Source organism: Streptomyces sp. NPDC003379, assembly GCF_053589195.1.
In genome coordinates this window covers 1-41,211 of sequence record NZ_JBSFRK010000059.1, presented here as the reverse complement: position 1 = coordinate 41,211, position 41,211 = coordinate 1, and the positions used below count along the sequence as shown (strand labels likewise).

General features: G+C 68.8%; 34 protein-coding genes and 2 pseudogenes. 11 read left to right on the top strand and 25 right to left on the bottom strand.

The genetic code is table 11. The annotated features are described in order from the left end of the window. Positions 1–17: 17 nt before the first annotated feature. From ACWDVB_RS36045 to ACWDVB_RS36010, 8 genes are all read right to left on the bottom strand, one after another. Complete coding sequence (locus ACWDVB_RS36045; protein WP_451612025.1) at positions 18–605, bottom strand: alanyl-tRNA editing protein; 588 nt, start codon at positions 603–605, stop codon at positions 18–20. Positions 606–816: 211 nt separating this feature from the next. Beyond that, positions 817–1,116, bottom strand: a complete 300-nt coding sequence (locus ACWDVB_RS36040; protein WP_451516976.1) for an AzlD domain-containing protein — start codon at positions 1,114–1,116, stop codon at positions 817–819. Next, positions 1,116–1,877: an AzlC family ABC transporter permease gene (locus ACWDVB_RS36035; protein ID WP_451516977.1), complete on the bottom strand. Its 762-nt coding sequence runs from the start codon at positions 1,875–1,877 to the stop codon at positions 1,116–1,118. The genes ACWDVB_RS36040 and ACWDVB_RS36035 overlap by 1 nt, the downstream gene beginning before the upstream one ends. Positions 1,878–1,882: 5 nt before the next feature. Further along, entirely contained in the window at positions 1,883–4,183 is a 2,301-nt protein-coding gene (locus ACWDVB_RS36030) for a pyridoxal-phosphate dependent enzyme (RefSeq protein ID WP_451516978.1), read from the bottom strand. Next, positions 4,173–5,102 (bottom strand): GHMP family kinase ATP-binding protein, encoded by a 930-nt coding sequence (locus tag ACWDVB_RS36025; RefSeq protein WP_451516979.1) that lies wholly within the window; start codon positions 5,100–5,102, stop codon positions 4,173–4,175. Before ACWDVB_RS36025 ends, ACWDVB_RS36030 begins: the two co-directional genes overlap by 11 nt. Positions 5,103–5,130: 28 nt before the next feature. Then, on the bottom strand, positions 5,131–6,615 hold the full coding sequence (locus ACWDVB_RS36020; protein WP_451516980.1) for a lyase family protein: 1,485 nt from the start codon (positions 6,613–6,615) through the stop codon (positions 5,131–5,133). Positions 6,616–6,619: 4 nt separating this feature from the next. Beyond that, complete coding sequence (locus tag ACWDVB_RS36015; protein WP_451516981.1) at positions 6,620–7,333, bottom strand: methyltransferase domain-containing protein; 714 nt, start codon at positions 7,331–7,333, stop codon at positions 6,620–6,622. Further along, positions 7,324–9,213: an FAD/NAD(P)-binding protein gene (locus tag ACWDVB_RS36010; protein WP_451612027.1), complete on the bottom strand. Its 1,890-nt coding sequence runs from the start codon at positions 9,211–9,213 to the stop codon at positions 7,324–7,326. Before ACWDVB_RS36010 ends, ACWDVB_RS36015 begins: the two co-directional genes overlap by 10 nt. Positions 9,214–9,694: 481 nt before the next feature. Here ACWDVB_RS36010 and ACWDVB_RS36005 point away from each other — a divergent pair, with 481 nt between their 5' ends. Then, entirely contained in the window at positions 9,695–12,844 is a 3,150-nt protein-coding gene (locus ACWDVB_RS36005; RefSeq protein WP_451516983.1) for an amidohydrolase family protein, read from the top strand. A gap of 323 nt (positions 12,845–13,167) precedes the next feature. Here the strand turns inward: ACWDVB_RS36005 and ACWDVB_RS36000 are convergent, their stop codons facing one another. After that, complete coding sequence (locus ACWDVB_RS36000) at positions 13,168–13,860, bottom strand: TetR/AcrR family transcriptional regulator (RefSeq protein ID WP_451516984.1); 693 nt, start codon at positions 13,858–13,860, stop codon at positions 13,168–13,170. Positions 13,861–13,913: 53 nt separating this feature from the next. On the opposite strand from ACWDVB_RS36000, the gene ACWDVB_RS35995 reads away from it, so the two are divergent. Next, positions 13,914–15,032, top strand: coding sequence for an FAD-dependent oxidoreductase (locus tag ACWDVB_RS35995; RefSeq protein ID WP_451516985.1), 1,119 nt, complete (start codon positions 13,914–13,916; stop codon positions 15,030–15,032). Positions 15,033–16,183: 1,151 nt separating this feature from the next. Here the strand turns inward: ACWDVB_RS35995 and ACWDVB_RS35990 are convergent. Together ACWDVB_RS35990 and ACWDVB_RS35985 are read right to left on the bottom strand one after the other, a co-directional pair. Beyond that, positions 16,184–16,756, bottom strand: a complete 573-nt coding sequence (locus ACWDVB_RS35990; RefSeq protein ID WP_451516986.1) for a hypothetical protein — start codon at positions 16,754–16,756, stop codon at positions 16,184–16,186. A gap of 364 nt (positions 16,757–17,120) precedes the next feature. After that, positions 17,121–17,531, bottom strand: a pseudogene (locus ACWDVB_RS35985) (winged helix-turn-helix domain-containing protein); the annotation flags it as partial. 348 nt (positions 17,532–17,879) lie between these two features. Between ACWDVB_RS35985 and ACWDVB_RS35980 the strand changes: the two are divergent. From ACWDVB_RS35980 to ACWDVB_RS35960, 5 genes are all read left to right on the top strand, one after another. Next, the gene (locus ACWDVB_RS35980; protein ID WP_451516987.1) at positions 17,880–18,620 is read left to right on the top strand and encodes a tRNA-dependent cyclodipeptide synthase; all 741 of its coding nucleotides are present in this window, start codon (positions 17,880–17,882) and stop codon (positions 18,618–18,620) included. Further along, entirely contained in the window at positions 18,607–19,983 is a 1,377-nt protein-coding gene (locus tag ACWDVB_RS35975) for a purine-cytosine permease family protein (RefSeq protein ID WP_451516988.1), read from the top strand. Before ACWDVB_RS35980 ends, ACWDVB_RS35975 begins: the two co-directional genes overlap by 14 nt. A gap of 18 nt (positions 19,984–20,001) precedes the next feature. Beyond that, positions 20,002–20,355: a rhodanese-like domain-containing protein gene (locus ACWDVB_RS35970; RefSeq protein ID WP_451516989.1), complete on the top strand. Its 354-nt coding sequence runs from the start codon at positions 20,002–20,004 to the stop codon at positions 20,353–20,355. A 79-nt stretch (positions 20,356–20,434) separates the two neighbouring features. Continuing rightward, positions 20,435–20,887, top strand: a complete 453-nt coding sequence (locus tag ACWDVB_RS35965) for a thioredoxin family protein (RefSeq protein ID WP_451516990.1) — start codon at positions 20,435–20,437, stop codon at positions 20,885–20,887. Between the two features lie 102 nt (positions 20,888–20,989). Then, a complete protein-coding gene (locus ACWDVB_RS35960) occupies positions 20,990–22,273 on the top strand; it encodes a S8 family peptidase (protein ID WP_451516991.1) in 1,284 nt (427 codons plus the stop codon). A gap of 360 nt (positions 22,274–22,633) precedes the next feature. On the opposite strand, the pseudogene ACWDVB_RS35955 reads toward ACWDVB_RS35960, so the two are convergent. Then, a pseudogene (locus tag ACWDVB_RS35955) lies at positions 22,634–23,126 on the bottom strand (transposase); the annotation flags it as partial. A 386-nt stretch (positions 23,127–23,512) separates the two neighbouring features. On the opposite strand from ACWDVB_RS35955, the gene ACWDVB_RS35950 reads away from it, so the two are divergent. Then, entirely contained in the window at positions 23,513–26,140 is a 2,628-nt protein-coding gene (locus ACWDVB_RS35950; protein ID WP_451516992.1) for an ATP-binding SpoIIE family protein phosphatase, read from the top strand. Positions 26,141–26,157: 17 nt separating this feature from the next. Here ACWDVB_RS35950 and ACWDVB_RS35945 read toward each other — a convergent pair whose 3' ends face one another. The 10 genes from ACWDVB_RS35945 to ACWDVB_RS35900 form a co-directional block, all read right to left on the bottom strand. Continuing rightward, positions 26,158–26,280, bottom strand: coding sequence for a hypothetical protein (locus ACWDVB_RS35945; protein ID WP_451516993.1), 123 nt, complete (start codon positions 26,278–26,280; stop codon positions 26,158–26,160). 789 nt (positions 26,281–27,069) lie between these two features. Further along, a complete protein-coding gene (locus tag ACWDVB_RS35940; protein WP_451516994.1) occupies positions 27,070–28,395 on the bottom strand; it encodes a hypothetical protein in 1,326 nt (441 codons plus the stop codon). Positions 28,396–28,612: 217 nt separating this feature from the next. Further along, a complete protein-coding gene (locus ACWDVB_RS35935) occupies positions 28,613–29,059 on the bottom strand; it encodes a hypothetical protein (protein WP_451516995.1) in 447 nt (148 codons plus the stop codon). Positions 29,060–29,991: 932 nt separating this feature from the next. Beyond that, on the bottom strand, positions 29,992–31,197 hold the full coding sequence (locus tag ACWDVB_RS35930) for an IS256 family transposase (RefSeq protein ID WP_451517013.1): 1,206 nt from the start codon (positions 31,195–31,197) through the stop codon (positions 29,992–29,994). Positions 31,198–31,384: 187 nt separating this feature from the next. Continuing rightward, positions 31,385–32,701, bottom strand: coding sequence for a DUF3326 domain-containing protein (locus ACWDVB_RS35925; protein ID WP_451516996.1), 1,317 nt, complete (start codon positions 32,699–32,701; stop codon positions 31,385–31,387). A 165-nt stretch (positions 32,702–32,866) separates the two neighbouring features. After that, positions 32,867–33,052, bottom strand: coding sequence for a hypothetical protein (locus ACWDVB_RS35920; RefSeq protein ID WP_451516997.1), 186 nt, complete (start codon positions 33,050–33,052; stop codon positions 32,867–32,869). 102 nt (positions 33,053–33,154) lie between these two features. After that, a complete protein-coding gene (locus ACWDVB_RS35915; protein ID WP_451612026.1) occupies positions 33,155–33,409 on the bottom strand; it encodes a HisA/HisF-related TIM barrel protein in 255 nt (84 codons plus the stop codon). A 210-nt stretch (positions 33,410–33,619) separates the two neighbouring features. Continuing rightward, positions 33,620–34,810 (bottom strand): cytochrome P450, encoded by a 1,191-nt coding sequence (locus tag ACWDVB_RS35910; RefSeq protein ID WP_451516999.1) that lies wholly within the window; start codon positions 34,808–34,810, stop codon positions 33,620–33,622. A gap of 304 nt (positions 34,811–35,114) precedes the next feature. Beyond that, positions 35,115–35,303: a hypothetical protein gene (locus ACWDVB_RS35905; protein WP_451517000.1), complete on the bottom strand. Its 189-nt coding sequence runs from the start codon at positions 35,301–35,303 to the stop codon at positions 35,115–35,117. Next, positions 35,300–35,557 carry a hypothetical protein gene (locus ACWDVB_RS35900; protein ID WP_451517001.1) on the bottom strand — a complete coding sequence of 86 codons (258 nt, stop codon included), beginning with the start codon at positions 35,555–35,557 and terminating at the stop codon, positions 35,300–35,302. Before ACWDVB_RS35900 ends, ACWDVB_RS35905 begins: the two co-directional genes overlap by 4 nt. A 440-nt stretch (positions 35,558–35,997) precedes the next feature. On the opposite strand from ACWDVB_RS35900, the gene ACWDVB_RS35895 reads away from it, so the two are divergent. Beyond that, on the top strand, positions 35,998–36,168 hold the full coding sequence (locus ACWDVB_RS35895; RefSeq protein WP_451517002.1) for a hypothetical protein: 171 nt from the start codon (positions 35,998–36,000) through the stop codon (positions 36,166–36,168). Between the two features lie 511 nt (positions 36,169–36,679). Here the strand turns inward: ACWDVB_RS35895 and ACWDVB_RS35890 are convergent. From ACWDVB_RS35890 to ACWDVB_RS35880, 3 genes are all read right to left on the bottom strand, one after another. Next, positions 36,680–37,648: a DUF317 domain-containing protein gene (locus ACWDVB_RS35890; RefSeq protein ID WP_451517003.1), complete on the bottom strand. Its 969-nt coding sequence runs from the start codon at positions 37,646–37,648 to the stop codon at positions 36,680–36,682. Further along, on the bottom strand, positions 37,605–38,057 hold the full coding sequence (locus ACWDVB_RS35885; protein WP_451517004.1) for a hypothetical protein: 453 nt from the start codon (positions 38,055–38,057) through the stop codon (positions 37,605–37,607). The genes ACWDVB_RS35890 and ACWDVB_RS35885 overlap by 44 nt, the downstream gene beginning before the upstream one ends. A 226-nt stretch (positions 38,058–38,283) precedes the next feature. Then, on the bottom strand, positions 38,284–39,225 hold the full coding sequence (locus ACWDVB_RS35880; RefSeq protein WP_451517005.1) for a DnaB-like helicase N-terminal domain-containing protein: 942 nt from the start codon (positions 39,223–39,225) through the stop codon (positions 38,284–38,286). A gap of 236 nt (positions 39,226–39,461) precedes the next feature. Here ACWDVB_RS35880 and ACWDVB_RS35875 point away from each other — a divergent pair, with 236 nt between their 5' ends. Both ACWDVB_RS35875 and gcvH read left to right on the top strand, forming a co-directional pair. Further along, positions 39,462–40,658 (top strand): IS110 family transposase, encoded by a 1,197-nt coding sequence (locus ACWDVB_RS35875; RefSeq protein ID WP_451517006.1) that lies wholly within the window; start codon positions 39,462–39,464, stop codon positions 40,656–40,658. 99 nt (positions 40,659–40,757) lie between these two features. Continuing rightward, positions 40,758–41,141 carry a glycine cleavage system protein GcvH gene (gene gcvH, locus ACWDVB_RS35870; protein WP_451517007.1) on the top strand — a complete coding sequence of 128 codons (384 nt, stop codon included), beginning with the start codon at positions 40,758–40,760 and terminating at the stop codon, positions 41,139–41,141. Positions 41,142–41,211: the final 70 nt, after the last annotated feature.

Below are 41,211 nucleotides of genomic sequence, written 5' to 3'. Positions count from 1 at the left end.
GCGGCCCGTGATGGTGGCTATGGCCGTGCGGCCGCGCGCCAGGAGGTGCTCCACGGCCGAGCACGCCCCGGCGAAGTTGTCGGGCGGACCTCCGGCAGGTCCGGCGGCGCCACGAACTGGGTGCGGACCAGATCCGGGATCACCTGTGCCTCGTCCCTGGACAGGACCCGGACCACGATCTGCCGGTCGGCCTCGATCTCCGCGTTCACCGCGTCCTCCAGGCTCTGCTTGAAGCCGGGCGGCACCTCGGGCAGGTTGAAGTCCATCCGGGCCTCGCCCGGCTGCATGTTGCCGCCGGTCACCAGCGCTCCGAAGTCCCTGAAGACGGTGCCACAGAGCACATGAAGGCCCGAGTGCGTCCGCATGAGGGAGCTCCTGCGCCCGTCGTCGAGCGCACCGGTGACCTGGGTACCCACCGGGGGCACGGGATCTCCGGGAGCGGGCAGCAGATAGAGGTCGTCGCCCTTGCGGGTGCCGACGGCGCGGGTCTGGACGCCCTGCCAGATCAGTACGCCGTGGTCGGGCGGCTGGCCCCCGCCGCCCGGGTAGAACGCGGAGCGGTCCAGAACGACCCCCGCTTCCGGATCGGCCGGGTCGGACCACAAGACGGTGCACTCCCATTCCCTGAGTGTGGCGTCTTCCCAGTCCAGACGATGTGTGCGGCCGTGATGACTGATCCCCATCTGTGGTCGGAGGCGCGGTACCCGGTCGACCGGGCCCGTCCCCCTCTCCTCTCTGTGCTCCTGTGCTGATCCGTCTGTGCGAGCTGCGCACGCTGCATACCGAGAAGGCCCCGCCTTGGTTACGCCTCGCCGGTCACCACCAGATCCTGACGAGCGCGGCGGTCCCCGCGCCCAACGCCACCACCAGCAGGAACGGCGCCCGCAACAGGGCCGCGACGAAAGCGACACCGAAGCCGAGAGCGCGGGCGTCCAGCACGAGACGCTGGTCGGTGGTGAAGGTCTGGACCGCGACGAGAGCGGCGAGCAGTCCCACGGGAAGCAGTGCGGAGACCGTCTGAACCTGCCGCTTCTCCAGGACCGAAGCCGGTACGTACAGCCCGGCGAGCTTGAGGAGGTACACCCCGGCCACCCCGAGGACGATCGCGGTCCACATCAGTTCTCGCGTCCCTTCCCGCCGTCGCCGGTCTCTGCCGAGTCCGCGCGGCGTCGCCTCATCAGCAGCCCGGTGACGCACGCGACAAGACCCGCCACCAGCACCGGCACCCCGGCGGGCAGTACGAGAGTTGTGGCGACGGCCGTCACCCCGGCCCCTACGGCCACCGCCCACAGGCGCGGCCCCCGCAGCCGGGGCATCAGGAGCGCGATGAACGCCGCCGGCGACGCCACGTCGAGGCCGAGGACCGCCGGGTCGGGCAGTGCCTCGGCGCCGATCGCGCCCGCGAACGTGGCCAGATTCCAGAAGACGAAGACCGCCACGCCCGTGCCGTAGAAGGCCAGCCGCGACGCGCGCTCCGTCGGCCGGCCCATCGCCATTCCGGCGCTCTCGTCGAGGACCAGGTGCGCGGCGAGCACCCGTCGCGCGCCACGGACCCGCAGCAGTCGGGACAGCGACAACCCGTACAGGCTGTTGCGCACCCCGAGCAGCGTCGCCGTGGCGGCGCCGGTGAGTGCGCTGCCCCCCGCGCCCAGGACCCCGATCACCGCGAACTGTGACGCTCCGGAGAACATCAGCAGGGACAGTACGCAGGACTGCGCGACGGTGAACCCCGCCGTCACGGCGAGCGCGCCGAACGAAAGCCCGAGGGCACCGACCGCGAGCCCGACGCCGACCGAGTCGCGCAGCAGCGCACTCCGCTGCCGGGGCCAGTCCGCTTCGGTCTCCCCAGGCGTGTCGTCGACCTCGGTGTCGCTCACCAGCATCACGTGTCCCCGTCCGGCACCGCGCTCGGGCCCTCCAACACCACTTCGAGTTCGGTCTGCGCCTTGGCACAGGCCGCCACGGCTCCTTCGGCGGTCTCGGCCCGGGCGATCACGAACCCCAGCCGATGGTAGGCGTTGCGCGCGGGCCCCACCCGCTGTTCCGGCGAGGCGGTCACCGTCACCTGCTGAACGCCCTCGACCGCGCGTGCCGCCCCAACTCCGTCCACCCGGGCCAGGATGCCGGTCCTGTCCGTGAGAAGGAACTGGATCGCCGCGACGCCGTCCGGCTCCGGAACGGGGTGCGGGTCCCGCCCGAGTGCGATCCGCAGCTGCTGCTCCTGCATCCGGAGCCCGGTCGTCGACCGGACCAGTTCGGGGATCATGCCGCCCGCGGGACGCGCGTTGATCTCGATCACGACGGGCCCGTCGGCGGTGAGCCGTATCTCGGTGTGCGCGGCGCCGTCGGTGAGACCGACCGCCTCCAGGGCGCGGAGGGCGGCGCCGGTCAGGTGCTCCGCCGCGGCCCGGGGGAGCGGGGCGGGGAAGACATGGCCGCGTTCGACGAAGTACGGGGCCCCGGCGAGGTGCTTCTCCACGATGCCCAGGCAGTGGGTCCGACCGTGCCGGCCGATGGTCTCGACACTGAACTCGGGACCGTCGAGGTACTCCTCCACCAGCACGGCGCCCGCGGTGCGTTGGCCGCGTACGTTCGTCTCCTCGGCCAGAATGACCCGGGCCTGGGAGAGGACCTGCCGCACCTCCGTACAGAGCAGCACATGGTTCGAACCGCTGTCGTCGAGGGGTTTCACGACGCAGGGCAGACCGGTCAGGGCCACGGCCTCGGCGATCTCCGCTGCCAGCTGATCGCCGCCGGTCACCACGGCGAAGCGGGGCTGCCGGATGCCCGCGTCGGCCAGCCGCCGCCTGCTGCGGGACTTGTCCCGGCAGACGGCCACCGCGTCGGCCGGACTGCCCGGCAGGCCCAGCCAGTCGGCGAGCTCGGCGGTGGGGGAGAGGTAGAAGTCGCTCGTGGTGGTGATCCCGGCGATCTGCTCCCGGCGGAACTCCCGCAGGATCGTGCGGCGCAGCTCCGCCGGGGAGTTGGTGTCGCAGGTGATCACCTCGGCGCCGGTGTCCGGCAGGCCCCGGTACCGTGCGGGGTCGTTGGTGAGCAGGGTGGGGCGCAGGGCGAACTCCTGGGCGAGTTCGAGGGCGAGCATTCCGGTGCCGGTGGTGTTCGACTCGATGAACAGCAGCCGCTGTGTGTCGTCCGAGCGTTCGATGTCCGTGGCGCGGGACCAGGTCTCGCTGACGTCCCCGGCCCGCGCCGAGATCGGCGCGGGGGACGATGACCTGGGCAGCGCGTCGAGTTCCTGCGCGGTCCAGTAGTCGTCGTCGTAGATGGTGTCGACGTACCGGTCGCCGCGGTCCGGGAGGATGCCCACGATCCGGGTGCCGGGCTCGGCGTGGGCGGCGACGTGCCGCACGATGTGGTAGACGGATCCCGAGGTGTTGCCCGCGAAGATCTGTTGTTCCTGGGCGAGTTCGCGGGTGGCGGCGAGTGCCTCCCGGTCGTTGAGCCAGTGCACCTCGTGGATGAGCCGGCGGTCCAGGTTGCCGGGCAGCAGGCTGTTGCCGAGCCCGCTCTGCCGGCGTCCTGGCCGGTCGGGCTGGCCGAAGAGGACGCTGCCGACGCTGTCCACGCCGACCACCTTGAGGTCAGGCATCGCCGTGGCCAGTGCGCGTGCCGTGCCGCAGAGCGACCCGCCGCTGCCCACGGACCCGACGAGGATGTCGAAGGCGCCCAGCTCCTGGTGGAGTTCGGCGGCCAGCGTGCGGTACGCGGCGGGGTTGTCGGGGTTCTCGTACTGGTCGGGCCAGAACGCGCCGGGAAGGTCGGCGCGCAGCTGCTGCAGAAGCTCCAGGCGGGCGCTCTGCCAGCCGCCGCCGGTCATCGCCTTCACGATGTGCACCTCGCAGCCGAGGGCGCGGAGCTTGGCCAGGGTGACCCGGTCGATGCGGGGGTCGGTGACGATGTGGACGTGGTGTCCCAGCGACGCGCCGACCAGGGCGACGCCCAGGGCCATGGTGCCGGAGGAGCTCTCGATGATGGGCGCGCCTTCGGTGAGGACGCCGCGTCTGCGGGCCTCCGTGATGATGTGGCGGGCGACGCGGTCCTTCATCCCGTACAGGTTCTGGAACTCCAGCTTGAAGTAGACCTCCACGCCGTCGGCCCCTGTGGCGGCGGCCCGGACGAGCGGGGTGTGTCCTATGGCGTCCGTGACGCTCTCAAAGCGCATGATCGTCTCCAGCGTGGCCGGCGGGGTGCAGGGCGGATGAGGGGCCTGTCGCGTCCGCGCCCAGCGAGCGGAAGACGCTGACAGTGCCCGGCAGTTCGGCGCACCAGGCGCGGGCCCGCTCGATGCGTGCCGGGTCCTCGTCGCGGGACTCGCCGAGCAGGATGCCGAGGTAGGTGCCGCTGTGCGCGATCACCAGGCCGAGCCCGCCGACTTCGCGGCAGATCTTCCTCATGCGGTCGAAGCGGAAGTTGGGCCGGGGTCCCAGGTGCAGCCCGGCGCCGAGGGTCGTGATCCGGCCGATCGTGGGCAGGTCGCGGGAGCGGACCGCCGTGGACAGCCGGTCTAGCAGGGATGCGTACGCGTGTCGTGTACGCCGGTCGGGCGTCGGTGCCGCGTGGTTGAAGCGGACCGTGTCGACCATGCCGCCCGCGTCGTGGGCGATGACGGTCAGCGGCGGGAGGAAGCCGAGGCGCTCCCGCAGGCGCACCTCACGGTGGTGGTAGCTGACGATCCCGGCGTACATGACGCCGTCGGACGGCTCGATTCCGCGCAGGAACTCCTCCGTCGTCTCTTCGTCCAAATCCACGTCGAGGGCGTCGGCGACGGCCCGCGCGGTGGCGACCAGGTCCGCGGACGAGCTCGCGAGGCCCTTGCCCTCCGCGAGACCGCCGCTCAGTTCGAGGGTGCCGCCGACGTCATGGCCGTAGGCGCGCAGCATGCGGGTGGCAAGGAGCCGCGACTTGGCCTTGCCCGGCGGGTACACCGAGACGCCGCCGTTGCCCGCGGCCGGTCTGAAGACGGCGGTCGACCAGGTGTCGAGGGGAAAGGTCACCAGGAAGCGCTGCGTGTCCGGCAGCATCCCCTGGAGCAGTTCGCCGAAGGTTCCGTTGGCGGTGCCGAAGCCCGCTTCTTTCAACACTGGTGTGCCCTCCCCCCGTCCGCCTTGCTCAGGCGATGCCCAGCAGGCGGTCCGTCTCGGTCATGGAGTCCTGTACGTGCCCTTGCCTCGTGTCCCATGCCGTGGCCGTGTCCCGCCAGAAGACCGCCTGGACCGCGAGCAGTTCGCGGACCTCGGCGGGCCGGGTCGAACCGGAAGAGCGCTTCTGCTGGATGCTCGCGGGGACGTCGAACGCCTGGGTGAGCGCCTGTTCGGGTGCGGTCAGTTCGTGGCCGTGATCCTTGGCGGCACGATGGAGCAGATCGGGGCGGAGGTCCTGGGGCGCCGCGCCCTGTTCGAGTGCGGCGAGGATGTACGCGCCCGCCACCACCTGGGCCGTGCGCCAGGGCACTCCTTCGTCGAGCGTCAGCCGGTTGGCCAGGGTGAAGCCACCGTAGTAGTCGCGGGCGCAGGCGGCGGACATCCGGTCGGTGCGGAAGCGCAGTTGCTCCATGACGGCGGTGGCCAGGGACAGGGTGGAGCGTGCGGTCAGGAACGCGGGCAGGATGTGGGCGCCCGCCTCCTTGGACACCTCGACCGAATTGGAGTAAGCCGTGTTCCGCTGGCCGGTGAGGGCGTCGACGTGGAACGCCGTCAGGTGTGCGGTCCTGCCTCGGATGCGTTCGAGGAGGGGGAAGTTCTTCTTCTGCGGCATCGCGGAGGAGATGCCCGCGTAGGCGTCGGGCAGGTCGATGAAGCCGTACTCGCTGCCGCCCCAGGCGATGAGGTCGGTGGTGAAGCGGCTCAGCACCGTCCCGAACTGGGAGAGTTCACCGGTGATCTTCAGCGCCCAGCCGCGCGAGGCCACCGAGACGAGGGCGTGCGGCTGCGGCCCTGCGAACCCGAGCAGTCCGGCGGTGCCCTCCCGGTCCCAGCCCAGCTCCTGGCCCGCCATCGCGCCGGCTCCCAGCGGGCAGCGGTTGATCTCGTCGTAGGTCGCAAGGAGCCGCCGGGAGGCTGCCATCACCTCTTCGGACAGGGCCGCCAGGTAGTAGCCGGCGGTGATGATCTGGGCCGCCTGGCCGTGGGTGTATCCGGGCATCACCGTCTCGGTGTGCCGCGCGGCCATCCGGTGCACCGCCTGCCCGAAGGACAGCAGGGACCGCGCGGTCAGCGCCAGTTGGTGGCGGGCGAACATGACCTGTGCGCAGGCCTGGAGGTCGTTGCGGCTGCGGTCGACATGCCAGGCGGGGACCGGGGAGGCCAGACGGGAGTCCACCTGGCGCTCGATGGCGAAGGCGATGTCGGACATGTTGCGCTCGGGGTCGGCGGTGAGCGTGTCGGCGGTGACGCTCTGGAGGGCCACGCCGATGAGGCGGGCCTGGTCCGGCGTGAGGATGCCCATGCGCCGGTACTCGACGGCGAGGACCTTCTCGATGGCCACGTACCACGGCAGGAGGTGTTCGACCTCGAAGGCGAACTGCGGAGCGAGCACCTCCTCATGGAGCAGCCGGTGGGGCCCGGAGGCGATCCGTCCGGTGAGTGGCGTGTCCAAGGAACTACCGGCTCCTCTTACGGAGGGTGAACGCGAGGCTCTCGTGCTCGTGGAAGTAGGGGCGGTACCCGGCGTGCGGGGGCTCCATCCAGCGCAGCTGCTCCACCGCGCTCACCTCGTCGCTCAGCCCGCACGCGGCGAGGTAGGCGTCCAAGTCGGGACGGTCGTAGAACTTGCAGTAGAAGTCGGCGTGGTCGCGGTACTCCTTGGGGCCGATGACGACCATGCCGGGGTCGGCGACCTGGCAGTCCCCCATGGTCCACATGTTGGCCACGATGTGACCGCCGGGGCGGCAGACGCGGTGCAGCTCCTGAAGCGCCTTCTCCGGTTCGGTGAGGTGGCCAAGGAGGTCCCAGCAGAAGATGCCGTCGACGGAGTCGTCGGGCAGCCCGGTGGCGAAGACATCGGTCTCGTGGAAGACGACGTTGTCGGCGGCGGCCTTGGCGACGACCGTACGGGCGATGCCCATGGCGTTCGAGGAGGTGTCGCCGCCGAGCACCACCGTGGCGGCCTGCGCCAGCGGCGGCAGGTTGCGTCCGTCGCCGCAGGGCAGGTCGAGGACGACGAAGGCCGAGTGATCGGCGAAGAGCTTGGCGGCGTTCACGACGTAGGGGACCGGTGGGTCGCCCCACAGGTTGGCGTGCCCTTCGAGGCGGTAGGCGTCGTTCCACTGCCCCTTGGCCAGCTCGTCGGGGGCGGACGCGGAATTCACAGGCACGATGTCTCCTTGGGCGCGGGGCGTGCGGGGTTCTCCGCACGCTGTTCTCCGGTGAACTGGCCGAACATGTCCGTGACGCAGCGATGGGCATCCACGAAGGCCCGGGAGTAGCCCGGCGTCGGGATGAGGTGGTTGTAGAACGTGGCCCCCTCGGTCAGCGGGCCGATCAGCCAGAGCCGCCGGTGGCTTCTGCCGTCCGGGCCCACGGGGTGCAGCGCCTCGTCGACGTCGGCGGTGGCGACCCGGGCGCTGCCGGGCAGGAGCGGACTCAGTACCCGCCGCCGGTGCAGCGAGCGCACCAGCGGACTCGCCGATGTCTCCAGGCCGGGCCAGGGGGCGTTGCCCGCGCACAGCCAGTCCACGCTCTCGCGGTGCGGGTCTTCGAGGCAGGTCGAGGTGAGGGTCCAGCGACCGGTGGCCTCGCCTTGTCCCGGGGTCACGAGAGGCGCCGGTCCGAAGGGGAAGCGGACGATTCCGGCGTCGGCGAGCGCGAGGAGTTCGGCGTAACGGTCCTTCTGGGGCCCGACCACCGCACGGTTCATCAACGGCACCGTGTGACACAGGAAATCTTCGAGTGAAGAGCCGGTCAGGCCACGGAAGTTGACCGCGTCACGCAGGATGTCACGCACCTCGCGGACGGCTTCCAGAGCCGCCTTGACCGGGCTGAGGGTCAGCCCCTTGTCGGCCTCGGTGAGATCGTCGCGCACGGTCGCGGTCAGCCATCGCTGGTACGAGGCGCTGTCACGCCGATCCATGGTCACGGAGGGGTCCCAGAGGGCGACAGGATCGAAAGCGCCGTGCACCTGGTCGAGCAGGTCGAGTGCCGCGGTGAGTCTGCCCGAGGCGGTCGCCTGAAGGAGGTCGGCGGCCACCGCCTCCTCGGCGGTCGGCCCCTCTTCGACCAGGGTCCGGCAGCGGTGGTGGGCGATCCGCATCTCGCTCATCAGCAGGGGCAGGAGACGCTCGTCGAAGTCCAGCGGACCGGCCGAGCGCATCGACGCCACGACCTCACGGGTGAGGGCGACGGGCTGGAAGCGGCTGATCATCTCCGGGCGCTCCGGCCGCACCCGGAAAGGCATCCCGGACCGGGAGTAGAGCACGATGCGGGGTTCGGCTCCACCGGCCAGATAGCGGACCTGGCCGGATTCCCGCGAGAATGTTCCGCCTCGCCCGACCGTCAACGCGGCGACCGCGTCCATGGCCGAAAGGCCGAATCCGGCGACGGCCAGTGAACTGCCCGGCTCGACGGCCGCGACACTCTCCGGCAGCGGATAGGGATCGGTCACGCAGCGCAGTACGGTTCCGGGATTCTCCCGCGGCTTTCCCGGCTGTTCGTTGCCGATGTGCCCGAGGGTGAGAAACGCGAAGTCCGTCTCGATGAGGGTTCCGTCCGCGAGAGTGATTCTCGTGGAGTCGGTCGCCTCATCCAATTCCAGGTCGACCGCCGCGGAACGGTGCATTCGTATGCGTACGTTGTCAGGGGCCAGGCGGCACGTCCGCTCGAAGAACCATTGCAGATACTCGCCGAGTATGCGGCGGGGCAGGAAGTCGTCCGGAGCGATGGCGCGGCCTGTGGTGCTCACCGTACGACCGTCCGGGCCCATTCTCAGGCCGCGCTCCGTGACCCACTCGTACAGCCCCGGGCCGTCCTTGCCGGTCTCCGCGCCCACGGACTCTTCCCCCGGGAACATGGATATCTCGCCGCAGAGAGTATTGAGGAGGAGATAGTCGGGCTGATCCGTCGCGTGCAGCCCTTGTCCTGAGGAGGCGGGATCGACGATGTCCACACACACGGTGGAGAAGGAAGTTGAATTCTGCGCCAGCGTTACGATCCGTTCCAAAACACTGCACCCTCGGGACCCCAGCCCGACGATGCACACCCTTAGTTCGGCCCGCACTCCAACCCCCGTAACCTGGAATACCGAGAAGTAACCTGGAATACCGGGAACCTGTGCGCCCCACCGTACGCACCGGCCTCGTCGACGTTCAATGATGCGATCGAACTTAGGCGCATTCGACGCCCTCGGCCGGTAAATGATCTATACCGTCACCGTAGAGCTGATGCATTCAGCGGATACTTCCGGTCCTGCCCGCCGAAAGCAAGTACTCAGATTCGGCCAGAGTGGCTCCGCGCTCCACTCCCACACGGCTCACCGGTCACTTCTGCGAGGTCATGGCGGAAGCGCAGGAGTCCGTCCGGTCGCCCGGCCGCAGGCGAATCCGGCCATACCCGGGCCGAGGGCGTCTGTGGGCCGCGCGTGGGTTCCGTCGTTCGTGGTGGTCCGCCTACCCTCCCGACTTATCTCTGTGCCACTGGGTAGTAACGCACCGCACGAGACCCTGGGAGCAACGTTGCCATCGATGCCGCGCAGACATTTCCTCCAGACCGCCGCGGGCACAGCGATCGCGGGAGTGGCGGTGCCCGCCGCCCCGGCGACCGTCGCGGCCGCCGCCCCCCAGGACACCGCGGGACGGACTGTCCGGCTGCACTTCACCGCCTCCACCAACGGCGCCGCCACCCCGGCCGGCAAGCGGTTCCTCGCCGAAGTGCAGAACGTCCTCTGGTCGTTCGCCGACGACGGCTGGCCCGCCACCGCCCTCACCCCGCCCGACCTCGAACCCACCCGCCCCGCCGTCTCGCCCGACGGGCGCCAGGTGGCGATGGCCTGCTTCAAGGGCGGCCAGTTCCACATCTGGGTCATGGCCGTCGACGGGACGGGATTACGGCGGTTGACGGAAGGCCCCTGGGACGACCGGGGGCCCGCCTGGTCCCCGGACGGATCGAAGATCGTGTTCTCCTCCGAGCGCGGCGGCGACCCCGTCAAGGGCAGCCCGTACCGCATCTGGACCCTCGACTTGCACGGCGCGGAACTGACCCAGCTCACCGGCGTGAAAGGGCAGGCAGGGCCCGGACAGGATGTTCCGTACGAGGACTTCGACCCGACTTGGTCCGCCGACGGCAGCCGGATCGTCTTCGTCCGGGGGAGATTCGACGGAACGGTGCTCAGGTCCAGGACGCTGGCCGCCGTGCCCGCGGACGGCGGGCCCGTCACCGCCTGGCACACCGAGACCGAGCCGGGGAACCTCCAGGTCCCGGTCTTCTCGCCCGCAGGCCGCGCCGCCTGGCTGCGCACGGTGCAGCTGGTCGGAAAGTTCGAGCAGGTCATCCTGGTCGTGGACGGGAAACCGGTCGCCGTCGACGGGGAGATCGCCGTCGCCCCGCCCCGCTGGCTTGACGAGGAACGGGTGCTGCTCACCGTCGACGGGCAGTTCCGTACCGTCCACACCGGGACGGGCGGCGCCGGGCACATGCTGGCGTTCGACGCGACGCTTCCCGTCGAGCGGCCCTCGTACCGCGTCAAGAACTACGATTTCGAGCCGCGCGGCACCCGAAAGGTGCGCGGCATCCAGCAGCCGGCTCTGGCCCCCGACGGACGCTCCTTCGCCTTCGTCTCGCTGAACACCCTCTGGGTGCAGCCCACTTCGGGCAGTGGAAAGCCCCGGAAGGTCGTGAGGGCGGCGGCCGGTTCCTATGTGCAGGGGCCCACCTGGAGCCGGGACGGGCGCTCGCTGCTGTACGTGGATGACCGCGAGGGCCTCAATGCCGTACGCCGCCACGACCTCGCCACCGGCAAGGACACCGTCCTCGCGCCCGGCGGCCGCGTCCACGGCGCGCTCTCCCCGGACGGAACGCGGCTCGCCTGCCTCGACATGGTCGGCAATCTGCTCGTACGCGACCTCGGCGGCGGTACGGAGAAGGTGCTCGCCGCACCGATGGGCGGCGGCGGGCTGCCGGGGCCGCCCAGCTGGTCCCCGAACGGGCGGTACGTGGCGTACTGCGACCGCAACCGCCTCAACCTCCGCTTCCGCGAGGGGTACAACCTCATCCGGGTCGTCGACATCACGACCGGCACCTCCCGGCTCCACCCACTGGCCCCCTTCGCCTCACTCTCCGACCGGTACGCGTCGGGGCCCGCCTGGTCACCGGACGGCAAGTGGTTCGCCTGCGTCAGCGAGTCCGCGCTCTGGGTGCTGCCCGTACGCCCCGACGGCACCCCGCACGGCGAACCCCGACGCCTCGGTGACGAGGGCGCCGACCACCCCTCGTGGGCCGCCGACTCCAAGTCCCTGCTCCATCTCGCCGACGGCAAGGTGACGTTGACTCCGATCGACGGGAGCGGTGGACGCACTGTTCCCGTGCACGTCAGCTATCGGCGCTCCACTCCCGTCGACACCCTCGTCCACGCGGGGCAGCTCTGGGACGGCACCGGATCCAAGCCCCGCGAGGACATCGACATCCTCATCCGTGACGGCCGCGTCACCGCCGTCGAACCGCACCGCTCCGGCCGCCGCGCCACCCGCGTCGTCGACGCGTCCGACCGCACGGTGCTGCCCGGACTCTGGGACGCGCACACCCACCCTTGGCAGTACACCTACGGCGCCCGCCAGTCCGCGCTGGAACTCGCGTACGGCGTCACCACCACCGTCTCGCTCGCCGGATTCTCCTATGAACAGGCCCGGTTGAGGGAGGACGTCATCGCCGGAAGACTCGCCGGGCCGCGCCTGCTCACCACCGGCGAACTGCTCGACGGGCCGCGTGTCGCGTACTCCATGGGCCGCGCGCACCGCACCCCCGAAGGGCTGCGCCGCTCTTTGGCCCGGGGGGCCGCGCTGGACTGGGACTTCGTGAAGACGTACGTCCGGGCGCCGTACGCCTATATGGCGGCCGCCGCCCGCTTCGGCCACGACCGGCTCGGAGTGCGCTCCGGCTCCCACCTGGTCTCCCAAGGAGTCCAGAGCGGCCAGGACCTGACGACCCACTTATCCGCCACCGAACGGACCGAGCACGGGCACGGCTCCACCTCGGGGAACCGCACCCACCAGGACACCAGGGAGAACTACACCCACGGCCGCTTCAAGCTGGTGGCGACGCCGTTCAGCGCCTTCCCGACGATCTACGACCACCCGGACCTCGTCGACGACCCCCGGGTGACCGAGATGATGCCGCCCTGGGATCTGGCCACCATCCGCGCGCAGGCGGCCAAGGCACCCACGGACACGGAACGGCTGATCCTCCAGCGGGAGCTGGCGTCCTACCGAGCGGTGGTGAAGGAGGGCGGAATGATGGCGCTCGGCACGGACACCCCGCTGACCCCGGTCGGCCTCCATCTGCATCTGTCCCTCCGGGAGCTGGTGGCCCACGGCTTCAGCCCCACCGAAGCCCTGCTGAGCGTGACCGCGGCGCCCGCGCGGGTCTTCGGCGCCGAGCGGGACCTGGGCTCGGTGGCACGGGGGAAGCTGGGAGACCTCACGGTCGTCGACGGCGACCCCTTCACCGACTTCACCACGCTCGTACGGGTCACCCAGGTACTGGTCGGCGGCCGACTCCATGAGCGCACCGAGCTGGCGGAGCCGTACGAGAAGAGGAAGCCGCTGAGGGACGCGGCGGCGGGTGCCACAGACTGGCTGGCTGTGGGGGAGCAGATGCGGAGAGATGGGTGCTGTGGGTGACGGGGCGTCCCTGTGCCCCCGCGCCTCCGGCCAGAGCTCCTTCTTCTCGTCCTTCTTCTTGTCCTTCTCGCCGCTCTCGTCCTTCTCGTCCGCCATGACGCGGGGTGTCGCTGCCGTGTTTGAGCAGCGAGTGCATGAGGCGGTGTCGGGAGGCCCCGCCGCCGACCAAAGCACCGCGTCGATGAGCTGGCGAGCACGCTCGGCCCGGCCGAGGTCGGGCAGGCACTGACGAAGCCCCGCTGTCATGAAGTGATGGTGGCGCGAGCCCGCACGGCCCGTGGACACCGACCCCGACCTCGCTCACACTCGGCAAGAGCTGAGTGTCACGCCGGCGGCCGGGTGAGTTTGGCGGCCACGGCGTCGAGGACCCAGTCCAGGCCGGTCGCGAAGGACGCCTCGGCGTCCACGTCGGTGCCGTCGTGCACGGCCTTGGCCAGCGCCGGGAAGCGGCCCGTGACCAACATCCTCGTCATATGCGGGCCGGCGGCGCGCTGCCAGTCGTGCTTGGACAGGCCCGTGGCGCGCTCGGCCCGCAGGTTCGCGATCTCGCGCCTGATCGCGCCGGTGAAGTAGGCACTGACAGTCTCCACAGCGCGCATGACGGTGTCGATGTCGGCGAGGCCATCGAGGGCGGACAGCGTGGCCTCCGCCACGGCGAGGCCGTTCGGGCCCAGGGCCGGGCGGCCGCCGAGCAGGTCGGCCAGCCATTCGTGACGGAGAGCGGCCTGCCTGGTGCGGTCGGCGAGGATGCGCAGCGCCTCCCGCCAGTCACCGGGCTGCTCGGCGGGGAGAATCTCGGCGTGGACCTCGTCCACCATGAGGTCGAACAGCTCCTCCTTGGTGGAGATGTATCCGTACAGCCGCATCGGGCCGGCGTTCAGCCGGGCGGCGACCTTGCGTACCGACACCGCCTCCAGCCCCCCCTCGTCGGCCAGCGCGATGGCGGCGGCGACGATCCGCTCCCGGTCGAGTGGCACGGGGCGAGTCGGCGGCTCCGGCCGGTCCCACACAGTCATGGTCACACCGTTCTGTTGCGTTGCATCGCAATGGGGAAATACAGTGTATCGATATGAGACATCGTATCGCCGTGATCGGCAGTGGCCCTGCCGGCCTTGCCTTCGCCCGTGTCCTGCACCGCCATGGCTACCCGGTCACCGTCCTCGAACGCGATCCGGCCCCCGATGCCCGCCCTCCGGGCGGCACGCTGGACCTGCACGAAGGGCTGGGCCAGCGCGCGCTGGACAAGGCGGGGCTGCTGGCGGAGTTCCAGGCGTTGTCTCGTCCCGAGGGGCAGGCCATGCGCATCCTGGACGCGGACGGGACCGTCCTGCGTGACTGGCGACCTCGTCAAGATGACCGGGCCAACCCCGAGATCGACCGCGGGCAACTCCGTGACCTGCTGCTCGGCCCCCTCGACGTCCAGTGGGGTCGGAGTGTGACGCAGGTGGCGCCGGGGACCCGGGACGGCGTACTGGTCCATTTCGAGGACGGGCGTCAGGAGACGTTCGACCTCGTGGTCGGTGCGGACGGCGCCTGGTCCCGGATCCGCCCGGCTGTCTCGTCGGTGACCCCGCACTACACTGGCGTCACTTTGGTCGAGACCTCCCTCGACGACGTCGACACCCGCCACCCCGACCTCGCCCGGTTGATCGGCGACGGTTCCGTGGCTGCGTACGGCGTGAACCGAGCTATCGTCGCGCAGCGCAACAGCGGCGGCCACGTCAAGGTGTACGCCCAGTTCCGCGCACCGCTGGACTGGCACACGAACCTGGACCTGTCCGACGCCGAGGCAGTGCGATCAAGTCTGCTGGCTCTGTTCGACGGCTGGGCCGCTCCCCTACGCGACCTCCTCCGTCACGGCACCGCTTTCGTCCACCGCCCTCTTTACGTCCTGCCCGAGTCCCACACCTGGACCCACGTCCCCGGGGTGACGCTACTGGGCGACGCCGCCCATCTGATGCCGCCCTTGGGGGCGGGAGCGAACCTCGCGATGCTGGAAGGCGCCGAACTCGCCGAGTCCATCGCCACCGGCTCTGGAAATCTGGACGAGGCCGTCCGCGCCTTCGAGGAACAGATGTGGGCACGGGCCGACGGGTGGGCGAAGATCACGATGGCCGGTCTGGAACGCCTCGTGAGCCCTGACCCCGCCGAAGCCCTCGCCCTCTTCGACGAAGTCCAGCCATCCTGACTGACTGGGCTCGTTCGCCGAACCCGTCCAGCCGACGGACTCGCCGACGACCCAGGTTGTCTCGACTCCTGCGTCGTTGCCCTCACCTTTGAAGGCCAGGCCGGTGACGGTCCAGCGGTAGGGAGTCTTGCCGTCTATACATCGAATGGCTCGCCATCGCGCGCCGCAGGACTGGGTTTTCTCCCGACCATTGACCGTCCAGCGAACCTCGAACCCCTTGCGGCGGTCGTGCCGCTCCCGGTTTTCCCAGGCTGCGGTCAACGGGATGTTCGGCGTTGCAGTGGAACGCGGATACTTCACCCAGAACCCTCTGACCGGCCTGCGGTGCCCTGCGCCGGAAGTTGTCGGCGCAGGCGGGCCGCCGACCGCTTGCTGCGGTCAGTGCCTCGGGCGTCGACCCCGCGGAGTGGACGCGCCGCGCCGGGCAGAGCATCCAGGCCCTCTTCGGTGTCCTCTTCCGCTACTACGCCAAGTCCCTGGCCGAGGCACGGGACCATGTGCGTCAAGAAGGGCGCCTGACCAATAGAACACCTCGTCAGGCGCCCCTTCTTCTGTGCCTGGAAGAAGCCGAGCTTCTTCGCCGAGTACGACACCAGAAGGTTCTTCGTCTGTTGGTGGTACAGCAGATGCACCCATGCTGACCAGGCCAAATGGTAGTTGGTGCAGCCTGCGGGCGGGGGCTGGTCCGGGAATGGTCCGGATCTTGGTCTGGCGGTGCCGCTTCGAGGCAGCTGCAGCACAAGCGAGTGAGACGGGGCGGGGTAGATGGTTGGCTGCCCGAACACGGGCATCTGAGATCGACGGTGTGGTGCTGGACCTGCGGGATGGTCCAAGGTCGTGCGGAGTCGGAAGTCATGCCCTGGCGTCGGCCTGGCCGCAGCAGGCTCGATTGCCGGCACAGAGGGTCAGTGCAGTGGCCGAGAAGAAGGCCGCACAGCCGAACTCGTGGCGCGACAGACGATTGCGAGCAACCTCAGCCAAGACTCAACACGATGATTTCCCAGCTGTGCCCTGCGCCGTGGATTCAGTCCGCGACCGTCGACCTGTCGTCGTACCTGCCCGTACTGGACAACGCCTCGTTCATGATCCTCTGGGCAGACGGCGGGGGCATCGTGACCTGCATCAAAGTTGCGACCAATGGGTCTTTGCCGTTACTGCGAGCTTGCGGGGCTCGGGGCTTGCTTTGGTAGCAGGCCACTGAGATGGCCGAAGACCCAGGCGTCGACGACATCGGGGTAGCCAGCGATCCAGTCCGTGGGCGGTGGGTCGTGCGGTTCAGCGAGGCTGTGGCACCACTGCGAGATGATGTTGTCGCCGAGAGCGAGATTCGTGACGGCGGCGCGCAGATTGACGGCGTGCTGAAGGACGCCGTCGCGGTCGATTGACCAGATGGCGCCGATTGAGGCGCCCTTGTGGGCGATCCAGTTCCGGGCCTCCCTGGCCTTGTGCAGGGTGTCCATGTCCATGGTCCTGCCCATTGCGTGTGAGGCCAGGCTGTGCAGCGTGCCGCCCAGCAGTTTGTCGGCAGGAACTGAGGCGACGGCCTCTTCGAAGGTCATGGCCGGGTAGCTTTGGTGGACAGTGATCAAGTTGCCGACACGGAGCACGTACTGGCACTTGTCCTCATAAGCATTCGCGAGGTGCAACGCCCAGCCCACAGAGAGGAACAGCGCATCGAGCAGCTCCGGTTCCCGGGGCTTCAGGAGGCTAAGTGACCAGCTCATACCCATCACGTTAGCGCCGGCTCCCGGTCGCTGCGGCTCCTTTTCCGGCGGATGGCTACTTGCCGCAGGCGATGTCGATCTGGAGTTGCACTCTTCGTCAACGGCCGTCACGGTCCCCTCGATGACCTCTTCGAAGGGCTCGAGTACGGTCGCCGAGGCGATGCTCCGCGGCCCGGATACGACGACCGTATTAGGCACGGGCCGTTCACCGGGGCGGCACCGCGCACCCGCACTCGCGTAGCGGGGCGACGACCTGTAGGACGGGGCAGCCTCCGAAGCGCTGGACCTCGTGCTGTCAGTCCGCACCAGCCCGGACGACGTCGAGCTGATCTGGGCAGACCTCTGACTACGACCGAGGTCGGCGCCACGTGTCCTTCACCCAGCCGGTGACCCTCTCGTCATCACGTTCCACAGCGCGCCGGGCCGGGACTTGATGGCTGAACCCGTGACTGCGGAGCAGCTCCATGATGGTCGCCAGCGCGAGGGACTTGTGGAACCGGCGCCCGATCAGTGTCCTGACCCTCGCCAGGGTCCGGGTCTGGTCCGGCCAGCCGTGCGCGACCGGCCCCTTGGCCAACTCCTGCTCCAGCACTGCGAACAGGGCCTCACTCAGCTTGGGACGCGCGGCCGATCCCCGGGAACGAAGTGCCTGCGAGCCGCCGTGCTGCCAGGAACGGCGCCACCGCTGCACCGACCGCACACTGACCCGCAGCTGCTTCGCCACCACCGTGTTGCCCTGCCCGGCGGCAAACATCCCGACCGCCTCCATGCGGATACCTCACGGCTCGGGTATACCGCACCGATCACCGCGTGTCAGCACTCAACGACACCACGCCGAAAGCTCAGTAGAGCCTTTGAGCTACCTGCCTCCAAGGGGCAGTGGCCGCTGCCGTCGAGGCGTAATGGTTGGAGTGAATAGCGTGGGAGCCGAAGTACGTGCGCTTGTCCCATCGGACGGCTGCGTCATCTGGTTCTAGCGTGCTTTCCACAGCGCTCCCGCTCTGTCGGCGGTGCGTCGAGTTCGTTCTCCTGTTTTCAGGCCGAGCGCACGCCCGGCGCAGGCGCCGGAGCCGACTCATGAGCGTGCGGCAGGTCGGTCCGTATCACTGCCCGAGGGAGAAGCATGTTTGACATTGAGCCGCTTACCGGTCGATGTCGCGGGTTGCTGCCCGCGGCTACGCATGTGTGTCTGGGAGTAAGCCCGTTCAACCGCTACTTCGGCACGCCCCGCCTGCGGAGACTTGCTGAGTGGGCTCTGACGCGCTTCGACAGCGTCCACTTCTTCGTACCGGACGCCGCGGCCGCGTACACCCTGGAGGCTCTGGGATACGCCCCGGGCCGCGCCCGCCATAAGGCCCGAAGGCAGGGCCAGTACCTGCACAACAAAATCGTCACCGCGCTGCGCACCCTGGGCGTGGAAGATCCCGCGAATCTGATCTGGGGTATGGACCGGCTGTACAGCACGCCCAGTTACCTGGTTCTCCTGGACGAGGCTTACCGGCATTTTCACGAGGACGAGGGTTTCCGCACCGCGTGTCTGGACGCCTCGCATTGGGTGCTGGACCAGAAGCTGCCGCAGGGAACTGCTCCGACTCAGGACCAACTACAGAGCGCTGTACGGTACTTGCTCGCCGAGCTTCCGTTGTTCGCTGACGCCGGGGGTATCGCCGGCCACCGCCCATCCTTCTTCGTCTACCACCACCACGTGGCCTTCCTTGAGTGCTTCTTCCGGTGCGAGCTGGGCTGGGGGCCGGTGGACGGGAACGGTTTCCTGGTGGTCCGCGAGAGGACGCCGCAGTACCCCCAGCTGGAGGGCCGCACCGGAGTGACCGCAGGTGAGGGGGCGGCTTGTGGCGGCAGCTGAGAGCAAAGCGGTGTCCGGGCGCCCGGGCAAGCGTTCCCGCTCGACGGGGGAGCAGACGCAGGACGACTATGCGCTCGTCCCGGTGCCCGCGGAAGCCCGCCGCTCCTGGTTTCCGGTGGCGGTGCAGCGGTTTGGGCAGGTCTCGTCCTTCCAGCAGTTCATGGTGGGCGCCGTGCTGGGCTATGGGATGACCTTCACCGACGCGGTACTCGCCATCACCCTGGGCTCGGTGATGCTGGAGATCGTCACAATCCTGATGGGCATCGCCGGAGTGCGCGAGGGCGTGTCCACCTCGGTGCTGGCCCGCTGGTCGGGTTTTGGGCGCAAGGGCTCCGCCGCCGTCGGCATGCTGGTGGCGATCAGTCTCGCCGGTTGGTTCGGCGTGCAGAACGGGGTGTTCGCCCAGGGCATGCACAGCCTCGCCGGATGGGCGCCGGAATGGGCCTGGGCACTGCTCGGCGGCGCGGTCGTCACGCTCATCTCGGTCCATGGCTTCGCCGTCATGGCGTGGACGGCGTACCTGACCGTGCCTGCGTTCCTCTTCCTGGCGGGGTGGTCGGTGGTGGACACCCTGGCCGGCCACTCGTTCGGCGCTCTGCTCACCGAGGCCCCGCCGGGCCCGGTGATGTCCCTGGCCGAAGGCACGACACTGGTGGCGGGCGCGTTCATCCTCGGTGCGCTGATGACCCCGGACATGACGCGGTTCAACCGCCGTCCCGCCGATGTCGTCAAGCAGACACTGCTGGCCGTGACGTTGGGTGAGTACGTGATCGGCCTGACCGCGGTGCTGCTGGGGCACGCCGCCCGCACCGCGGACGTCGTCGGCATCATCACCACCTCCTCCGGTCTGCTGGGCACCCTGATCCTGGCGACCGCCATTCTGAAGATCAACGACTGGAACCTTTACTCGTCGGCGCTGGCCGCGGTCAACAGCATCGATGTGCTCTTCGGCCGCCCCGTCCCCAGACGGGCGGTGACGCTGGTCATCGGTGTGGTCGCCACCGTGCTGTCCGCCCTGGGGGTCGTGGACGACTTCACCGGCTTCCTGACAGCTCTCGGCGTGCTGGCCCCTCCGGTGGCCGGGATCATCATGGCCGAGTACTACGTGGTCCGGCGGTACCGTGCCGCACTGGACCAGGCCCGGCATACAGGCCAACTGCCTGCCGCGGGTCCCAACTGGCTGCCCCTGTCCCTGATCTGCTGGGCCGTCGGCGCACTCCTCGGCAGGTACCTGGACGCCGGCATCCCCGCGATCAACGCTGTCATCTCCGCCTTCGCCCTGTACGCGGTGCTGGGCCGGGCGCTGCCGACCCAGCACGACCCCTCCGCGCGGGGGACTTCCCTCTCCAACCGCACGGTATGACGAGAACCGGAGGTCATAGTGCTGCCCCTGATTCCGCGAGACCAGCTGAAGGCCGAGATGGACGCCGGGAAGGTCGTCGTGGTCGACACGATGCCGACGGCCTATTACGAACGTGAGCATCTCCCCGGTGCGGTGAACATACCCGGGTTTCCCTACGAGGACGCGGCGCGCGTGACCGACCGTCTCGCACCCGAGGTACTGCCGGACCGCACCGCTCCCATAGTCGTGTACTGCGCGAACGGGCCGTGCCGCAACAGTGAACTCGTCGGCGCGCACCTGGTGGCGCTCGGTTACACGGACGTACGCAAGTACCGCGAGGGGATCGAGGACTGGGCCGCCCACGGCCTGCCGACGCAGACCACCGAGGGCTGAACCGGGGCTGGACACCCCCCCACACGTACCTCCGCACGCGTACGTCGTTCCGTCACATCCCCACGAAAGGAATCGGACCATGTATCGCAAGCTGACTGTCGCAGTCGCGGCCGTCGTGATGCTCATGGGCGGTACCGCCACCGCGGCCGCTGCCGACCCGGCGGCGCCCATGAGGGCCACCACCTCCGCCACCGCGACCGCCGACATACCCAATGTCGTGGACGTTACCGCGGCCAACTACGCCCAGGTCATGCAGTGGTCGCACACCAAGCCGGTCGTACTCGATTTCACCGCCGAATGGTGCTCCTGGTGCAAGAAGCAGGAGCCCTACCTCCAGCAGTACAACACCCAGGACAACGGTGCATGGGTGTGGGCGCGGGTCGACGTCGACGAAAACCGTGACCTGTACCGGAAGTACCGGGTGCGGGGTATCCCCGCGCTGCTCAACATTCAGAAGGGCCGGGAAGCCGGCAGCCGGCTCGTGGGCTTCGACGGCCCGGCCTCGCTGCGCAACTGGCTGAACAGGCTCTAGGACCGCAGTGCCGCCGCCGTCACGGCGGCGGCGGCACACCCCGGGCACCGGGCCAACGCCCAATGCCCGAACACGTGTTGGATGACGAAAGGCTCATCTCCCATGCGAAGGTCCCTATTGGGGGCCGCCACCGCGGCAGTCGTCGCGGTCGGTGTGGTCCTTCCCTCTCCCCTCACCGCCCCGCCGTCCTCGGCTGCCCCGGCGGTCCTGCTCTCCAACTCGCCGGTCTCCAGCCGGGTCCACATCATCGAGGTGAACGACACCGCAGCGACCTCAAGGGCCGTGACGGAACGGGCGAAAGAGCTGATCGCCGCTCACGGCGGCCAGTTGCGCAGGGTCTACTACGCCGCCTCCCAAGCCTTCTCTGTCTCCCTGACCGAGCAGCAGGTGGACGGGTACTACGCGGACACCCGCGTCGATTCGATCACCAGTGACCGCGTCTACCGGGTCGCCGGACAGGTGTCCCGGCCTCAGCGGCCCGCCCACACGACCCCCGCCGCCCGTCGTGGCGTCCAGGTGAAGCCGCCCTGGGGCCTGGACCGCATCGACCAGCGCGACCTGCCGCTGGACGGTGTTTACGCCTTCTCCGGGATGGGAACTGGGGTGGACGCTTACATCGTCGACACCGGCGTCCGGACGGACCACCAGGAATTCCGGCGGAGCCGGGCGTATGGCGCCTACGACGCCATAAAACAGCGTCCCGGCGGCGGCACGGACTGTCACGGCCACGGCACCGCCTCTGCCGCCATCGCCGCCGGGCTGTGGAGCGGTGTGGCCAAGGGAGCCACCGTACGATCCGTACGTGCCTTCGGCTGCGACGGCACAGGCACTCTGGAGCACATCATGTCGGCGGTCGACTGGATCACCGCTCACGCCGAAAGGCCCTCCATCGTCAACATGGGCTTCTCCGGCGAACCGGGATCGGTACTCGACCTCCAGCTCTACCAGATGACCGGCAAGGGCATCGCGTACACCGCCGCGGCAGGCAACGGCGACGCCTCGGGCAACGGCGTCGAGTCCTGCGAGACGACTCCCGCTCGGCAGACCACCGCCATGACTGTCGCCGCCACCGACCGTGACGACAAGCGGCCCGCCTGGTCCAACTACGGCCAATGCGTGCACCTGTTCGCCCCCGGCGACGGCATCACCACCGCCGACGGCCGCGCCGGCAGCGCCTATGCCAGGCTCACCGGTACCTCAGCGGCCACGGCCGGGGCGACCGGCGCCGCGGCGCTCCACCTCGCCGACCACCCCCAGGCGACGCCCGTCGCACTCGACGAGGCCCTCATCGACAACGCCACCAAGAACCGCGTCAAGAACGCCGGGCAGCACTCCCCCAACCGGCTGCTCTACACCGGCCCGCCCGGCAGCACCGATGACGGTTGACCTCGGCGATGGTGTCGGTTCCAGCCACGGCGGTCAGGACGGAGTTCGGGTGCGGCACACTGATCCGACCCGCATCGACGCCGAGCGGCCCGCCGACGCGGCGATCCAGGATCTGGCGCTCCGTGGCCGACAAGCTGCCCCAGGTGCCGTACGCGCCGCTCACCGGGAGTGCACGACGATATGGTCTCCTGGCTCATCGTCGGATGTTCCATACTGCCAGCGACCTGATCGGCGGCTGGCACCGCACGGGTCGACTCTTGGAGCTGGTGTCCGGTCCGCGCGTCCCGCCCTCCCCGTACTTGTCCAGCGCCTGGCAGTCCCTAAAAGGCTCTGACAAAGGCGTTGGATGTGTCGGTGGGTGATCAGGTAGGCGGCGAGGCCGAGGAAGGCTTCGTGGATGTCGTCGCGCCGTTCCCAGCGGATGCGCAGGCGGCACAAGCCGTGCAGCCAGGCAATGGTGCGCTCGACGACATAGCGGAAGATGCCCAGGCCACAGCCGTGTGGCTCGCCTCGTTGTCGAGCAGCGGCTCGAGTTGGGTGACGTCGTTGCGGTTTCCGCCGGTCAGCGACACCGCGAGCGGGATGCCCTCGCAGCTCGTTCAGCAGTAGCTGGTGGAGCTGGTGCTGGTCCCAGACGCCGGCCTCGTTCCAGGCCGCGAGGCGCCGCCAGCAGGCAATGCCTGAGCCGAAGCCGAGCCCCTGCGACAGGTACTCCCACTGGATGCCGGTGTGCAGAACGAACAGGATCCCGCACAGGGCCTGCCGGTTCGGCACCCGCGATCCGCCCTCGACCAGCTTCGTTACCTGGCTTCGACAGCAACGGCTCGATCAGCGCACACAGTTCGTCTGACACGAGCCACGGGTTTTCTTAGAGCTTCTAAGCAGTGAGAACCGGTTCGGCCGTCAGTCCACCGTGTCGGCATTTCCGGTGCGCCCATCCGGGACTCCGACGATCGTTGTGACGATCTGCTGACGGACCTCCTCGCCCCGAGCGGCCGACCAGCGCGTCGTGGCGGTGGCGACCAGACGGGCGGGTAGCGTCCGGGATCTCCGGGCAACGGCCCGACCGCGTTCCTACCTGGGCGCTTCCGGGCACATTGCGTCGAGTTGCGATCAAAGCGAGCCCCGAGGGAACGGAGGATCGTAGCTTGTTCGGGCCGGAGTGCTCCGGTATGCGAGATCGAGTCCGGTGGGACGAGCTGAGCGACACTGGGCGGCGGGCCCGAAAGGAAGCACGATATGACCACCGTCCATGCGGCGAGGCGGTCTGCTCCGCCCCCTCTCCTGCCCGTGTCGCTGGGTGTCTGCATGGTCATCGCCGCGCTGGATGTGCTTGCCGGGCCCGGTCCGCAGCTCGTCGCGCTCCTGGTCATCGGCCCGCTGCTGGCCTGCACCCGTCTCGACGTCCCACGTACCGTGCTGGTGGGCTGCTGGGCCTCGCTGGTGGGGGTGGTGGCGGGGCTGCTGGACGATGCCCTGCTGACGCCCGCGTTCGGCGTGCGGTGGTGTGGATTGATGCTCGGTTGCGGACTGACCGCGTATGGGGCGCAAAAACGTGCCGAGCTGGAGACGGCACTGTGCTCGTCGGCCCCGGTCTCCGGGAATCCCAAGGACGTCCTGGCGGCGATTCCCCTCCCCGCCTCCGGAACCCCGGACAGTGCGCACGTGTGCATCCGCTACCACTGCGCCACGGACGAGGCGCGGGCCGGGGGGAACCTGTACGACGTGGCGCGGACCCCGTTCGGCCTGCGGGTCCTGGTCGGTGACGTCCGCGGGTCCGCGGTAGACGCGGTGCGGCTGGCCGCGGCGGCCGTCGCCGGCTTCCGCGAACTGGCCTGCTCCACGGAAGAACTGCCGCGGCTGGCCTCCGCCCTGGAAACCCGTCTCACCCCGAAGCTCACGGCCGGAATCTCCGTTACGACGCTTCTCGCCGAATTTGCTCCCGGTGAGGTACGCGTCGTCAACCGCGGCCACCACGCACCCCTGCGTTGCTCGCGGCGGCGCGTCGAACTTCTGGAACCCACCGAGGCGACACTCCCGTTGGGCCTGGGACCTTCTCAGCCGCGCCAGGACCGCTTCCCCTTGCGTCCCGGCGACCGGCTGCTGTTCTACACCGACGGCCTGGCCGCGGCCCGCAACGCCCAGGGCACACCGTTTCCCTTGCTGGACGAGGCGACCGCCGCCCTGACCGAGTTCCCTATGGAGGAGGCGCTCCGCTCCCTGTACACCCGACTGTTCCGGCACGCCGGACGGCTCACCGACGACCTGGCCTTGGTGCTGTGCCAACCCGTCGAACCCGGCGCCGCCCACGCCGGACGGTCGGACTGCCCCTCGGTGGCCGCCGCCGTCTGGGACGGCACCGATCGCGAGGCGTCAGCGGCGCAAGTCAACGACCTGGCGACCCTGGTGGAGTCCTCGCACGACGCGATCCTGACCAAGACCCTGGACGGCCGGATCACCTACTGGAACGCGGCAGCCCAGCGGCTGTACGGCTACACCCCGCAGCAGGCGATCGGCTCCCACGTGTCTATGCTCGCGCCGCCGGAGCGCAAGGGCGAGATCGACGAACTGCTGGACCGGCTCAGCCGCGGCGAGAAGATCGAGCACTTCGAAACCATCCGGGTCACCAGCACCGGGGTACGCATCGATGTGGACGTCACCTTGTGGCCGAACCGGAACCCCGACGGCCAGGTCATCGGTGCCTGCGCGATCGTGCGGGACGTGAGCACGCAGAAGCGGGCGGAGGCCGAACTCACCACGCTGTACGAGCAACAGCGGCACATCGCTCTGACCTTGCAGCGCAGCCTCATGGGCATCCCACCCGCGGTCCCTGGTGTGCCCACCGCCTACCGCTATCTGCCCGCCACCCAGGGGCCGGGGGTCGGCGGCGACTGGTTCGACATGGTTCCGCTGGGTGCCGGCCGGGTCGGCGCGCTGATCGGCGATGTCATGGGGCGCGGCCTGGACGCGGCCGTCGTCATGGGTCGACTGCGCTCGGCCGCGCACGCGCTGGCCAAGAGCGGGCTGCCACCGCGGCGACTGATGCACACACTGGAGGCGGTCGTGGCCGACCTGCCCGATCAGTTCATCACCTGCTGCTATCTGGAGATCGATGCGGACGCGGGCGAGGCCACGATCTGCTCCGCAGGGCACCTGCCCCTGCTCCTCGCCATCCCGGACGTCGGTGTACGCGTCCTCCCGGTACCGGTGAGCGTCCCCCTCGGCGTGGGCGACATCCCCCATCAGGAGGTCACCGTCTCTCTCCCGCCCGGCGCCACCCTCGCGCTCTACACCGACGGCCTGATCGAAACACCGGGCTGCGACATCGACGACCAGGTCGACGCCCTCGCCGCGACGCTGGACGCCGCGTTCACGACCGGTTGCGACCTGGAGCAGGCGGCGGACCATGTGCTGGCCGAGCTGCTGCCGGGCAACGGCGGACCGTACGACGACATCACCCTGCTCCTGGCACGCCTGCCGTCGGCCCCGCTCGCCACGGCCTGCCGGGAGCTGCAGGCCGTCCCCGCAGCGGTAGCCGAGGGACGCGCCTTCGTCACGGAGTTCCTCGCCTCCTGCGGCTGCCCGCACCTGGCCGACGACGCACGGCTGCTGGCCTCCGAGCTCCTCACCAACATCGTCTGCCATGCCAAGGGGCCCATCGGACTGCGCCTGTGCCACAACGCCCGCGAGATCACCGTCGAGGCGACCGACCACAGCACGCATCTGCCGCACCAGCGGACGGCCACAACCGCCGACGAGTCCGGGCGCGGCCTGACGCTCGTCGACGCACTCGCCGACTCGTGGGGCACCCGCCCCACCGAGGACGGCAAGACCACCTGGTTCACCATGTCAGCGGGCCCTCCCTAGGCCGCTTCTGATGGCTCTCAGACGGTGTCACGGAGCCAGATGACGATCGCGGTAACGGGCAGGGTGCCGTTGCAGACGTAGACGTAGTCGCGCTGGTCGTAACCGGTGGCCACGGCGCGGAACTGCTGCCACCTGTTCACGCACCGCTCGGCTGCATTACGGCGACGGTATCGCGTCTTGTCGCAGGCCGGGGGGCCGACCGTCGGCCCGTCCCCGGTTCCTGCGGTGGACCCGCTGGTCATCGGGCTGCGCGATGGTAGCTCCGGAGCTCCCGTGTCCCGCGCCAACTCAAAGGCACCGACATCTGAGGACCACGCCTTCAGAGGACCCCCGTCGTGACTCTTGGCCTCACCTTGGCTGGGCTCCTACCTCGGGCATGACGAGCGCCCGTTCGGCCTGTGCGGGCCCGCCATCATGATCGGCCGCCGCACGTGGGCTGGATTCCCCTTGGCTCCCGCGCCGAGTACAAGGCCCGGAAGAACGACCCGTGGGCGAAGGAGAGTGAGAAGTTCCAGCCGCTTCCTCGGCCCCGCCGCGGTCTGCAGCGGCTGCCGTGGCGGCGGTGTTCCGGCCACGGCAGCCCCAGCGGTTCCCCCGGCAGATCCCCGACGAGGTCTTCAACGAGTTGTTCGCGAGGCTGTCCTCGGACCGGGACCGGGCCCTGGTCGCCTTCTGGACCTCGACCGGCGCCAGAGCCTCGGAACTGCTCGGCGTCGTATCCTCGGGCACGGAGCCGGGGCGGCAACTCGTCACGGTGGTCCGCAAAGGAACGCGCGCGATGCAGCAGCTGCCGGCGTCACCGGACGCGTTCGTCTGGCTGTGGCTCTACCAGCAGCAGATGCACGGGCTGGTGCCCACCGGCCCGGATGTCCCGCTGTGGTGGACGCTGCGACGGCCGTTCCGTGCAGAGGCGTGTGGTGTTTCTACCGTCAGTGCTCGTGATCCTGAACTTCTTCTCGTCCCGGGGCTGGCAGTCCTGGGACGTCGAGCATCGGCCGTTGATCCCCGAGGGGATGCCCGTGCTCATCGACGACGACCTTCGCTACGAGGACGGCCCGGCTGCGTCGCGTCCGGCGGCGGTGGTGAACCAGTGGCTGTGTGAGCTCCCGGCCAGCGGGGCGCCGACGGAAGTCGTTCAGCCGCTGAGGTATCTGTCTGATCAGTCCCAGCGTGCCGTGGGAAGCGGTGTAGCCGAAGAGGTGTGTGGGGTCGTCGTTGAGTTTCAGCAGAACTTCTACGGCCCGGTGCACAAGATTGAGCACCACCCAGTCGGCTTCCTCGCCGGTGACCTTGCGGTCCTTGTAGACCCGCCCGTGGATTTTGTACCGCAGGCGGCCGTCCGCAGCGGTTCCTACCCGCGCGCAGTCACGCCGGAGATCTCGTACCTCGGCGTCCCGCATCCCGGAGAGATAGGCGATCGCCGCCCAGCAGGCAGTGCGCATGTACGAGGTCTCCGCCTCCGGCGTGCTCCGGCTGAACTCGGGCCGCCATGGGCGGCCCGTCGCCGGCCAGTCGGCCCGGGAGAAGGGCAGGCCCCCCTCCTCGTAGCCGAGCTCCCTTCCCGTGTCCTCGAGCAGAGGGAGCAGGTGGTAGGCGCTGCGGACCTGGGTGAGCAGTTCGACCATCGTCAGGTTCGGCGCCTGCACGACACCGTCGACGACGGGAGCGTCCGGCCTGCGAGCGTGGCGTTCGAGCGGCAGGGCGGGGATGCCCCGGCCCTGGGTTCTGCGCTCGGCAATGAACTGCTCGAACTTCCGGCGGGCCCCACCCGGGCCGCTCCTGGGAGCTGCGGTCGCGTCGATTCGGGCCAGTTCCTCGCGGGCTGTGATCACGTCCTGAGCGGCGGTCTCCACGTAGAAGACCACTCCGGTCAGAAAGGGACGCATGATTTCCTCGGGAATGCGTGCGGTGGCGTTCTCCTCCCCCTGCTGCAGCCCTGAGATCTGTCGGGCCGAGCGGTAGGGCCAGGGTACGAACGTGAGTCGGTCGCCGCTGAAGTGGTCGCCGAGCACGGCGATGGTCTTGAGCGTGGTGATCTGGTTTTCGACGGTGTTCGGCCCGAAGGGACGCGCGTGGGTGAGGAAGGAGTCGAGGTGTTCCTTGCGCAGATCCTGCAGTCGGGGCGCGCCGATCGCGGCGAGCGTCATCATGGTCCGCAGGAAGTTGCGTCCGTCCTCCGCGAGCCAGGTCACCTTGATGGGCTTGGCCAGTCGGCCGACCGGAACGCGCAGACGTGCGTACAGGTACTCCTTCATAGTGCGGCGCTCGAGGTCACCGGTGGCACCGGTGAGGTTGACGAACCTTTGCCGGCTGGTGCGTGGGATGAAGTCCGGTAGGTCCCAGACGTCCTCGTCCTCGCCGAGTCTCGGGCCGCGACTGCGGTTTCCCTGGGTCAGGGCCGCGGCAGGACGAAATCGGTGTCGCGAGGGTGGCGACGGGCGGCGGGCTTCTTCTTACCTGCTGGGGCGGCGGTCATCGAATCGTCTCCAGAAAGGCCGTCGGCAGGGCCAGACGTGCGCCGTCTGCCTCGGCGATCGCCTTGGCGGTGGCAATCTGGCGGGCGGTGAACCGGTTGAGCACGCCGGTGGTGATCCTCTCGTGGGCAAGCCCGAAGCGGATGGTCCACTCGGCGGTGGTGAACTCCTCGCGTTGCCGCTCGATCGTGTCGAGGATGGAGGGGACGGCGGGCAGGTGGCGGCTGGTGAACACCGCGTTCGTGCATTCCAGACACACCCACGGCGGCACCGGACACGGGGCACCCGGCTTGTTCGCCCAGGGGGAGGCGGAAAAGTCGGTGCACGACGACACCCACACGTCCGTCGCTCCGGACAACGCATCGGTGACCGCTCCGGGCGCGAGTTCCCCTTCGCCGTCGTCCAGGCGGTTGCCCTCATCGTCCAGAACCACGGGGGCGGGCAAAGCAATGGCGAGGGCCTGGGTGAGCCCGGCCTCAACGGCGGCGTCGTGGTCTCGTCGTGCGCGGGGATGTCCGCGTAGTGGCGGCCCGCGACCTGCGGCGTGTGACCGCTGGTGAAGTCCGGCAGCACTCACCGACCGCAGTGGCGCCCCGTCCCGGTCGGTCAGCGACTCCAGCCGCACTCAGCCAGGAACCGCTGCCGGGTGACCTCCTCGAGGAAAGTTCCTCACTGGCGTCGGCGAGCTCCGGCTCCGGAGCGGGAACGATGGCGGCCGGATGCCTCCGGACACATGCAGAGCGACAGCAGGAATAGGACCGCCGCAGGGTTCAGACCCCCTCGGGAAGAGAGCCTGTGGTCCCCGGGTGACGCCAGCGAACGGCGTCACCCGTCTCTCACTTGCCTCGACCTCGCATGCGGCTGACCGCAAAGAACACAATTCCGACAACTACCAGCACGCCGAAGGCGATTCCAAGCCACGGTGGGCCGTCGGGCCCCCCTCCGGGAGCCGCAAGTCCTACTGCATGCATCTGGAGTTCCTCTCCACTACCAGGTCTTCCTTATCTTCGCCGAGCATCCCGGCTTGGCGCTATACGAAGTGCTGACACCGGCCGCGGTCTCACCTTGAGTGCTCACCGACGCACGGTAGTTGCCGGCGGAGCACTCCGCCTCGCCGGACCAACCTGCCGAGGCGTCACTGGCGCTCGTTTCGTACCCCCCGCTTACTCCCGGGGTGCCCGCCCCTGCGGTAACGCTGGGATGGATCGCACCGTCATCATTGACGCTGACCCCGCCTCCGAGGCACGCCCCAAACGCACACACCTCTCCTCCGATGCTCCAGCTGGCCAGTCCATCGGGATCGATGCGGTTTACGGGATCTCCTTCGGCGTAGAGGTAGGTGTGTCAATTTAACGGCTGATCTTGGTTGTTGAGTGGTCAGTTGTTGCTCGGGGTCAAGCGACCCTCGAAGGCGATCTGGAACGCGTTGAGAGGTGCTTTCCAGCGCATGGTCCACCTTTTGCGGCCTTTGCCGGTCGGGTCCAGGCTCATCAGGGCCATGTAGATGCACTTGAGGGCGGCGGCCTCGTTGGGGAAGTGCCCGCGGGCGCGGACGGACCTGCGGATGCGGGCGTTGACGCTCTCGATCGCGTTCGTGCTGCAGATGACCCTGCGGATCTCGACGTCGAAGGCGAGGAAGGGCACGAACTCGGCCCAGGCGTCCGACCACAGCTTCACGATCGCCGGGTACTTCCGGCCCCAGGATTCCTGGAACTCCAGGAACCGCTCCGTCGCGGCGTCCTCGCTGGGTGCGGTGTAGACGGGCTTGAGGGCCCCTGCGACCTTGTCCCAGTCCTGGCGGGCGGCGTATCGGAACGAGTTCCGCAGCAGGTGAACAACGCACGTCTGGACGATTGTGCGAGGCCAGACGGTTTCCACGGCCTCGGGGAGCCCTTTGAGCCCGTCGCAGACCAGCATGAGCACGTCGTCCAGGCCGCGGTTCTTCAGCTCGGTGAACACGTGCAGCCGGTACTTGGCGCCCTCGCCGCCGTCGCCGGCCCAGATGCCGAGGATGTCGCGGGTGCCGTCCACCGTCACCGCCATCACCACGTAGATGGGACGGTTCGCGACCTTCCCATCTCTGATCTTGACGTTGATGGCGTCCACGAACAGGACCGGGTAGACGCGGTCGAGCGGACGGATCTGCCATTCGACCATGCCCTCCATCACTTGGTCGGTGATGGTGGAGACGGTCTGCTTGGACACCTCGGCGCCGTACACCTCGGCGAGATGAGCCGATATCTCTCCGTGCGTGAGGCCCTTCGCGGACAAGGAGAGCACCATCTCGTCGATGCCGGTCAGGCGTCGCTGTCGCTTCTTGACGATCTGCGGCTCGAAGCTGCCGGCAGTGTCGCGGGGCACCTTCACTTCCACCGGCCCGACGTCGGTCAGCACGGTCTTGGCCCGGCTCCCGTTGCGGGAGTTGCCGCTGCCCCGGCCGACAGCATCGTGGCGTTCATAGCCAAGGTGATCGGTGATCTCACGTTCCAGAGCAGATTCCAGGACCCGCTTGGTCAGCTGCTGCAACAGCCCACCCTGCCCGGTCAGCTGCAGCCCCTCCGACCGGGCCCGTTCCACCAGCATCGCGATCAGTTGCTCATCCGACACGGGCACAAGCTGCCCGGACAGGGCACTCCCGACACGTTCCACGGTCTCCAACTCCACGGCGGTTTCAGTCACTTGACGTCTCTCCCATGATCGTCGGATCCGCCGTTAGATTTACACTCCCGTCCATCGCGGCGGCCCACGTGATGACATGCATTGCTGCATTTCAGAGCCCGCCTCGGAACCTCCGGATCAAAGACTCCGAGACAGGCTCTGCGCGGTTGGGGGCGGTTGGCCCCAGTGTCCGCAGCGGCCGAGCGATGGTCTCCGGATTGATGCCGCTGCGCAGGGCGAGAATCAGCCCTGCTGCCTCGGCATAGTTAGCGACTTCGGTCACGCCTGGCAGACCAAGGGCACCGGCGGTTACGTCGAGGATCGTGCTGTTTCCGCGTACAGCGATCACAGGGATCCGCTGACGAAGCGCCTCGAGTACTGGGATGCCGCCGAGCGCGTCGGCTGGGGCAACCACTGCGACCACGTCGTGGAAGTTCACCTCGTCGGTCAGCCGGGAGCCGCGGGAGGCGGGCGAGGTCTGAGGGGCGTTGGCCAGGCCGATGAGGACGCAGGCGAGCCCGCTGGTAGACGCCATCTCTCCTGCGGAGCGGGCATCGACGAGAGGGTGGTCGAGTTGCAGGTCTTTAAAGTTCATCATCGGAGCGTGGGCGGCAGGGACCCCCAGAGTGCGGACGATCAAGTGGGAGAGGATGGCCTCGGCTCCGCCGACCGGGTTGGCATGGCTGCCACTGAAGTGCGCGGAGTAGTCCTGGCTGGTGAGGTCCTGCACATTTGTGGTGACGGCGATGGCGTTGGCGCCCCGGTCGATCAGTGCCCGAGCGGCATCCAGCAGCACCTCGGGGGCATCGATCTGTCCCGCATAGGCGCCGGACTCGTTGCGGACACAGCGTGTACCGATGGGCCGCTCAGTGACTACGCACTCGACGATGTCGATACCGTGCACTGCACGCACCGCGTTCGTCACATTCCAGACGTGCTCCACGGCTCCCGGCGCGGCGGTTTCGATGATCAGTCCGATCCGGTTGCTCTGGGACCGATGCAGACTGATGGCCCCGCGGGCGAAGGAGTCGATGCACGATCCCTCGGTGTACAGGATCCGCTTGCTGGTGTTGATGAAGTTGGAGGCGTTGAGTGCGTTCGGGTTCGTGACCACCAGGTCGCAGGCCCGGGCCAGGAGCGCGGTGACCGGGGCCGCATCCCCGGCGTAGCCCCCGACTGAGCATCCGATCCCGGTGGGAATGAGGCTGACGACGGTATCGAGCCCAGATCGGGAGAGGACAGGCGGTGTAGGTGGTCCGGGCAGGGGCCCTTCGTACTCGGTACTCTCCACGACGATGCGGGCACGATCGGCCGCGCTGATGAACCAGCGCAACGCGGGTTCCTTGAAGGAGTTCTCCACGAGCGACAGGAGCGCATCGGCGTCACGGATATTGGAACGATCGAGTTCATATCTGCGGTTCGAGATCACAGTGCGCCATGTCCTCTTCGTCATCATCGAGCTCACCCTCAGTCGCGAGACGGCGTCCCGTCCGGAATGACCTCGGCCAAGTCGACCTCCCAAGCGGCCGCGTCCACGGGGCCTGGAACGAACGCCGACCAGGCCCCGATGGATTCACGCGACCAGATTCAGCTACTAATCCCCGGCCTCCTGAGCGTCATTTGCATTCAGGATGTTCTGGGCAGACTTCACCATGTCGGGTGTGATCTTGGCCCCCTCGCCAGCTCGCACAATCTGGTTCGCCAGGGCCGCCGGAGTCTGGATCACCATTTCCCACCGGGTCCCCAGGGCTTCCGGCGCCAACGCCTCCCGCTCCTCCACTCATGACTACTTCCCTTCCGACGTTGCCGGGCCTATGCCCGACGCCTACAAGCAGCCCTCCCCACTACGGCTCAAGGGCCCCCGCCCCACAGTCAAGAACCCTCAGATGGCAGGCATAGCGCGGGCGTGGATCGGGCCGCGCGGGGACCGAACAGACCGCGCGCCCAGCCGCCACACCAACCGCCTTCGGGTGCACAGAAGGCGCGCCTTGGGAAAGGACAGGGCGCCTGTGTAAAGAGCCCGGCCGATGACGGCGCCCGCGACGCCATGAGGCGCATGGGCGGTAACGTCCCTCAGATCTTCCAAATGCCGGATACCGCCGGCGGCCAGAACCGGGATGGGAATACGGGCGCACACCCCATAGTCGGCGTCGTGGGCCTGCTCGGAGACCGCCACGAGATGATCCGGGAAAACTGGACAAGGACGTTGTTCTCGACGGCGAGTTCGTCGTGCCGTGCCACAGGCGGCTGGACTCGAGCCCGGCGCCGCGGCACACGGCAGCGGCCGCAGCGCACTTGGCCTATCTGCTCCCTGGAGTGCGCGCAGGTTCGCAGACCAGCCGGCCGCTCACCACGCCACGGGGAGTTCGACCATGCCCTGGATGGTGTCGTCCCCGGGCTTGACCGGGATACGGCCGGGTTCGGCTGCCAGCCGTAGCCCGGGCAGCCGCTCGAAGAGGGTGCCAAGTGCGATCTCCATCTCGGCACGGGCCAGGTTCTGGCCCAGGCACTGGTGGACACCGAAGCCGAATCCCAGGTGGTGCTGGGAGGGCCGGTGCCAGTCCAGGGTGTCGGGCTCGTCGAAGACGGCCTCGTCACGGTTGATCACAGAGGTGGAGAAGATCACTCCGTCGCCGGAGCGGACGCTCACCCCGCCGATCTCAATGTCCTTGGTGGCCACGCGGTACATGCCGTCCGCGACGGACAGGAACCGCATCAGCTCCTCCACCGCCTCCGGCATCAGGGACGGGTCGTTGCGCAGTTCGGCCAGCTGCTCGGGGTGGTTGAGGAGTGTGAACGCACCGAGCGAGATCATGTGGGCTGTGGTCTCGTGCCCCGCGACGAGCAGAGCAGAGGTCAGGTCGGCGAGCTGCTGGACGTCGATCTCGCCGGTGTCCAGGCGCTGGACGATCAGTTCGTCCAGCAGTCCGCTGCCCGGCTTTTGGCGTTTGTGTCCGATGAGCTCGTGGAGATAGTCGTTGAGCTGCGCGCGGGCGTCGTCCACGTCGGTCGCTTCGGGGCCGTTGTGGAGCCGCCGGGACTGGGCCACGAAGAACGCGTGGTCCGCGTACGGGACGCCGAGCACCTCGCAGGTCACCCTCGATGCCAGCGGCAGAGCGAAGTCGCCGACCAGTTCCGCGCGGGGGCCGGTCGCGATCATCTCTTCGATCAGCTGGCCCGCGGTTTCTTGGATCCAGGGGCGCAGGGCTGCGGTGCGCTTCAGCGCGAAGCTCGGGATCAACATCCGTCGCTGCGTGTGGTGGATGGGGTCGTCGACGCCGAACAGGGCGGCGTAGCCCCGCGCGTCTTGCAAGCGCCTGCTGGGGGCAGGGAAGGAAAGGTTGTGGCGGTCGGCGGAGAGCCGGCCGTCGGAGAGCAGGGTGCGCGCCTCAGCGTGCCCGGAGACCACCCACACGGACCGGCCGTCGAAGAGGGTGACCCGGGAGAGCGGCGGCCCCGTCCGCAGAGGCTCGTAGGCCGCTGGCGGGTGGTAGGGGCAGGTCCGGTCCTGAGGGAAGGTGACGGTCTTTTCGGACATACGACACCTCGCACACGATGAGTTCGGTTCCCCGAGCTCCATTACACGCCGACAGCAGGAGGTCTGCTCGTTGAAGCGGGCATGGAGCGAGGCCGCGGTGATTGGTGTCGGGCGACTTGTGGGCCGGGTCGAGCCGATGCTTACGGTGCAGGCCCGGCGGCAGCAAAACCCAGACCGTCGGCCGCTGGGTGACGGCGCCGTGGCCTTCAATGCTGCAGCCGAACGCTGTCATCGAGCCCGCCGCCGTCGCGGTAAACGGCATCACACGGAGCGGGTCGCAGGAGCGCAGAAAAGAGAAACAGGCTCACGAATGAGCCCGGGCGTATGCCCGCAGGTCGGCGAGGAGTGCCCGCACCTCCTGAGGGTCGTCACCGACCGTGGTGAAGGCCAGCAGCGCTTGCAGGACGCGGCGGGCGAGGCCGCCGGTCGCCTGGACGTCGTCACCAGCGCAGCAGGCCCAGCCGGACATCATGCTCAGTGCCACCGTGGTCAAGTGCGAGATGAGGCCCTCCCGCAGCTCCGCCAACGCCCCTTGCCGGTCGGCCCGTCCGGGTTGGGGATGTCGGTGACGATCAGCACCATGGTCTGCAGTCTGCTGGCGCCGAACTCGGCGATCAGCATGGCCAGCGGCTGCTCGTCATGCCCGCCGCGGGCCAGGGCGCTCAGCGCGTCGTCGTCATTGGCCCACGCCGCTTCCAGCGCGGCGACCGCGCGCATGACCTGGTCCGGGGTCAGCGTTCGTGACATGACAGCAACGTAACCACCCAGTACAGATCACAGCGAATCGCCACCGGGCGCCGCGCATCTGGTGCTGGCGAGAACGTATTGCCGCGCGACCCTGAGCCGCGGGTGTTCGGGGCGATGCTGGAGGGCTGGGCTCGACAGCAGCGGGTTCGGTTCCTGAAGAGCGACACCATGAGCCGTCGGTTGGGGCTGGTACAGCGGCTGGCGCAGTTCTCGGGCCAGTATCCGTGGCAGTGGAACGCCGCTGAGATCGAGTCACCGACGCATGGTCCGCGTGGACGGGCGTCGCTCCGTACAGACCGCATTCGGCACTTGAACTGGGGTTTCTTCTCCATCGATCCCCCACCTGGGCTAGTCCACTCAGCCTCAGCGCCACTGCCCAGTGAAGGTGAGGTGGCAGGGCGCGTCCGCGCTCTGCGTCAGTTACGAAAAGAGAGCCAGCCATGGGTGTTGAGGATGAAGCGAAGGACAAGGTCGACAAGCTTGCCGAGCAGGCCAAAGGAGCGTTCGGTAAGGCGACCGACGACCGTGACCTGGAGAACGAAGGCAAAGGCGATCAGGCCGACGCCAACCCGGACGCCTTCGGCCAGGGCGAGACCAACTCGGGGCAGTAGCAGCTGATATAGCGAGAGCCGACGAGCCCCTCCTTCCCACAGGCGGGGGCTCGTCGGCTTTCTGTCCAAGTCCAGTCGGGCAACGGATCGGCTCATTGATCTTTGGTCTCTGACCAGTGGCTACCCGGTGCACAGAAGCGTCCGTACAAGGAGAAGCTCGAGGAGCAGGGGTCGGCGACGGGGAGCTGAGCTGAAGGACGATGAAGGCCGGGGCATTCCGCAGGGTTCGAATACGTACCGGTTACCAGCTACCCGAACGGAGTTGCACCCGATGTAGGTACCTCCCTTCGGAGAGGAGGGCGACTCGCCGGATGACGGTGCCGACTCCGGGCCCGGCATCTGACCGCTGCGTGCCTTGGTCATCGCGCCCACGCCTGGCCGGGCAGAACCGTTCGGAGCCGCCGCGCTGTGAGTGCGCATGGTAGATGGCCCGTCTGGCCATGTAAGTGTTCAGCAGGCCCTGAGAGGTGCCCGCACGCAGAGAGGTGATGATCCCTCGCAGGGCAAGGGCTCATCGACTGCGCCCGGGACGGTACGCGGCCGGCAGCGATGCTGCCATCGATGCGGGGGCTTGAGCGGTGCGGAGCGCCGGGCCGTCAGCCGCGGCCTGTACGAGGCGGGTGCCTTGGCCCTCGGCCATTTCGAAGGCGATGTACTGCACCAGGGGCACCGGGGTGTTCGCCGACAGCTGGAGTGCCCAGGCCGGTTGGTGGATGGCGTGGCCGCCCCAGATGGTCCAGGTGGGAAGAAGACCGTTGTCCTTCTGGGCGGCGAAGGCGTCGAACTGTATGCCGGCTTCCTGGGGGCCTGGGGCCTCCCAGGTGATGTAGCGCCCGTCGATGGTGTGTGTCCATTTTGCGTCGGTGAGCGGACGGGTCGCCTCGGTGATGGCGGTCTCGGGAGCGGTGGGGGACAGGCCGCTGTTCCAGGCGTTCTCGGTGGCTACTGGGTCGAGCAGAGCGCTCACGATCGCGGTGGGCGTGGAGGCGGTGGCCGTGCCGTGCCAAAGCCGGTCGCTGACCGGTGTCTCGTAGGCCGCGAAGGTCCACTTCGTCTCGCGGCCTTCGGCATCGTGGTCGAAGATTGCGCGCAGGGTCAGGGACTCGTGATTGGCGACGGTCGTGGAGTCCTCCCAGGTCCGGTACTTCTCCCACTCGCCCTGTTCCTTTAGGAACTTGCCCAGCAGTGCCTCATGGTCACCTGGGTCGGCCGCGTACACCGGCACCCGTTCTGTCGTTGCCTGGAGTTCCATGGGGGCGTCAGCGATGCGGGCGGCGTTTGCGGCCGACAGGGCGGCGAGGGCCTGGGCGGCCTGCTGTTCGGTGTCGGTGGTCGGTGCGGGGCCGGTGCGGACCGCATCGCCGTACAGGCGCTCGAAGTCGGCGATGGCCTCGCCTGGGGTGTCGTAGGAACCGCTGACGACGCGCAGGTGGTTCTCACCGTGGAGATGGACGCTGTTGGCGTGCTGGTAGGTACCCACGGCGACGGTGGTGTGGCCGTTGTGGGCGTGCTGGGAACCCGGAGGCGATGTCATCGTGGATCTTCTGGGCTTCGGCAGACACGAGCCGGATCTCGTCGCTGTCCAGCCAGGTCATCGGGTGGTTGGCCCAGGTCCACTCGGTGTCGATCTCTTCCTGCAGCTGGTCGGTGATGTCCACGGGGATGCCGGCGTTACGCAGGAGGTTGGCGGTGATGTTGGCGTAGTAGGGCTCCTCGTGGTCGATACGGACGAGGAGCATCGTGTCGTCGCTGACCGGCCGGAAGCCTTCCGAGGTGAGGGTAGCGCGGGCGGTGTGCAGCTTGGTGCCGGTGAGGGTCGCGACCACGGCGCTGGGGTGCTGCGGGTGCAGGGCGAGGTGAACGTGAGCGTCGGGTGCGGCGTCGGGCATAGAGGGCTCATTTCGCCGGTCCGGACCGATGCGGAGGTCGGCCCGGACCGGGGGTTCTAGCGGGTGGCTCGGACGGGTAGCGGGGCGGCCCGCGGAGGCGGCCCGGCCCGAGGGGCAGCCGGGGCGCGGGCCGGGCGGGCGGTGCGCGGCGTAGCCGGGCCGGTGGCCTGGTGCCAGCGGGAGCGCACGGCGGTCAGCTCGGCCAGCGCCCGCCGACTGCCGGTGATCAGCTGATGGGGGCTGTTCGCCGGGTCATGGGTGAGGGCGGTGATGTTGACGGCAGTGGTCTGTGCGCGGCTGAGCAGGGCACGCTCAAGGACCTTCTCGCCCCAGTGTTCGGGTGAGCCGACCGGCGTGGAGAGCACGTCAGCAGGTCGGCGGGGGCGATGTCGTGTGCGAGCAGGCCGCGGTGCTGGGCTTCCCAGAGCACCGTGATCGGGTCGACGGCCTCGCCGCGGTGCGTGAGCGCGGTGAGGCACTGCCACAGTGCCGCGTGCAGGGGGAGCGCGAAGTCCTCGGGCATGAGCCAGCGCATCTGGCTGGTCTCGGCGGGGTAGGCGGTCGCGGTGGCGGTCAGGAGGCGTTCTTCGTCGAGGGCTTCCTCGCCGGTGTCCCTGGCGGGTGCCGGCGGCAGCGGGGTGCGCGGTAGGGAGCCGGGGTGCGGGGTGAAGCGGCCGGAGAGGTCGTCCAGGAACCGGGCGAGGGTGTCGGCCTGCTGGAGGGTGGCCTTCGCGCGGTGGGGCAGGGTGGTGTCGATCGCGGTTTGGGCCAGGCGCTCGGCGTGCAGGCGCAGGCTGCGGCGGGCGTGGTCGGCGCGGATGATCCGGGCGTATGTGGCCGCGTGGCTCGGCCAGGGGCAGACCTGGATGAGGGTGTGCAGGTAGGAGGCGGTCAGCCCGGGGGCATGGGGGCGGGCTGCGTCCAGGACGGTGTTCGGCCAGGCCGGGCTCGTGTGGTGCTGCTCGGTGTCGGGGGCCGGTGCCGAGCGCATGGCGCGGAACAGTTCGCCGTGGGTGTGGTTGGAGAAGTGGCTCGGCTCCAGTGGGCCGATCTCGTCGAGGCGGTGGGGGTCCAACAGGAGTGCGCCGAGCAGGGATTGTTCGGCGTAGTGCACGGGTTGGGGCGGCGGAAGGTCGTCGTGCTCGTCGTCGGTGGAGGGAGGGGGCATCAGGCGGCTCTACCTTCTTGATCGGGTTGATCGAGCCATTCGTAGGGTTGGGTCGCCCAGGGGTGCTGGGTGTGGCTATCAGGCGGATGCCGTCTCGTGGTTTCCCTGGCTTCGTCGCCCAGCGCCCCACGACGACTCGGCCGCCGATTAGGAAGGGCGAACAAGTCGCTGTGTAGAGCAATGCTGGCGAGGTCGTCTGTGGCACGTACAGAACGAACACGCACGTCAGGAGCACGATGAGCCGGATATGGGCGGGGATCAACAGCGGCAAAGGGCACCATCACGGCCTCGCGCTGGACGCGGACGGCATGACGCTGCTGTCGCGACGGGTCGCCAACGACGAGCCCGCGCTGCTGAAACTGATCGGGGATGTCCTGGATCTGGCCGACGGCCGTGATGTCACCTGGGCGATCGACATGACCGGCGGCGAGCCCGCGCTGCTGCTGGCTCTGCTGGTCAGTCACGGCCAGGAGGTCCTCTACATGCCCGGCCGGCTGGTCAACCGGGCCTCCGACGGCTACCGCGGCGAGGGCAAGACTGACGCCCGTGATGCCTACGTGATCGCCGACCAGGCGAGGATGCGCCGGGACCTGCGGCCCATCCGCCCCGGCGACGAAGCCGCCGTCGAGCTGAAGCTGCTGACCGGGCGTCGGGCTGACCTGGTCGAGGACCGCACCCGCGTGGTCAACCGCCTGCGCGGCACACTGCTGTCCATGTTCCCGGCCCTGGAGAGAGCCCTGGACATGACCAACACCGGCCCGCTCAGGCTGCTGACGGGCTACCAGACTCCGGCCGCGATCCGCCGCGCCGGGGCCACTCGGCTGACGAAGTGGCTGGCCAACCGCAAGGTCCGCAACGCCAGATCCCTGGCCGAAGCGGCCGTCGAGGCCGCCGAACGCCAGCACACCGCCGTCCCCGGAGAGAAGACCATCGCCAAGTTGGTCCACACTCTGGCCGAGGAGGTGATGGCCCTCAACGAGCACATCGCCGAGCTGGACAAGCTCATTGAGGCCCGGTTTCGCGAGCACGAGCTCGCCGACATCGTCCTGAGCGTCCCGGGCATCGGCACGACTTTCGGAGCCGAATTCCTCGCCGCCGTCGGCGGCAGCCTGGACGAGTTCGACTCCCCGGACGCCTTGGCGGCCTTCACAGGCGTCGCCCCCCGACCGCGCGATTCGGGCAAGGTCAGCGGCAACCTCCACCGTCCGCTCGTCTATCACCGCAGACTCCAGCGGGTTTTCTACACCTCCGCGCTCGTCAGCGTCCGCTACGACCCGAACTCGCGGAAGTTCTGCGACCGCAAACGCGCCGAGGGCAAGAAGCACGTCCAGGCCGTTCTCGCCCTCGCCCGCCGACGCGTCAACGTCATCTGGGCCCTGATCCGCGACCGACGGCGCTACCAGGTCACACCGCCAGTTGCTGCAACCGCTTGACTTGGACCCGCGACTTCGTCCGAAAGCGATCAACGGCTTGTTCTCTGTCCTGCAAGATGGCAGCGACCGTGTGGCCATCGCCTTGATTGGAGAACGCTCGTGTCCGATATCCCTGCCGATCTGCGCTTCACTGAGAGCCACGAATGGGCACGCCTTGAGAGTGACGCCACTGTGACCGTCGGCATCAGCGACCACGCGCAGGAGGCGCTTAGTAACCTGGTCTTCGTCGAGCTGACCGAAGTAGGGGCGGTCTTCGCGGCTGGCGACGCAGCTGGGGTCGTGGAGTCCGTCAAGGCTGCCAGTGACATCTACGCCCCCGTCGCTGGAGAGGTTCTCGCCGTGAACGAGGACCTTGCCCGCAGCCCCGAACTGGTGAACGCAGACCCGTACGGCTCGTGGATCTTCAAGCTGAACCCGTCGAACGTGCAAGAGCTCGACAGGCTTCTCGACGCCGCGGGCTATAGGGCGGCCATCGGCGAGTGAGGACTGGGGCGGGGGGCGCCGGGGCGCCGCCCCCGCGGGGGGTGCCGGCCCGGCCCAGAAGCGGGGGAAG

What these genes read in the sequence shown, in the direction of transcription:
- ACWDVB_RS35910 (WP_451516999.1), bottom strand. Translation starts at nt 34,810, where the DNA reads ATGTCCGAAAAGACCGTCACCTTCCCTCAGGACCGGACCTGCCCCTAC.
- ACWDVB_RS35880 (WP_451517005.1), bottom strand. Translation starts at nt 39,225, where the DNA reads ATGCCCCCTCCCTCCACCGACGACGAGCACGACGACCTTCCGCCGCCC.
- ACWDVB_RS35900 (WP_451517001.1), bottom strand. Translation starts at nt 35,557, where the DNA reads ATGTCACGAACGCTGACCCCGGACCAGGTCATGCGCGCGGTCGCCGCG.
- ACWDVB_RS35950 (WP_451516992.1), top strand. Translation starts at nt 23,513, where the DNA reads ATGACCACCGTCCATGCGGCGAGGCGGTCTGCTCCGCCCCCTCTCCTG.
- ACWDVB_RS36040 (WP_451516976.1), bottom strand. Translation starts at nt 1,116, where the DNA reads ATGTGGACCGCGATCGTCCTCGGGGTGGCCGGGGTGTACCTCCTCAAG.
- ACWDVB_RS35990 (WP_451516986.1), bottom strand. Translation starts at nt 16,756, where the DNA reads ATGAGCTGGTCACTTAGCCTCCTGAAGCCCCGGGAACCGGAGCTGCTC.
- ACWDVB_RS35895 (WP_451517002.1), top strand. Translation starts at nt 35,998, where the DNA reads ATGGGTGTTGAGGATGAAGCGAAGGACAAGGTCGACAAGCTTGCCGAG.
- ACWDVB_RS35940 (WP_451516994.1), bottom strand. Translation starts at nt 28,395, where the DNA reads ATGAAGGAGTACCTGTACGCACGTCTGCGCGTTCCGGTCGGCCGACTG.
- ACWDVB_RS35930 (WP_451517013.1), bottom strand. Translation starts at nt 31,197, where the DNA reads ATGCTGGTGGAACGGGCCCGGTCGGAGGGGCTGCAGCTGACCGGGCAG.
- ACWDVB_RS35875 (WP_451517006.1), top strand. Translation starts at nt 39,462, where the DNA reads ATGAGCCGGATATGGGCGGGGATCAACAGCGGCAAAGGGCACCATCAC.
- ACWDVB_RS35885 (WP_451517004.1), bottom strand. Translation starts at nt 38,057, where the DNA reads ATGCCCGACGCCGCACCCGACGCTCACGTTCACCTCGCCCTGCACCCG.
- ACWDVB_RS35980 (WP_451516987.1), top strand. Translation starts at nt 17,880, where the DNA reads ATGTTTGACATTGAGCCGCTTACCGGTCGATGTCGCGGGTTGCTGCCC.
- ACWDVB_RS35960 (WP_451516991.1), top strand. Translation starts at nt 20,990, where the DNA reads ATGCGAAGGTCCCTATTGGGGGCCGCCACCGCGGCAGTCGTCGCGGTC.
- ACWDVB_RS35965 (WP_451516990.1), top strand. Translation starts at nt 20,435, where the DNA reads ATGTATCGCAAGCTGACTGTCGCAGTCGCGGCCGTCGTGATGCTCATG.
- ACWDVB_RS36005 (WP_451516983.1), top strand. Translation starts at nt 9,695, where the DNA reads ATGCCGCGCAGACATTTCCTCCAGACCGCCGCGGGCACAGCGATCGCG.
- ACWDVB_RS35995 (WP_451516985.1), top strand. Translation starts at nt 13,914, where the DNA reads ATGAGACATCGTATCGCCGTGATCGGCAGTGGCCCTGCCGGCCTTGCC.
- ACWDVB_RS36030 (WP_451516978.1), bottom strand. Translation starts at nt 4,183, where the DNA reads ATGCGCTTTGAGAGCGTCACGGACGCCATAGGACACACCCCGCTCGTC.
- ACWDVB_RS36000 (WP_451516984.1), bottom strand. Translation starts at nt 13,860, where the DNA reads ATGACTGTGTGGGACCGGCCGGAGCCGCCGACTCGCCCCGTGCCACTC.